The organism is Acinetobacter sp. CFCC 10889, assembly GCF_003268395.1.
Classification (GTDB): domain Bacteria; phylum Pseudomonadota; class Gammaproteobacteria; order Pseudomonadales; family Moraxellaceae; genus Acinetobacter.
Window position 1 is genome coordinate 1 of sequence record NZ_LQXQ01000034.1, and the last position, 43,894, is coordinate 43,894.

General features: G+C 38.8%; 53 protein-coding genes and 1 pseudogene. 47 read left to right on the forward strand and 7 right to left on the reverse strand.

Annotation, left to right across the window (positions count from 1 at the left end; translation table 11 throughout):
• From AVJ19_RS13235 to AVJ19_RS13290, 12 genes are all read left to right on the forward strand, one after another.
• Positions 1-221: hypothetical protein (locus tag AVJ19_RS13235; protein ID WP_162626606.1), on the forward strand; the 221-nt coding region annotated here is incomplete at its 5' end.
• The gene (locus AVJ19_RS13240) at positions 218-970 is read left to right on the forward strand and encodes a TIGR02594 family protein (protein ID WP_111860155.1); all 753 of its coding nucleotides are present in this window, start codon (positions 218-220) and stop codon (positions 968-970) included. The genes AVJ19_RS13235 and AVJ19_RS13240, both read left to right, overlap by 4 nt.
• Positions 971-1,328: 358 nt before the next feature.
• Positions 1,329-2,918, forward strand: coding sequence for a peptide chain release factor 3 (locus tag AVJ19_RS13245; protein WP_111860156.1), 1,590 nt, complete (start codon positions 1,329-1,331; stop codon positions 2,916-2,918).
• A 106-nt stretch (positions 2,919-3,024) separates the two neighbouring features.
• Positions 3,025-3,849 carry a hypothetical protein gene (locus AVJ19_RS13250; protein ID WP_111860157.1) on the forward strand — a complete coding sequence of 275 codons (825 nt, stop codon included), beginning with the start codon at positions 3,025-3,027 and terminating at the stop codon, positions 3,847-3,849.
• Between the two features lie 92 nt (positions 3,850-3,941).
• Positions 3,942-4,925: an RsiV family protein gene (locus tag AVJ19_RS13255; protein ID WP_111860158.1), complete on the forward strand. Its 984-nt coding sequence runs from the start codon at positions 3,942-3,944 to the stop codon at positions 4,923-4,925.
• Positions 4,926-4,977: 52 nt separating this feature from the next.
• Complete coding sequence (locus tag AVJ19_RS13260; protein ID WP_111860159.1) at positions 4,978-5,802, forward strand: TatD family hydrolase; 825 nt, start codon at positions 4,978-4,980, stop codon at positions 5,800-5,802.
• Positions 5,803-5,926: 124 nt separating this feature from the next.
• Complete coding sequence (acnA, locus tag AVJ19_RS13265; protein ID WP_111860160.1) at positions 5,927-8,683, forward strand: aconitate hydratase AcnA; 2,757 nt, start codon at positions 5,927-5,929, stop codon at positions 8,681-8,683.
• 234 nt (positions 8,684-8,917) lie between these two features.
• Positions 8,918-9,694, forward strand: coding sequence for a ThiF family adenylyltransferase (locus tag AVJ19_RS13270; protein WP_111860161.1), 777 nt, complete (start codon positions 8,918-8,920; stop codon positions 9,692-9,694).
• A gap of 9 nt (positions 9,695-9,703) precedes the next feature.
• Complete coding sequence (locus AVJ19_RS13275; protein ID WP_111860162.1) at positions 9,704-10,315, forward strand: plasmid pRiA4b ORF-3 family protein; 612 nt, start codon at positions 9,704-9,706, stop codon at positions 10,313-10,315.
• Between the two features lie 94 nt (positions 10,316-10,409).
• Positions 10,410-10,943, forward strand: coding sequence for a hypothetical protein (locus AVJ19_RS13280; RefSeq protein WP_111860163.1), 534 nt, complete (start codon positions 10,410-10,412; stop codon positions 10,941-10,943).
• Between the two features lie 178 nt (positions 10,944-11,121).
• Positions 11,122-11,526 (forward strand): hypothetical protein, encoded by a 405-nt coding sequence (locus AVJ19_RS13285; RefSeq protein WP_111860164.1) that lies wholly within the window; start codon positions 11,122-11,124, stop codon positions 11,524-11,526.
• A 12-nt stretch (positions 11,527-11,538) separates the two neighbouring features.
• On the forward strand, positions 11,539-12,204 hold the full coding sequence (locus AVJ19_RS13290; protein ID WP_111860165.1) for a CDP-alcohol phosphatidyltransferase family protein: 666 nt from the start codon (positions 11,539-11,541) through the stop codon (positions 12,202-12,204).
• Between the two features lie 58 nt (positions 12,205-12,262).
• On the opposite strand, the gene dusA is transcribed toward AVJ19_RS13290, so the two are convergent.
• The gene (dusA, locus tag AVJ19_RS13295; protein WP_111860166.1) at positions 12,263-13,282 is read right to left on the reverse strand and encodes a tRNA dihydrouridine(20/20a) synthase DusA; all 1,020 of its coding nucleotides are present in this window, start codon (positions 13,280-13,282) and stop codon (positions 12,263-12,265) included.
• A gap of 119 nt (positions 13,283-13,401) precedes the next feature.
• Between dusA and AVJ19_RS13300 the strand changes: the two genes are divergently transcribed.
• From AVJ19_RS13300 to AVJ19_RS22050, 3 genes are all read left to right on the forward strand, one after another.
• Entirely contained in the window at positions 13,402-14,583 is a 1,182-nt protein-coding gene (locus AVJ19_RS13300; RefSeq protein ID WP_111860167.1) for a site-specific integrase, read from the forward strand.
• Positions 14,584-14,830: 247 nt separating this feature from the next.
• On the forward strand, positions 14,831-15,157 hold the full coding sequence (locus tag AVJ19_RS13305) for a hypothetical protein (RefSeq protein WP_111860168.1): 327 nt from the start codon (positions 14,831-14,833) through the stop codon (positions 15,155-15,157).
• Positions 15,158-15,182: 25 nt separating this feature from the next.
• Complete coding sequence (locus AVJ19_RS22050; protein ID WP_162626607.1) at positions 15,183-15,332, forward strand: hypothetical protein; 150 nt, start codon at positions 15,183-15,185, stop codon at positions 15,330-15,332.
• A 128-nt stretch (positions 15,333-15,460) separates the two neighbouring features.
• Here AVJ19_RS22050 and AVJ19_RS13310 read toward each other — a convergent pair whose 3' ends face one another.
• The 6 genes from AVJ19_RS13310 to AVJ19_RS13330 all read right to left on the reverse strand — a co-directional run bounded on the left by AVJ19_RS13310 (position 15,461) and on the right by AVJ19_RS13330 (position 17,372).
• Positions 15,461-15,718: a pyocin activator PrtN family protein gene (locus AVJ19_RS13310; RefSeq protein ID WP_111860202.1), complete on the reverse strand. Its 258-nt coding sequence runs from the start codon at positions 15,716-15,718 to the stop codon at positions 15,461-15,463.
• A gap of 35 nt (positions 15,719-15,753) precedes the next feature.
• Positions 15,754-15,945 (reverse strand): hypothetical protein, encoded by a 192-nt coding sequence (locus AVJ19_RS13315; RefSeq protein WP_111860169.1) that lies wholly within the window; start codon positions 15,943-15,945, stop codon positions 15,754-15,756.
• Positions 15,945-16,085 carry a hypothetical protein gene (locus tag AVJ19_RS22055; protein WP_162626608.1) on the reverse strand — a complete coding sequence of 47 codons (141 nt, stop codon included), beginning with the start codon at positions 16,083-16,085 and terminating at the stop codon, positions 15,945-15,947. Before AVJ19_RS22055 ends, AVJ19_RS13315 begins: the two co-directional genes overlap by 1 nt.
• Positions 16,082-16,300, reverse strand: a complete 219-nt coding sequence (locus AVJ19_RS13320; protein WP_111860170.1) for a hypothetical protein — start codon at positions 16,298-16,300, stop codon at positions 16,082-16,084. The genes AVJ19_RS22055 and AVJ19_RS13320 overlap by 4 nt, the downstream gene beginning before the upstream one ends.
• Entirely contained in the window at positions 16,297-16,614 is a 318-nt protein-coding gene (locus AVJ19_RS13325; RefSeq protein WP_111860171.1) for a hypothetical protein, read from the reverse strand. The genes AVJ19_RS13320 and AVJ19_RS13325 overlap by 4 nt, the downstream gene beginning before the upstream one ends.
• Before the next feature lie 116 nt (positions 16,615-16,730).
• The gene (locus AVJ19_RS13330) at positions 16,731-17,372 is read right to left on the reverse strand and encodes a LexA family protein (protein WP_111860172.1); all 642 of its coding nucleotides are present in this window, start codon (positions 17,370-17,372) and stop codon (positions 16,731-16,733) included.
• Positions 17,373-17,470: 98 nt separating this feature from the next.
• Here AVJ19_RS13330 and AVJ19_RS13335 point away from each other — a divergent pair, with 98 nt between their 5' ends.
• The 32 genes and pseudogenes from AVJ19_RS13335 to AVJ19_RS13490 all read left to right on the forward strand — a co-directional run.
• A complete protein-coding gene (locus tag AVJ19_RS13335; protein ID WP_111860173.1) occupies positions 17,471-17,689 on the forward strand; it encodes a hypothetical protein in 219 nt (72 codons plus the stop codon).
• A 19-nt stretch (positions 17,690-17,708) separates the two neighbouring features.
• Positions 17,709-18,218, forward strand: a complete 510-nt coding sequence (locus AVJ19_RS13340) for a phage regulatory CII family protein (protein WP_111860174.1) — start codon at positions 17,709-17,711, stop codon at positions 18,216-18,218.
• On the forward strand, positions 18,218-19,126 hold the full coding sequence (locus AVJ19_RS13345) for a primase-helicase zinc-binding domain-containing protein (protein ID WP_111860175.1): 909 nt from the start codon (positions 18,218-18,220) through the stop codon (positions 19,124-19,126). Before AVJ19_RS13340 ends, AVJ19_RS13345 begins: the two co-directional genes overlap by 1 nt.
• Positions 19,123-21,030, forward strand: coding sequence for a DUF5906 domain-containing protein (locus AVJ19_RS13350; protein ID WP_111860176.1), 1,908 nt, complete (start codon positions 19,123-19,125; stop codon positions 21,028-21,030). Before AVJ19_RS13345 ends, AVJ19_RS13350 begins: the two co-directional genes overlap by 4 nt.
• A gap of 366 nt (positions 21,031-21,396) precedes the next feature.
• A complete protein-coding gene (locus AVJ19_RS13360) occupies positions 21,397-21,876 on the forward strand; it encodes a hypothetical protein (protein WP_111860178.1) in 480 nt (159 codons plus the stop codon).
• A 442-nt stretch (positions 21,877-22,318) separates the two neighbouring features.
• Positions 22,319-22,663: a hypothetical protein gene (locus AVJ19_RS13365; RefSeq protein ID WP_111860179.1), complete on the forward strand. Its 345-nt coding sequence runs from the start codon at positions 22,319-22,321 to the stop codon at positions 22,661-22,663.
• On the forward strand, positions 22,663-22,980 hold the full coding sequence (locus tag AVJ19_RS13370) for an HNH endonuclease (protein WP_111860180.1): 318 nt from the start codon (positions 22,663-22,665) through the stop codon (positions 22,978-22,980). Before AVJ19_RS13365 ends, AVJ19_RS13370 begins: the two co-directional genes overlap by 1 nt.
• Complete coding sequence (locus AVJ19_RS22060) at positions 22,970-23,125, forward strand: hypothetical protein (RefSeq protein ID WP_162626609.1); 156 nt, start codon at positions 22,970-22,972, stop codon at positions 23,123-23,125. Before AVJ19_RS13370 ends, AVJ19_RS22060 begins: the two co-directional genes overlap by 11 nt.
• Positions 23,112-23,306, forward strand: coding sequence for a hypothetical protein (locus AVJ19_RS13375; RefSeq protein WP_111860181.1), 195 nt, complete (start codon positions 23,112-23,114; stop codon positions 23,304-23,306). The genes AVJ19_RS22060 and AVJ19_RS13375 overlap by 14 nt, the downstream gene beginning before the upstream one ends.
• 2 nt (positions 23,307-23,308) lie before the next feature.
• Positions 23,309-23,629 (forward strand): Gp49 family protein, encoded by a 321-nt coding sequence (locus tag AVJ19_RS13380; protein ID WP_111860182.1) that lies wholly within the window; start codon positions 23,309-23,311, stop codon positions 23,627-23,629.
• Positions 23,630-23,912: 283 nt separating this feature from the next.
• On the forward strand, positions 23,913-24,386 hold the full coding sequence (locus AVJ19_RS13385; protein ID WP_111860183.1) for a hypothetical protein: 474 nt from the start codon (positions 23,913-23,915) through the stop codon (positions 24,384-24,386).
• A 1-nt stretch (position 24,387) separates the two neighbouring features.
• Entirely contained in the window at positions 24,388-26,079 is a 1,692-nt protein-coding gene (locus tag AVJ19_RS13390) for a terminase large subunit (RefSeq protein WP_111860184.1), read from the forward strand.
• A complete protein-coding gene (locus AVJ19_RS13395) occupies positions 26,076-26,240 on the forward strand; it encodes a hypothetical protein (RefSeq protein ID WP_228203366.1) in 165 nt (54 codons plus the stop codon). Before AVJ19_RS13390 ends, AVJ19_RS13395 begins: the two co-directional genes overlap by 4 nt.
• A 30-nt stretch (positions 26,241-26,270) precedes the next feature.
• Positions 26,271-26,888: an HK97 family phage prohead protease gene (locus AVJ19_RS13400; RefSeq protein ID WP_111860185.1), complete on the forward strand. Its 618-nt coding sequence runs from the start codon at positions 26,271-26,273 to the stop codon at positions 26,886-26,888.
• The gene (locus AVJ19_RS13405; protein WP_111860186.1) at positions 26,885-28,216 is read left to right on the forward strand and encodes a phage major capsid protein; all 1,332 of its coding nucleotides are present in this window, start codon (positions 26,885-26,887) and stop codon (positions 28,214-28,216) included. Before AVJ19_RS13400 ends, AVJ19_RS13405 begins: the two co-directional genes overlap by 4 nt.
• 58 nt (positions 28,217-28,274) lie before the next feature.
• Entirely contained in the window at positions 28,275-28,532 is a 258-nt protein-coding gene (locus tag AVJ19_RS13410) for a hypothetical protein (RefSeq protein WP_111860187.1), read from the forward strand.
• Between the two features lie 4 nt (positions 28,533-28,536).
• Positions 28,537-29,805: a phage portal protein gene (locus AVJ19_RS13415; RefSeq protein WP_111860188.1), complete on the forward strand. Its 1,269-nt coding sequence runs from the start codon at positions 28,537-28,539 to the stop codon at positions 29,803-29,805.
• Positions 29,789-30,076 (forward strand): head-tail connector protein, encoded by a 288-nt coding sequence (locus AVJ19_RS13420; protein WP_111860189.1) that lies wholly within the window; start codon positions 29,789-29,791, stop codon positions 30,074-30,076. Before AVJ19_RS13415 ends, AVJ19_RS13420 begins: the two co-directional genes overlap by 17 nt.
• Before the next feature lie 141 nt (positions 30,077-30,217).
• On the forward strand, positions 30,218-30,556 hold the full coding sequence (locus AVJ19_RS13425; protein WP_111860190.1) for a phage head closure protein: 339 nt from the start codon (positions 30,218-30,220) through the stop codon (positions 30,554-30,556).
• A gap of 10 nt (positions 30,557-30,566) precedes the next feature.
• Positions 30,567-31,030, forward strand: a pseudogene (locus AVJ19_RS13430) (HK97-gp10 family putative phage morphogenesis protein).
• Positions 31,027-31,380 (forward strand): DUF3168 domain-containing protein, encoded by a 354-nt coding sequence (locus tag AVJ19_RS13435; protein WP_111860191.1) that lies wholly within the window; start codon positions 31,027-31,029, stop codon positions 31,378-31,380. Before AVJ19_RS13430 ends, AVJ19_RS13435 begins: the two are co-directional and overlap by 4 nt.
• 20 nt (positions 31,381-31,400) lie before the next feature.
• Complete coding sequence (locus tag AVJ19_RS13440; protein WP_162626610.1) at positions 31,401-31,622, forward strand: hypothetical protein; 222 nt, start codon at positions 31,401-31,403, stop codon at positions 31,620-31,622.
• Positions 31,623-31,720: 98 nt separating this feature from the next.
• Complete coding sequence (locus AVJ19_RS13445) at positions 31,721-32,197, forward strand: phage tail tube protein (protein ID WP_111860193.1); 477 nt, start codon at positions 31,721-31,723, stop codon at positions 32,195-32,197.
• A gap of 50 nt (positions 32,198-32,247) precedes the next feature.
• On the forward strand, positions 32,248-32,721 hold the full coding sequence (locus tag AVJ19_RS13450; RefSeq protein ID WP_111860194.1) for a phage tail assembly chaperone family protein, TAC: 474 nt from the start codon (positions 32,248-32,250) through the stop codon (positions 32,719-32,721).
• 210 nt (positions 32,722-32,931) lie between these two features.
• On the forward strand, positions 32,932-33,315 hold the full coding sequence (locus AVJ19_RS13455) for a hypothetical protein (RefSeq protein ID WP_111860195.1): 384 nt from the start codon (positions 32,932-32,934) through the stop codon (positions 33,313-33,315).
• 58 nt (positions 33,316-33,373) lie between these two features.
• Positions 33,374-37,069, forward strand: coding sequence for a hypothetical protein (locus AVJ19_RS13460; protein ID WP_162626611.1), 3,696 nt, complete (start codon positions 33,374-33,376; stop codon positions 37,067-37,069).
• Complete coding sequence (locus AVJ19_RS13465; RefSeq protein ID WP_111860197.1) at positions 37,066-37,410, forward strand: phage tail protein; 345 nt, start codon at positions 37,066-37,068, stop codon at positions 37,408-37,410. Before AVJ19_RS13460 ends, AVJ19_RS13465 begins: the two co-directional genes overlap by 4 nt.
• A gap of 52 nt (positions 37,411-37,462) precedes the next feature.
• Positions 37,463-38,356: a phage tail protein gene (locus AVJ19_RS13470; protein ID WP_111860198.1), complete on the forward strand. Its 894-nt coding sequence runs from the start codon at positions 37,463-37,465 to the stop codon at positions 38,354-38,356.
• Positions 38,346-39,155, forward strand: coding sequence for a phage minor tail protein L (locus AVJ19_RS13475; protein ID WP_111860199.1), 810 nt, complete (start codon positions 38,346-38,348; stop codon positions 39,153-39,155). The genes AVJ19_RS13470 and AVJ19_RS13475 overlap by 11 nt, the downstream gene beginning before the upstream one ends.
• Before the next feature lie 3 nt (positions 39,156-39,158).
• Complete coding sequence (locus AVJ19_RS13480) at positions 39,159-39,908, forward strand: C40 family peptidase (RefSeq protein WP_111860200.1); 750 nt, start codon at positions 39,159-39,161, stop codon at positions 39,906-39,908.
• Positions 39,892-40,485 (forward strand): tail assembly protein, encoded by a 594-nt coding sequence (locus AVJ19_RS13485; RefSeq protein WP_111860201.1) that lies wholly within the window; start codon positions 39,892-39,894, stop codon positions 40,483-40,485. The genes AVJ19_RS13480 and AVJ19_RS13485 overlap by 17 nt, the downstream gene beginning before the upstream one ends.
• Before the next feature lie 55 nt (positions 40,486-40,540).
• The coding region (locus tag AVJ19_RS13490; RefSeq protein ID WP_162626612.1) for a host specificity protein J at positions 40,541-43,894 on the forward strand (3,354 nt) is incomplete at its 3' end.

The window sequence follows — 43,894 nt, forward strand, 5'->3', positions numbered from 1 at the left end:
TCAACAAGGGCTATCATCAGGCACTTGATCAGCAACGAGTAAAAGTGGAGCTACTTGAGCAGCAAAACCATAAAGCACAAGGCGCAATTGCGATGCTGAAATGGGGGCTTGGTGTGGTGTTAACTGTTGCGTTGTCAGGTGGCACATGGACCATCAATTCAATTAATCAACTTAAACAAGATATGGCAATTATGCAAAGCCATCGAGAGGACAATAAATGAAACTAATCAATGAAAACCCATGGCAATATTTGTCAGTGAAGCTCCCAATGTTGGGAGCTTTTTTTATGCTTGTATTAATTCCACTCCTACAATGGGCATTAGATTTTCAGCTCATTCCAAAAGAACACGAAGCCATAGTTGTTGGAATTGTAATTCCAGTACTCGGCTTGATTGGCAAGAAAATCTATCAACCTGAGCTACATGCACCACAGTTAAATGGCATCAACAGTCTTTTAGCCACATCACAAACAACCAATGATTTAGCATGGATGATTGAAGCGAAAAAGCATATTGGTTTACGTGAAATCGTAGGTAAGCAACATAACAAAACTATTCTAGGATGGATTAAAGGCTTGGGTGGCTGGTTCACTGATGATGAAACGCCTTGGTGCGGTACTTTTGTGGCTCATTGCTTAAAAGTCGCAGGTGTGAAATATCCGAAACACTGGTATCGAGCACTCGACTATGTGAACTACGGATCTAAACTTGTAAAGCCTGCCTATGGATGTGTCGCAATTAAAACCCGTAAAGGCGGTGGTCATGTTTGTTTTGTGGTTGGTCGTGATCAAAAAACAGGAAAATTAGTCTGTATTGGTGGCAACCAAGGCAATGCTGTTTCTTATGCTTTATATAACTATTTTGATTTTCAAGAATTTCGTTGGTATGGGAAAACAAGTCGTCCTGCGGAGTTTCGCTATAAGTTGCCAGTGTTGAGTGGTGTGAGCGCTACAAAGGTGAGTGAAGCTTAAAAAAATAAAAGCCCTAGCCAGGGGCTTTCACTAGCAGAATTATTTCCAACTTTTTATAACTACTTTGAGTGAAAAATAGTCAGGAATAATTTTGGAATAAAAATTATTGAAAATGCAAAGTTGTAATGACAATTTCGACAAAACAATTATAAAACTTGCGTACCATGTATATAAAATCAATTTCTCATGAAGATTTCACTTCAAATCTTTCCAGCTATTTAATGAGTTTTTTTTATTTATTGGTAGACTTATTAGTATTCATATACAATTACGCCAATTTCAATTTATTCTCATTTTCACAAATTTGGTCACTTTGTATTTTGTGTACAGATTTGTGTACATATTTAAGATTTAGTATATGTTTAAAGACCAATTAGCTAGAGAGGTAGAGGCTCGTAGAACCTTTGCTATCATTTCGCACCCCGATGCGGGTAAAACCACCATGACAGAAAAATTATTGTTATGGGGACAAGCGATTCAGGTTGCGGGAATGGTAAAAAGTCGCAAAGCCGATCGTGCAGCAACATCGGACTGGATGGAAATGGAAAAAGAACGTGGGATTTCGATCACTACGTCGGTGATGCAATTTCCATTTAAAGACAAAATGATCAACTTGCTTGATACCCCAGGGCATGAAGATTTCTCAGAAGACACTTACCGTACATTAACTGCTGTAGATTCAGCATTAATGGTGATCGATGGTGCAAAAGGTGTCGAAGACCGTACCATTAAACTGATGGAAGTGTGTCGTATGCGTGACACTCCCATCATTTCATTCGTCAACAAAATGGACCGCGAAATTCGTGAGCCATTAGAACTGCTTGATGAAATTGAAAATGTATTAAAAATTAAATGTGTACCGCTGACTTGGCCTTTAGGTACAGGTCGTGACTTTGCGGGTGTATACAATTTAATCGAAGACAAATTCTACGTATACAAAGCAGGTTTTGGTTCAGTCATTACCGATATCGAAGTGCGTGATGGCTATAATCATGCAGACTTACGTGACAAAGTTGGTGAATTGGCATGGGCTGCATTTGAAGAATCTTTAGAGTTGGTACAAATGGCGAATGAGCCTTTGGATCGTGAAGAATTCTTGGCAGGTCGCCAAACCCCTGTATTGTTTGGTACAGCACTCGGTAATTTTGGTGTGGATCACGTTTTGGATGCCTTCAGTAACTATGCACCACCCCCTAAAGCACATCCAACTGAAGTACGCACTGTAGAAGCGACAGAAGAAGGTTTCACAGGTTTTGTCTTTAAGATTCAAGCGAATATGGACCCGAAACATCGTGACCGTATTGCATTTATGCGAATCTGTTCAGGTCGTTATGAAAAAGGCTTGAAAATGAAGCATGTACGTATCGATAAAGATGTGCGTATCAGTGATGCTTTGACTTTCCTTGCAGGTGACCGTCAGCATTTGGAAGAAGCTTGGCCAGGTGACATCATTGGTTTGCATAACCATGGTACGATCCAAATCGGGGATACGTTCACTTCAGGTGAAAAATTACAATTCACGGGTATTCCGCACTTCGCCCCTGAGATGTTCCGCCGTGTACGCTTAAAAGATCCTTTGAAATCTAAACAGTTACAAAAAGGTTTGAAAGAGCTTTCAGAAGAAGGTGCAACACAAGTCTTTATGCCACAAAACAGCAATGATTTGATTGTTGGTGCAGTCGGTGTGCTTCAGTTTGAAGTGGTGGCTTATCGCTTGAAAGAAGAATACAAAGTGGATTGTATTTATGAGCCTGTCAGCATCAATACTGTGCGTTGGGTGTCATGTAGTGATGAGAAGAAATTCAACGAATTTAAGAAAAAAGCCCATGATCAATTGTCTGTCGATGGCGGTGGTCATTTGACTTATCTTGCGCCAAGCCGTGTCAATTTACAGTTGATGCAAGAGCGTTATCCTGATATTGAATTCCGTGCAACACGTGAACATTAATCATAGATTGTGATATATCATTCGATTTGATCAAAACAGCTTCCTTGTGAAGCTGTTTTATTTCGCTCAAAATAGGGCAACAGAAAAGACAAAATGAGAGGATGTAATGTACATTCATAAACGTTTCATGCTGATGCTTTGCATGGGTATTTTTTTGTCAGCATGTGATTCCAATAAAAAATCATCACCACAAGAAAAAGCTGAAGATGTAACAGCGCAAGAAAAAGTTGTGGAAAAAGCTGAAGTTTTACCTTATTTAAATATTCAAGAAAGCAAAGCAGAATATGCTGTGCCGTTTTGTGAAAAGAAAAATTGTATTGAAATCGATATTCAAACTTTAAAAACTCAAGATCAGTGGTTGAATAAATGGATTGCCAATCATCAAGCCAATGTGATCCAAGATCAGATTGGGCTAAAACAAAACATGACGTTGCAGCAAGCGGTGAATGCATATGTGAAAAAGTCTGATGCATGGCAAGATGAATTTTCCAAAAATAAAGCCTATGAATTGCATCTCACTACACGTATGGCATCACAGCGCAATCAGTATGTTTTATTACAACTGTCTGTAAATACTCAACAAGCAGAAGTTGCTGTGAAAGAACGGCAATACTTTTTTGTAGCAGATCGCAAAACACAGAAAAGTTTGAGTATTTTGGATGTGATTCAACCAAAACAGCAAAATAAACTCAATGCTTGGGTGCAAGAAAAATATCAAGCGTGGCTAAAAGAACAAGACAGTTTGGTACAAAAAGCCGCACCGAAAAAATTGTATTGGGGACAGTCAGACTGGTTCTTTGATGGTGAGGGTGTGGGTTTGCACTATCGAGCAGGTGAAATCGTCGAAGATGCTAAACAGTTCGATCTATATTTCTCTAAACAGCAAACTCAAGAAATATTACAAGCCACAGTTTTTCAACAGATGTTTTAACTTTGGATACAAATAAAGATTGAGTGACGTATAGAGGAAGCATAAGCTAGAGCTATGCCTTTTTTATTCAAATTTGTTTAAGGTTTTATCAGATGTTAGATCAGAAGCGTACATTGGCAGTGTCCATTTTAATGGCAACTTTTGCATTATCCGCGTGTCAGCCGAAAGCAGATCAAAAAGAGCAAAAGCCACCTGTGGAACAGGGCAGTAGTTCAGAAGTTGTTGATACGACATTGACCTTGCAAGGTGAAGCAGAAAAAGTTGTCGTGGAACTGCCTGAATGTAGTGGTAATAGTTGTCCAGAATTTTCAGTTGAGCGTCTACATACTAACCAATTTGTGGTGGATAGCATCATTGATCAAGCGATTTTAAAAAATTTAGATCAAATCTTGGATGTGGGTAATCAAAGCAAAAGTATTCAAGATGAAAAGAAAAAGACTGAACAGCAACAAAAACAAGATGAGCAGCAAGCCAGTAGTAGTGTAATCGCTGCCAATGCAGCAAAAACCACTGCACAAGCGATGGCAGATCAACTCAAACCTTATGTCACGACTTTTACCGCATTACAGCAAGAACTCACTAGTTTAGGTGCGAGCAGTAAAATCAGTGTCAGTGTTAGCCCGAAAATTTTAAACTCATCAGAGCCATTGGCAACTGTTGTGTTGAATACCAGTAGTTATTTGGGTGGAGCACACGGTTCTGCATCACAGGTTTACTATAATTTTGATTTAAAACATCAAAAACAAGTCGGTTTGGACGATATTGTTGAGCCAAATAAAAAGCAAGCTTTAGAAAAATTGGCGTATGAAGCATTTAAAGTCTGGGTAATGGACAATAAGTTGACCGATAATTTGCAAGATTATGAACAAGTTTGGAAATTTAAACTGTCAAATAATTTTTATCTTGGTAAGCAAGGTTTAATTTTACAATATGCTGAATATGAAATTGGTCCTTATGTGGTGGGTTTACCACGTTTGGAAATTCCGTATGATGCGCTTAAAACGGTGTTGAAACAGCCATATTTACCTGCGGAAATGCAGGTGGATCAACCTGCATCAGCAGTGGTTAAAAACTAGAGATTTAACAATGAATCGATTTTAAATAGGCATTTAACACTCAGGTAAATATATGTCTAAACTGGCTTTGTTTGATACGCACACACATTTTGATGTAGAAGATTTCGATGCTGATCGAGAGACTTTAGCGTATCAAGCCAAAGCTGTGGGTATAGAGCGTTTGATTTTAATTGGTTTTCAGCAGCAACGTTTTGCAACATTAGTTCAAACACAGCATTTTCTGAATCAATTACATCATGCACCTCAAAGCTACTTAGCACCGGGTTTGCATCCTTTTTATATTGAACAACATGAACAGCAGCATTTAGCCGACCTCGAAAATATTTTAAAAAATGAAGACTGCGTGGCGATTGGTGAAATTGGTTTAGATACTTTTTTAAAACAGCACAAACAGCCTGAAATATTGCAAAAGCAAAAAGATTTTTTTGCAGCTCAATTAGACTTAGCACAACAATTTGATCAACCTGTTTTATTGCATATCCGTAAGTCTCATGCAGATGTTTTGGCGATGCTTAAACAGCATAAGTTTAAGCTGGGTGGAATTGCTCATGCATTTAGTGGTGGTGTAGAAGAAGCCAAAGCATTTATTCAATTGGGTTTTAAAATTGGTGTGACAGGTCAAATCACCAATCCGAATGCTAAAAAGCTGATCAATGTGGTTCAAGCTGTGGGGGCAGCACATTTAGTTTTAGAAACAGATTGTCCTGATATGACACCTTTATGTTGTCAGACTTCACATGAACAGCGCACACGTAACACACCTGCTAATCTACCTTTTGTGTTAGAAGCATTGGCTAGGCAGCTTAATATGACATCTGAAAAACTTGCGCCAATACTTTGGCAGAACTCTTTACAGGCACTACATTTACAGTCTTAAAAAAAGTGAAATTGCTATAAATTTAACCAATCAATAACACGTATAAAATTGAATTGCCTTACATTAGAAAGATAGCGACTTTTGCTGCTCAATAAAAATATGTCTTGCCAAAGGAGTATCACCAATGGGTAAATATAGCCAGAAAAATAGTTTTCAAGCATCCAAAGATTTACAGGTCGGTTCTACGCAGTACAAAATTTTTAGTTTAAATGCAGCCCAAGCACGGCTTGATGACTTTTCACAACTCCCTAAATCTTTGAAAGTGCTATTAGAAAATCTTCTTAGATTTGAAGATGATATTACAGTCAAAGCTGAACATATTCTAGCCTTAGTGGATTGGCAGAAGACCCAAAAGTCTGATCAAGAAATCCAATATCGCCCTGCACGGGTTTTGATGCAAGATTTTACTGGTGTGCCTGCGGTGGTGGATTTGGCAGCCATGCGAGCTGCTGTAGCGAAAGCGGGTGCTGATCCTGAAAAAATCAACCCATTATCACCTGTCGATTTGGTCATTGATCATTCTGTGATGGTGGATCATTTTGCAACTGCACAAGCCTTTGAGGAAAATGTCGATATTGAAATGCAGCGTAATGGCGAGCGTTATCAATTTTTGCGTTGGGGACAGTCAGCATTTGATAATTTTAGTGTTGTTCCACCAGGAACGGGGATTTGTCATCAGGTTAATTTAGAATATTTGGCGCAAGCTGTCTGGACAGGCGAAAGTGATGGTGACACTTTTGCATTTCCAGATACGCTAGTAGGAACAGATTCACATACAACCATGATCAATGGCTTAGGTGTTTTGGGCTGGGGCGTTGGTGGTATTGAAGCAGAAGCTGCAATGTTGGGACAGCCGATTTCAATGCTGATTCCTGAAGTGATTGGTTTTAAATTAACAGGAAAATTAAAAGAGGGCATCACCGCTACAGATTTGGTACTGACCATTACGCAAATGTTGCGTCAAAAAGGTGTGGTGGGGAAATTTGTAGAATTTTATGGTGATGGTTTGGCAGATTTACCTTTGGCAGATCGTGCCACCATTGCCAATATGGCACCTGAGTATGGGGCAACTTGTGGCTTTTTCCCTGTCGATGATATTACTTTAGATTATCTTAGACTGACAGGACGTAAAGCAGAGCGCATTGCTTTAGTCGAAGCCTATTGTAAAGAGCAAGGTTTATGGCGTAATACAGGTGATGAACCAATTTTCACTGATGTCTTGAGTTTGGATATGGGCACAGTACAAGCCAGTGTTGCAGGTCCAAAACGTCCACAGGATCGAGTCGTTTTAGCGGATATCCCACAAGTCTTTGATGCGTTGATGGCACTTGATCTCAAACCTGCTCAAGAAGATAAAGAACGTCTGATAAATGAAGGTGGTGCAGGTGCAGCAGTCGATGCGAAACAATCGGCTTTACAAAATGATGAGCCGCATTGTGTGATTGATGGTAAACGTTACCCATTGGTGGATGGTGATGTGGTGATTTCTGCAATTACTTCATGTACCAATACTTCAAATCCAAGTGTGATGCTTGCAGCAGGACTTTTGGCAAAAAAAGCGGTTGAAAAAGGCTTGCATCGTAAACCATGGGTGAAAAGTTCTCTTGCACCAGGTTCAAAAGTAGTCACAGATTATTTGGCTGCAGCAGGACTGACACCATACTTAGATCAATTGGGTTATAACTTGGTCGGCTACGGTTGTACCACATGTATTGGAAATTCAGGACCATTACCCAAACCGATTGAAGATGCGATCCAATGTTATGATTTAAATGTCGCTTCCGTTCTTTCAGGTAACCGTAATTTTGAGGGGCGTGTGCATCCTTTGGTGAAAACCAATTGGTTAGCTTCACCGCCTTTGGTGATTGCTTTTGGGCTAATGGGTACGATTCGCAAAGATATTACCCAAGAACCTTTAGGTGTGGATCTACAGGGGAATAGTGTTTATCTCAAAGACATTTGGCCAAGCCAAACAGAAATTGATGCTGTATTACAAAAACTCAATACCGAAATGTATCACAAAGAATATGCAGCGGTATTTGATGGTGATGAGAAGTGGCAAGCGATTCAGATCCCTAATAGTCAAACCTATGAATGGGATGCACAATCGACTTATATTCGTCATCCTCCATTTTTTGAGGGTATTGATCAGCCTGCAAAAGCGATTGAAAATATTCTGCATGCCAATATTTTAGCGGTGTTAGGTGACTCGGTGACGACGGATCATATTTCACCTGCGGGAAATATTAAAGCAGATAGTCCTGCGGGCAGATATTTACAAGCGCAAGGTGTAGCACAAAAAGACTTTAACTCTTATGGTTCACGCCGTGGTAATCATGAAGTGATGATGCGAGGAACATTTGCTAATATTCGTATTAAAAATGAAATGTTAGGCGGTGAAGAAGGCGGCAATACGCTATATATTCCAACAGGTGAAAAGTTAGCAATTTATGATGCTGCGATGAAATATCAAGCCACACAAACGCCATTGGTGATCGTGGCAGGGAAAGAATACGGTACAGGTTCATCACGGGATTGGGCAGCCAAAGGAACCAATTTACTTGGGGTAAAAGCTGTTATTGCGGAAAGTTTTGAACGTATTCATCGTTCAAATTTGGTTGGAATGGGAGTGCTGCCTTTACAGTTTATGAATAACCAAAATCGTCAAAGTCTAAACCTAACAGGACATGAGCAATTGTCGATTATGGGGCTATCGGATGAATTACAACCGCATCAAAGTTTAGATGTGCAGTTAAAACGTGCAGATGGTTCGATTGAGCAGTTTAAAGTGTTATGTCGTATTGATACTTTGAATGAAGTGGAATATTTTAAAGCAGGTGGTATTTTACATTATGTATTACGTAATTTGATCGCTGCCTAAGAATTCAGTTCTCCAAGCCCTACCTAGAATGTAGGGCTTTTTTTTATGCTTAAGTGGATTGACTTATATAAATCGAAAAGTAAGAGAGTAAGCAAAATCAGTATAACTATTTTCAAATATCAGCACTAAGCATGTGGTCATGATCTTATCAATGAGTTTGTTCTGTGAAAATTTTCGATTTGATGTGTGAGTTTGTTAAAATAGCCGTGATTTTTCAATATTTAGATCTATGCCATGACCGATGTACTTCAAGATGATGAATATGAGCGCCGTTTTGCAGGTGTTGCAAAAATTTATGGTGATGAAGAATTTCAACATTATGAAAAAAGTCATGTCATGATCATCGGTATTGGTGGGGTCGGTTCATGGGCGGTTGAAGCTTTGGCTCGTACAGGTGTAGGCGAGTTGACTTTGGTGGATATGGACTCGATTGCAGCATCGAATATCAATCGTCAGTTGCCCGCCATGACTTCAACCTTGGGGCAAGAAAAAATTGAAGTGATGGCAGAGCGTTGCCGTTCAATTAACCCAAGAATTAAAATCAATTTAGTCGATGATTATCTCAGTGCTGACAATATCAAAGAGGTTTTGGCAGAAAAACCTGATCTGATTTTAGATTGCATTGATGATGTTAAAGCCAAACTTGCGCTTATGTTACATTGCCGTTTTAATAAAATTCCTTTGATCGTATCGGGTGGTGCAGGTGGAAAACTTGATCCACTGAAAATCCGTGTCGCGGATTTGTCGAAGACAGAACAAGACCCAATGCTTGCTAAACTGCGGACTCAGCTTCGTGGAATGGGGATCTGTAAAAAGCCAAAAGATAAATTTGGCATTACCTGTGTCTATTCGATTGATAATCCATTTTCCAGTGCAGATGTGTGTGCAAGCGCAGGTTTACGTTGCGGTGGCTACGGTTCAGCAGTGGTGGTGACATCCAGTTTTGCGATGGTGGCAGTGGCGGAAGTGTTGAAAAAGCTGGATAAAATGAGTTTAACCAAAGGAAAATGAGCTAAAAATATGCGCGCATTTAATAAAAAATATGATTTTGCATTTCAATTGCATATACAAATTCGAGATTCAAAGCCTGCCATTTGGCGGCGTGTTTTAGTGCCAGCAGATTATAATTTTGGGCAATTACATCAAGTAATCCAAGCGGCATTTTCTTGGCAAGGTCATCATTTGCATCTTTTTACTTTGCCTATTTTAACTGATCATGGAATTGATCAAATTCAGTTTGAAACTTTTCATGAAGGGTATGAACCACTAGGAGTTGATTCTGTAAATGAAACAGAACATCAACTCAAAGATCATTTAACCGTTAGTACAGCGTTGGATTATCACTATGATTTTGGTGATGATTGGATTCACGATATTGTGGTTGAGGGCTATTTGATTCAACTTAAGAAGCAGAAATATCCAGCATGTATTGATGGAGAAAATCATCATGCATTTGAGGATATTGGTGGAATTTGGGGCTATCAACATGTGGTTGAGATTTTAGCTGACCCTGAACATGAGAAGCATAAAAAACTAAAAGCATGGCTCAAAGCAAGTTATGGCGCAGCAAAAGTCAATAAATTTGATCCTACTGCATTTGAGGCTAAAAAGATAAAATTTAACATCCAATAAATGATTTTCCCTCTGATGCTCAATTTTATTCATTGTCTTATTTAGTTTGAAAATGAGATACTTATGCGATAAAAAATTAGCATTTGGAGGGGAAATGCGTTCATTATTATTAGCATTATTTATCGTTTTTGCTGTGGGGTGTAACTACTTTATATCGACTGAGCAAATCGCCAAAGACGTTAAAGAACAAATCCAACAAGAATTTGATACTCAGTCACAATTTAAAGATTATCATTTTAAAATTAATAATTTAACAGTAATCAAACAACAAGGTAATCAATATAAAGGTTTGGCTGAAGTACTTTATGAAGGGCAAGTGCATCGCATCGCTGTGAATATTTTAATGGATGGTGAAAAATACATTTGGGAAATTCCTGCGGAAAATTTTAATTTTGTGCGTAACATCGAACTTGAGAAATACCAAAAAGAATTAGACGATCGGCTGAATAGTATACAGCTTGAGGCTGAAGATCATCTTTCTTATTCAAGAGAAACAGAGGGTGCTGATGCAAAAGCCGATGGCGCTGATGCAACTTATTATAGTGAAGAAGATGTGCAATCTGCCGCAGAAGAAGCAGTAGAAGCTGCGGCAATGGCTGAGGAAGAAACTGTATACGAGTCGCAATAATTCAAGTAAAGATAAGACTGATTTTTTATTTCATTAGGTCAGTCTTATTTTTATCAACATTTAAAGTGAATATTGAGACTTGATTTAGCAATAAAAAACCTAAAAAACTGCCATTGTGTCAGTACAATGAATCTACTAGAGTGACTTTAGTTTAATCATACATATGCTATCGTGAACGATGAATACAACAATTAAAAATACCCAACGTTATAATTTTTTATCTGCTTTTTTTGCTTTTCTACTTTGGGGCTCATGGTCATTTTATATCAATATGAGTCAAGGTAGCTTAAAAGCAGGGATTATTTCAGGGCTTGCACAAGGGATTTGTAGTTTTATTATTACTTTGGTGATTACCCATTTGATCGAAAAACAATTTAATTTTTATCAAGCGCAAGGGTTGAAATTATTACTTCCACCGATTTGTACAGTTCTTTTCACAGGCAGTATATTGGTTTTAGTACATCATTTGATTCAGACACCGAATATTTTAAAAACAGTTGCACCTGCATTAACTGTTGCTTTCATTTTTGCATTTGTCACCAATTTAAAACTTTATAAGCAATATCAAAATGTTGAATTGTGAGGGAAATACACGATGTCACAGGAAAATAACTCACCTGAAAACCGCCGTCCACTGAAAGTACGTGGGGTAGGGTTGGTGAATCAATTTGCCAAATGGTTAAGCCAAAAGTCAATTACGCCTAATCACATTTCATTGCTCAGTATTGTTTTTGCAGCGTTTGCCGCAGCATGTTTATTTGCTGTGCCATATTATGTTGGAATGACACAACTCGCATTGTATCTTTTAGCGGCATTGTTTATTCAAGGTCGATTATTATGCAATTTATTTGATGGCTTGGTGGCGATTGAAGGTGGCAAATCAACGGCTTCAGGTGAGCTATTTAATGATATTCCAGATCGTATTTCTGATCCTTTGATTATCATTGCGGCAGGCTATTCGATCGTTTGTGTAGGCTATGGTGATATTTTAGGATGGTGTGGTGCATTGTTGGCAGTGTTGACGGCTTATGTACGGACATTAGCGGTATCGATTGGTGCACCTGCAAATTTTACAGGTCCAATGGCAAAACAACATCGTATGGCATTATTAACAGTAGCTTGTGTTCTTAGTGCAGTTGAACAGTGGATTTGGCAACATGATTTTGTGATGCTAGCTGCGTTGGTGCTATTAAATCTAGGTGCAGCAATCACAACATGGCGTAGAACTGCTTTGGCATATCGCTTTTTAGAAAATAAATAATGCAAACATTGCTGTAAATATTCATATAAATAAGCTCCCATTTCGGGAGCTTATTACTTTAGTTTTGTTTTTCTAAAATATATTCTTCAGTACGCTTCATAGCTTCTTTGATATTCACAATGGCATTTTCAAGATCAGCAAAAGTTTTGGCATTGCCTCCACTTAAAGCCTGACGCCATTTTCGTGCACCAGGAAGATTTTGGAATAAACCTAGAATATGACGAGTAATGATCGACAATGGTGCTCCTTCCTCCATACGCTTAGCAATGTATGGCAACATTTGATCGATAATGTCAAAACGATCAGGTATGTCCAAATTCCACAATTGACCCAACTCAGCCAATAGATATGGATTGTGATAAGCCTCACGTCCAATCATCACACCATCAACATGCTTTAAATGCTCCTGCGTTTCCGCAAAGGTTTTAATGCCACCATTGATTTCAATCAATAAATTTGGACGTTCTTGTTTTAAACGATAGACATCTTCATAACGCAGTGGTGGAACATCACGGTTTTCTTTGGGTGATAAACCTTGTAGCAGTGCAATGCGGGCATGTACGATAAAGTTATCACAACCTGTTTTTGCCACTGTATCGACAAAGTGCAGCATTTCTTCATAAGACTGCATGTCATCAATACCGATTCGATGTTTGACTGTGACAGGAATATCGACAGCATTACGCATTTCAGCAATACATTCCGCTACCAAATCAGGTTCTGCCATTAAACATGCGCCGATTTTATTATTCTGTACACGGTCACTTGGGCAGCCAACATTGAGATTAACCTCATTATAACCCCAGTCTTGTGCCATTTTTGTACAAGTCGCAAGGTCTTTGGCATTTGAACCACCCAACTGTAAAACGATGGGATGTTCTTCATGGTTATAGTCTAAATGACGATTTGCGCCACCGTAGATGATTGCACCTGTAGTCACCATTTCGGTATAAAGAATCACGTTTGGATTAAAGAGACGTGCAAAAAAACGATAATCACGGGTTGTCCAATCCATCATAGGTGCAACGGATATACGTGGAAGCCTTAATATATCAGTGTTTTGTTTTAAATCAGTCATTTAAGCACCTATGAGCATTCGTATCATTTACGATAAATTTGTATCTTTTCCTATCTTTTTGCAACTCTTGCAACTATATTTGCAACCATTCCCCGTTCATTTGAAAAATAGTTGCAAGCATGGGCTATATCACAGAGTTAAAATCCAAAACTAAAGGTACCAGATACAAGGCTGTGATCAATATTCGCAAGCCAAGTGAGGGTATCGAGTACTTTGATACCGAAACATTTAGTACCAGAGCTTTGGCAAAAGCATGGCTAAAAAGAGAAGAGGACAGATTAGAAAAGAATCCTCACTTGTTGTCAACAGACAAAAATGCTGTGGCATCTGCAGCCATGTCTTTGGCATCCGCCATTACCAGGTATAAAACTGAAATATCGGATTATGGTAGGACCAAGGCATTCACATTAGAGATGCTGAAAAAGTTCGATATTTCTCAAAAGTCCTTGGCAGATCTGAAACGCACTGACTATGCAAATCATGCGCTTCGTCGTCGAGAGGGCTATAAAAATGAAAATTATGACTTAGATCCTGTCGAGCCGAGTACCATACTTTTTGAATTTCAGTGCATGAAATCGGTGTTAGATCATGCTGAATTACTTTGGGGTGTAGAGATTGACTTCAATGAGTATGAAAAGGCAGTCAAAGGGCTAAGAAAGTCTCGTGTGATTTCTGAGTCTGAAGAGCGTAATCGCTTGCCAACGACAAAAGAGTTGCAGGACCTAACAACGTATGCGTACATGGATTTTCATTTAAAGAATTATTCTAATACGCCACTTTATTTGATTATGTGGTTAGATATTTATACAGGTCGTCGGCTTGGTGAATTGCCACGGCTTGAAATTCAGCACTATGATCGTGAGCATAAAAAATGGTATTTGGAAGGCGTTAAGCATCCAACAAAAAAGAACAATGATAAATGGTTTGTGGTCTCAGATGAAGCTGCAGAAATTATTGATGAGTTATTGAAGCCTGAAATGCGTAAAAAAATGCTGTTGCGTGGCGGTGATGATCGGTACCTGATCCCGATTCATGAGGAAAATATTGCACGTCATTGGCAGAAAATTAAGAAACAAGCAGGCATTGATGATTTACGTTTTCATGACCTTCGGCATGAGGCTGCAACACGATTGGCAGAGCAGGGCTTAACGGTACCGCAGATCCAGCAGTATACTTTGCACGATGACTGGAATAGTCTGAAACGATATGTCAATTTAGATATTATTCGAAAGAATCTGCTCACTTATAAGCAAGCGATTGAAGTAGTTAAGATGACGGTAGTAGCCAAATTTATTAGATAAATTGACAAAAGTATACTTGATGTAAAAAATACTTTAATCACGGTTAAATATTATGCTATAACTGTTCAAACAATAAATATGGAGTCAAAATATGATTTATAATGTAAAACTGAAATAATAAAAATATTTCAAGTATTTTTTGTACTATAATGTATAATCATCGACCAAATTTAACTTTGTTGAGTTTTTTTGTAAAGAGACATTGAATTTTTACAAAAAACTGCCATATATAATATGAGGCTTAGCTTTGGACGATGCTATTAAAGATATTTATTTACGTGTTCTAAACATTGCAAATAAATTTTTGAAAGAAAGTAAAATTGTTTCATTAAATATTGAGTATTTAAGCAAAATTGATCCTAGTGCTGAAGAGGTTGCTAAGATCATGCATCAATTAGCTAATATTCTTGAAGATCTCGAATGTGAAGATCAAAATATTACTTTAAATGTTAAGCAGTGTATCTGGGTTATAGAAGGCATTGCTAACGCTATAGTGGCAGGTGAGTCAACAGAGGAAATGGAAAGCTTATACTCTAAGCTTGAAAAACATGTAAATGTACCTGTTCCGCTATAGAATTGAACTTGACTGAGGAATGATGATGAAAAACTTTAAAGAAATCCGTCGTGAGTATTTAATTAACAAAGCTAATGAATTATTAGATCGCGCAGATTTGTTAGTTGATCGAATTATTGCTAATGCACATACTGCTGAACAAGCTAGAGAACAGAAGGCTAAGAAAGCTGCTTAATCTTTTGTACAGAGTATTAAAAAAAAGCCTCTAATTTAGAGGCTTTTTTCATTTAATAGTTGAGAAAGCAGTGCCTCTCCAGTACAGCAATCGATTTGCCCTTTTTCATAAAAACGTCATGGTTTAAATTAGTGTGCATATTGTTCACCATTCATAGCTTTGTGATCGTGCTGAGCCAATGCCGTTTGCTGATCGATATACATAGCAAGATCTGCAAGATTGACCATCCAAGATGCTTTTTGCTTTTCGCCAAGCCGTGCAACAGGGAAAGGTAATTCCTGTTTCACAGCTTTACGTTTAGCAATTTCAAGTGACATGTGGCCCAAGTAATCTTCAACTACAAGTTCAAGCGGAACCACTGGAGACATATAGCGCAACACAAGCATCGTGTACGTGTTGATACGTGGGGCAAAATTATTTTTCACTTCAGTTCCCCTAATTCTTTCAAGATACGCTCAGCTTTTTTGACATCAACAGTTGCGGGTACTACATGCTGACCAGACATGTGAAAAGTAATGACAGGTACGCCATTGTTATTGCGGATCACCACGTTGTTCACATTGCTGATATTGATAATGTGCTTAGTGTGGTTTAAATCGGTAAATTGGAGCATTAACTTTCCTCCACACATTGATTTTTCAAGCTTTCAGCTTGATTTTTTAAATCAGTTGCATGCTGAAAAAGTGCAGCTAAAACAACGACAAATGGTGCAATAATAAAAATAAATACAGCAGCAATATGTAAATAATTCATGTCACATACTCCATTGCTTCTAAAGCCACATTTAAATGTTTTTCTTCATCAGATACCCAGCTTAAATACTCTTCATCGATTTCTTTAAGCGTGCATTCGCAGCATTTTAATGGGTGATGTTCACAGCCTTCAGGTTCAGCAATCAGACAATGGCAGCATTGCTCGTCTGTGAAATTTGGGCTCTGGGTGGCACATGGGTGATTGGTTTTTTTCATGCGTATTCCTCAACTAATTGAGTGCGAGTCGCATGATTGATCTCGATAAGCCAGTTGGCGCGTTCTGTTGAATCAATGAATTCAAAATCGTAAGAAGCATTCACAAATGCAATTGCTTGTGTGATTGCAGTTGAAAAGTCATGTTGATTTGTAGCTTCAGAAATTGCTTTAAGTGCAGATTCAATTTGAGCAACAGATTTTAATTTATAAAACGCCAAATCTTTAGGTTGTGGTTGAGCAAAGTCAGAAGAAAGAAGACGACCAACAATAATTTGATCGAACTTATCTTGATTTGGGTTAGTTTTTTTAAACATTTTAGACACCATTGAACTAAGTAAAGTTAGCTTGTGTTATTAAACTAACTAAACTTAGATTTTGTGTCAATGATTTTTGCTAATTAAACTTAGTTTTTATTGTGTTGTAATATTTTTTAAAAGTATTTTTTAGATGGGGTAAACTTTCCAACGTATTTTCCTCTGTATACAAAGCCTTCTTCGAGTGGAATTATATTTGGAGTGAATTGCGGATTTAATGCTTTTAAATATATGGCGTTAAACTCACGCACTAGCGCTTTAAATGTAGCTTCATCGTTACGAGCAACAGCTATCATCTCTCCATTTTGTACACAATCAAGCGGAATATCTGGATCAATACAAACATAATCACCGTGATTAAATTCTGGAGCATTACTGATGCCTTGGCAGACCAAATAAAAACTATTTTTCCCGGCATCGGGTGGTGATGGAAGCCACATATCAATTTCACTATGAGAAATTGAACGTACATTTGACATAGTGCCACATTGTATAGAAGTCAAAACAGGTAACATCCTAGTAACAGGTCGATAGTCAATTACTGTATCAGAAGCTTCTGTTTTTCCATACATTATATAGTCGATAGTTGTGTCTAAAATCGGTGCTAAAATGTTCAAATACTCAAGTTTTGGCGTGTTTACATCTTTTTCCCAGTGCACAACAGATACATCTGATACGCCAATTTTATTCGCTAAATCTTTTTGAGTTAGCTTTTTTTCTTTTCGCAAATGCTTTATGCGGGTCCCGATAGTATTCATATTTCTAGTCTCGATAAAAACTAATTTATCTTAGCTCTTGACTAACTAAGTTAAGTTATGTGTAATAAAACTAAGTTTAATTAGTTTTTGGTGTAATCATGACTCGTGATGAGGCGACAGCGCTTTTAAATTGTTCGTTAGCCGAATTGGCTGTGAAATTAGCAACAACTACTTCTGCTATAGCGCAGTGGGATGAAAATAATATTCCTGCTTTGCGTGAATACCAGATTCGGGATTTAGCAGAAGGTAAAACGCCCATCGGCTTACAGAAGCGTAAGCAAAATGTAAATCAAACCACAAAACAAACAAATATCTAAAATCAGGGGCAAATTAGATATGTCAGAATTTTTATCAAATTTTGCTGCTGAGCATGCAGTACTTCCGTTTGATGTTGCTCTATATCGTGCATGTAAAGATCGCCACGGTAGCAAAGCTGCAATTGCAGAAATAAACGGTTTTAATTCGATGGTTTTTAGTAAGTGTGTCGATATTAATAACGAGCAATATCATTTAAAACCTGAGCACATTGAAGCGATTGTTAGTTATACAAAAGACATTCGTATTTTGGAGAGCTTAGCAGCAGCTCACGGTAATGTTGTCTTCTATGAAATACCTGAACGAATTGCGAATGCTAAAAATTTTAATTTTTTAGCAAATATTGGGTCGGTATCAAAGAAAGTCGGTGTGCTGTTTGATGGTCTCAGTGATTCGCTGGAAGATGGTGTAATCACGGATGTTGAATTGGCAATGCTTGAAAAGCACTGTCAGCAACTCATTGGCGCAATTTCACAGTTAAAAAATCTTGCACGTGAAAAATCTGAAGCAGATCGTAAGGAGCAAATTTAATGGCCCTTACGTTTGATCAAGTTCGCGAGGCATCGTATGGACGTTGGAAAGATTTAGTATTTCCAGCATTCGGAATACAAGTTCCAGGTAAAAAAAATGATCATGGTCCTTGCCCAATTTGTGGGGGTAAAGACCGTTTTCGTTGTGATGACAAACAAGGCAAGGGCACATGGATCTGTAATCAATGCGGTGCGGGTGATGGTTTTTCATTAGTTGAAAAAGCTCGTTGCATGAATTATTCAGAAGTGCTTAAAGAAGTTGGGTCGGTACTTGGCTTATCTGCAGATTCAAAAATCACAGATGAAGATCGGCAAAAGTGGCGTGAAAAAGCTGAGCGTCTACAACGTGAGCAAGAGTTAAAAGAGTTGCGTGAACAGCAAGCAGCCGCAAAACGTGCAAATCGCATTTGGTCTGCTCAGTCTGTAGATCGTGATTGTCCTTATGTAGATAGAAAACAAGTAAAAAATTACGGCTGCAAAGTCAATGGAAAGGGGAATCTGATTGTTCCGCTTTTTGATATTCAAGGACAGATTTGGAATATTCAGGAGATTCATGCAGATGGTCATAAACCGTTTTTATCTGGTGGACGTGTATCAGCATGTTTTTATGTCATTGGTGAAATAACACATGAAAACCAATTGATAGGTTTTGCGGAAGGCTATGCGACAGGTGCGAGTATTTATGAAGCGACAAGAATTACAACTGTGATCGTATTTAACTCAGGAAATATGGATAAAGTCGCTAAAGTTTTTCGTGAAAAATATCAAAATAATCCCTTTGCTTTTTTTGCAGACGATGACAGTCATTCAAATCCACCTGATGCAGGCCTAATTGCGGCTAATAAAGCTGTGGCTGCGACAGGCGGTATTGTGATTTTACCTAAATTTAAAACAGTGGAGTCAGTATGATTGATGACGAAATGTTAGAGCAGCCGCAGGCATCATCAAAGCCATTATCTGATTTCAATGACTTGCATGTGTCAGAGGGGTTAGAAGTTGTGCGGGAGCAGATCGAAAACGGGATTTCTTCGCAACTTTCTCAAGTTGAATTTTCCCCGCACCCCTTTTCAGGTGCAAGCCACAATATGGGGCAAGGGTCGAATTTTGAGCAAAATTTGAGTGATATTTCACTAGAAAATAGTACTGAACCTGATTTTTCTTTAGAACAATATACCGAAGCAGATTTGATCGAACGTGAAAATCAAAGCCTTGGTGAGCCTAAAGCCAAGGGGAAAGGGGAAATCATAGACTTTGAACGTCCTGATTTCACACTGGAAAAGTGTTTGGCCAGATTTATGTTGGTAGAAGGTAAAACGGATGTTTGGGATTCTTTTAAGAAGAAAAGTATCAAAGCAACTGCATTTACTAAAATGGTTGGTAAAAATGTAGCGAGTAAATGGCAGTCACATATTAATCGAAAAATGATTGATGCTGATGCAATCAAAGTTGAAATTGATAAACAAGGTGCTGATGAAGTCACTAATTTAATTACTCGTTATGTGCATTTAGAGGGAACGCTTGAAAGTTGGGATACATTACACAGAGAGCGTGTGAAAAATGTTGCTATACGTGAAGCTTTTCCGAATCAGTATGAAATTTGGTTTAAATCACCACATCGTCGCATGATTCATAACCGTGATCTTGTTTTTGATCCCACCAATTCAACCAAAGAAAATCAAATCAATAAATTTACAGGTTTGGAGGTTGAAGCTCTTGCTGATCCAGATCTACCCGATGCTTTACTGGGTTTGGGTGATGCATATAAGAAAAGCCAAAGTTTTGTTGATTTGTTGCGTCATTTATGTGAAGGCGAAAAACAGGCATTTAATTGGTTGATTCGTTGGTTGGCGTATCCATTGCAAAATAAAGGCGCGAAAATGGCAACTTCGATTTTAATGCATGGAAATATCCATGGTGCAGGTAAGTCATTATTTTTTGGTGGAATCATGGAAAAGATTTACACAAAATATCATAAGACTTTAGATCAACGAGATTTGGAAAGCCAATATAACGACTGGGCAGATGAAGTTTTGTTTTTACTATTTGAAGAAATTGCAAATAATAAAACTAAGCATGGCATGATGGGTTTTATTAAACATTTGATCACTGGATCTAAATTATCTATTCATCAGAAGTTCATGTCATCAATGCAACAAGCCAATCACATGAATACTGTATTTTTATCAAATCATACACAGCCCTTGCCCATTGAAGAAAATGATCGTCGCTTTTTGGTGTTATATCCAAAATCTACAGTGCCACAGGAATTGTTAGATAAAGTGATTGCTGATCTTGGGTCAAAAGAATCAATTGACGCTTTTTATACAGCTTTACTCCAAATTGATTTAACAGGATTTAATGCACATACAAAGCCGCCAATGACCAGGGCAAAACAAGAAATCATTGCATACACTCGACCAGGATACGACACGTTTATTACACAATGGATTGCTGAAGATACTGATTATCCGTACTGCACATGTACAACAATGCAATTATACGATGCTTATCAGAAATGGAGTAAGCAAACTAATGAGCATATCGTTAGTCTTAAGCGATTTATGGGGGAGGCTAAAAAATATGGCATTGTCTCGACTGAAAAACAGGAACATTGGCGAAAACCATCTGAACCAATAAAAACTAGGCAGACGAAAGTAATTGTTGTTGGCCAGATGCCTGAAATGATGCCTGATCCAAGGACTAAAGAAATGAAACCAACTGTCAAAATGGATTGGTTGGGTGTTGATATAGAAAAGTTTGACAATGCATTGAAAGGTGATAATAATGATGCTCCGTATCCAAAATATCAATAAAAACATACGGTTTTGTGTACCATGTGTACCATCGTGTTTACCATTATTCAGCAATGGTAAACAGATGCAAACCTCGTCATGTAAGGCTTTCAGTATTTTTGTGTACCATGTGTATGATTCTCTCACATGCGCACACGTGCATATATTCTCAATCAATCATTGTTATTCAATTTTAAATAATTGTTATTATTTTTTTTCGACTTTAAAAAAGTTTTCTTGTGCGAGGAAGTTTTATTTAAATGGTACACATGGTACACAAATTAATATAACCATTGAAAATAAAGGCTTTCCAGTGTTTACCATTTTAAATAATGCTAAACATGATCATACACATGGTACACATTTGTTAAAAAAAAGGATTTTGATGTGGAAAAATATTTAAGATTATTAAATCCGAAAACAATCAATTATGAAGCATATCGCATTGATGGCGGTGTGCAGCAGCTGACAGCGCAAGATGTAATACTTGCTATGAGCTATGCAAAACTAACACCACTTCAAGATAACTTGATTCGTTTGAAATGCTTTGGTGCAAATACTGCGCATAATTTGAATATCTTTGTTCCAGTACTGGAGAAATACTTCAAAGCAATTTTGGATCAAAAAATTGAAGTTGTTGATCATCATGCAGTTGTGATCCGTATTGCATTAACAGAATTTTGTGCTGTGACAGGAAAGTATTCACCAACTGTTCGCAGTCGTGCAGTGATCGGCAAGGTCAGTACAATGGTTGTGCATCGACATATAAATCAGCACATTGATTTATTTTTAAACATTTTGAATAAGGAATTTGAAATTGGCGCTGAGAAAATAATTTTTCAGCTTGATAAAACTAACTTTAATTAGTATTTGACACTGAAACAAATTTAAGTTAGTTTTTACCACAATGAATAACTGTAATTAAATTATTCAGCGCTGTAAGTTTCCTTCAGAGTCGAAAGACTCTTTTCATACCGCATGTTGCCCCTCGGAGGTCCATGCGGTTTTTTTATGGAGTTAGATTGATGTTGCGACCCATTAAGATGAGCTTACTAATTAGCTTAGGACTGTTTAAGTAAGCACGTTTAGATCACACGAAAGATGGTACAACCCGCACAGTTCATCGAGTGCGAATAGGATATGCAGGAAAGTGACAATCAAAGTTGGGAGTGATGCCCCGCCAAAAATATGACATCGAAACTGAAAATTGATTAGTACCGTGCCTATTAGGTGGCAATCAAAGTAAGGAGTAGCTATGGATCACAGCATAGATCTTCTGTGGTGATCAGTTTCTATATGTTGAGGTTTTATGAGTAAGCGCAAGGAATACTGGCAACAGCATGAAGCGCAGATTGCCAAAGCTGAACAAGCCAAAAGCAAGGCTTCAACAGATCAGGAAAAAACTTGGAAAAAAGCAGTCAGTGAATATCTGATTGTTAATTCATTTTGTGAAGATTGTAAGAAGCGTGGTTATACAGGTATTGCTGAACAGGTTGTCCATGCTGATGATCCGAAGAGTAATCCAATTTTATTTTGGAATATTCTGAACTGGAAAGCAGTTTGTTCAAATTGTTTTGAATCTTACAAGGCTCCAGTTGTGATTCCGAATCCAATTCGTGAATCAGTATTAGAAAATTTATATACGGTGAAGTGATGGCACGTTTACAAAGTTTAGGCGGGAAGTTACCAACTTTAAAATCAAATCAAGCGACCTTGCCCAAACAAGAAAATTATGGGCAAGGTCGTGGCGGCAGACCGTGGCGCAGAATTAAACAACAGGTTCATGAACGTGATGAATGGACATGTTGCAAATGTGGTCGAACAACAATGGACCTTGAGTGTGATCATATTGTGAATACAGCTCAAGGCGGAACTGACGATTTAAATAATCTTCAATCGCTTTGCAAGCCTTGTCATTCTGATAAGTCAGCAGCAGAAAGCAAAGCAGGGATGGTAAAGAATGACTTTTGAAGAATGGTTTCAGCAGCAGTATTTCTATACAAACATGCGCTATAAGTATGGCGATGGTTTGTTTTTGAAAGACGGTGATATGTATCGCCTACTGGTCGTGCAGATGGTTTATATGGCGTGGAAGTTTAAACATGACGAAGCGTAACTGTACATGTGACTGTAAAGAATTACTCATTGAATTACTTAAGAGTAATGCTGAACAGTCAAGAGTCATGGCGGCTCAGAATGCAGTAATGGGAAAGATTGTTGACCAGAACACTGAGTTAATGAATCAACTATCTTATGAGGAAGACAAAGAGCCAGATCGGCTGAAGACATTGGATTGATTATGAGTAATGAAAAACAAATTGAATCAGAAATTCAAGCGAAAGGTTTAAATGCACCACGATTAACGCCTGTTCATATTGATCGTGTGATTGTGGGTGAAACATACACCAATTTACCCGATGGCCGAACGGTAATTTGTCAGCTCACATTGAAGAATGGCTTTACTGTTGACGGCAAATCCGCATGTGTAAGTAAAGATAATTTTAATCAAGAAATTGGAAATCAAATTGCTCGTGAAAATGCGCGTGAAAAGATTTGGGAATTAGAAGGTTATTTATTGAAAGAAAAACTATACCAAACTGAATTGGATAAACAGTTTTAAACCTTGTTGGTTGGTTAACTAGTAAGTTGATCAACCAATTTCGTGGAACATATTCAGATTATTGATTTTATTAAATTTTCGTGGAACATTTAATAAAATCAATAATTTGCACAACTTTGGTGCATTTTAAGGGCGTGGGGGGTATGTAAAAATTTTTCAAAGTGATCAAAACGGACACCGCCCCCTCTCTCATTTGTAAAAAAAATCCCATTTGAGCTAAAAGTAAATAAACTTTTTTGAAAATCAAATAAATAACTTATGTTTTTGTCATTTGGAGGTAAAAATGGCTTTGACTGAAAAGATGAAGGCTTTTGCCTTGGCAAAAATGCAGGGCAAGTCAAATAAAGAGGCTGCAATCTTGGCAGGCTATTCTGCGGGGTCGGCGGCTAGTCGAGGAAGCCAACTTGAGGCAAATCCCGAAGTAGTTGCATATCTGGCGAGCTTGAATCTTCAGGGGGGTGGGGGAATTGACCACATGCCTTTGGGTGAAGCAGCTATAAGAGCTGAAGAAAAAGACATGGAGAATATAACCAATTCATTGGAGTTCTTGCAACATGTTTATAAAAATCCTCGTGTGGATCGTAAGATTCGTATTGAGGCAGCAAAGGCAGCTTTGCCCTATGAGCATGGAAAGATTGGTGAAAAAGGTGTGAAAGCAGGTCGTGAAGATGAGGCTGATGATGTTGCAAATAATGATGATGATTTTGCAACTGCAGGTAATCAACGAAAAGCACGTGATCAACAGCGAGTGAGTTAGTATGTCGTCAATGTCCCCGATCTGGACAACAGCTTGCCCGGATTGGGAAAAAAAGATTCTTGCAAAAGAGTCTTTGATTGCATGTCAGCCGTTGTATCCAGATGAAGCCGAACTTGCTTTAAAAGTTTTTAAAAAATTAACCTTAGTTGATGTGGCGGGTAAGCCAAAAATTGGTGAAGTCACAGGGCAGTGGGTGTTTGATTTTGTTGGTGCAATTTTTGGTGCTTATAATTTTGAAACCAATGAGCGTTTAATCAATGAATTCTTCTTACTGATTTCGAAAAAGAATACGAAGTCAACCATTGCGGCGGGCATTATGCTCACTGCAATTATTTTAAATGATCGCTTTTCGGCTGAATTTATTATCATTGCACCAACAAAAGAGGTTGCAGATAATTCATTTAAACCGATTCGTGACATGATCCGTGAGGATGCTAAGCTTTCAAAATTATTTAGCGTCTCTGAACATACACGGACTGTAACGCATCGAAAAACTAAAGCAACTTTAGCTGTTGTGGCATCAGATACTGGTTCTGTTGGTGGTAAAAAAGGCGCATTTATTTTAGTGGATGAGCTGTGGATTTTTGGGAAGCGTGCCAATGCTGAAGCAATGCTTGAGGAAGCAACAGGTGGTATGGCTTCATTTCCTGAAGGTTTTTTGATTTGGTTATCTACACAGTCAGATGAACCGCCTGCTGGAATTTTTAAAAAGAAATTAGATTATTTTAGAAAGGTTCGAGATGGTGAGATTGATAACCCATCATGTTTGCCTGTGATTTATGAATTTCCGCAAAGCATGATTGATGATGAATCTTATTTGAACCCAGATAATTTTTATGTCACAAATCCGAATTTGGGGCGTTCTACCCATATTAAATTTTTGCTAAATAAGTTTGAGCAGAAAAAAGAACAAGGTCCTGAGTCAGTTCAAATCTTCTTGGCCAAGTATTTAAATGTTGAAATTGGCATGAACAAGCGAGCAGATCGTTGGGCAGGTGCTGATTTTTGGATGGATTCTGCTTACAAGGATCGGCTTGTTATTGAGACTATCATTGATTTAAGTGATGTGATTGTTTTTGGTCTTGATGGTGGTGGTCTTGATGATTTATTTGGTTTGGCTGTAATTGGTCGTGATAAAAATGATCGTGGTCGTTGGTATTTGTGGAATAAAGCTTGGGCGCATGAGATTGTTTTAGAACGTCGAAAAGATATTGCACCCGCATTACTAGATTTTCAAAAAAATGGGGATTTGGTTGTTGTAAAAAGCTTAGGTGACGCTATTTCTCAAGCGGGGAAAATCATCAAACGAGTGAATGCAAGTGGGAAGCTTCCTGAAAAACATGCAATTGGTATGGATAAGTTGGGAATGCCTTCAATGCAAGATGGTCTGATTGCTGAAGGTGTTGATTTCGAAAAAATGGTCGCGGTGCCGCAGGGTTATTTACTATCTGGCTATGCACAAACTTTAGAATGGAAACTTGCTGAAGGTGATTTGTTGCATGCAGGGCAGCCAATGATGAATTGGTGTGTAGGTAATGCGAAAGGTGTGATGAAAGGTAATGCGCTGATGATCACAAAACAAGAATCAGGGCGAGGCAAGATTGATCCGCTGATGGCAACGATGAATGCGGGTGCATTAATGTCACTAAATCCAGAGCCGCCAAATCAAAGTTATGGGGTATTTTTCGTATGACTCAGAAAGAAAAAATTAAGTTGGAGATGAAGAATCTCCAATATGAACAATCGCATTTTGGAGCCTGTACGACAGCAGGCAAGACGGATCAAGAAATCGCTCACATTGATGAGCGATTTTTTTGGCTTGTGAAAAGTTGGAATCACTCAAAGCAGGCTTAGAGCGAATTAAAACTTAGGAGTATTTAAGCGATGAAGCTTGCATATAGCTTGCTTGAGGTGAAGTCATACGATGAGGATGCATGGGTTTTTGAAGGTATTGCAACAACGCCTACACCTGACCGAGTCGATGATGTTGTTGAGCCGAAAGGAGCACAATTTACTTTACCAGTACCATTTCTTTGGCAACACAATAAAAGTGAACCTGTTGGAACAGTCATTGAAGCCAATGTTACTGATGAAGGGATTTTCGTTAAATTTAAGCTGACGAAGCCTGATGAAGTTGAATCTGAAGAATTAAAAAAGCGGCTGCAATTGGCATTTGACAGTATTAAAACTGGCTTGGTACGTGGTCTTTCTATTGGGTTTCGTGGTCTTGAGGTTGCGGATATTCAAGGTACTTGGGGTTATAAGTTTATTAAGTGGGATTGGTATGAACTATCGGCTGTTACGATTCCTGCGAATCAAGAAGCATCTATCACAGGAATTAAAACACTCTGCCAAGCCAATCAAAAAAATCAATCAAATCAATCACAGCAAGAAAAAACCTTGCCGTGCATAGCACCTACATCTGTTCAGCCTGAATCAAAACATCTTGTTGTGAAACTGGCGGCTGTAAATACAAACAAAACTGGAGTAAAGCTCGTATGAAATTAGCAGAGCAAATTGCAACATTAAAATCAAATATTAAGTCTAAGCAAGATCAGATTATTGAAAAGTCAGGTGGTGCTATTTCTAAAGGTGTTACACCTGATGAAGCAACTGAAGCTGAAATTAAAGGTCTTGACGCTGAAATTGAAGTCTTGAAAGGCAATCTTGAGCGTTTGGAAGGTATTGAAAAATCTCAAGCAGCTTGGGCAAATGGCACAACGCCAGTTGCGGGAAATACTGCAAAAGATGGTCTTGATTCAACACAAGGTAAGCCTCCAGTGGTGCAAACTGAAAGTAATTTACCAAAAGGTATTGGTTTTGCGTTAATGGTTAAAGCCATGGCAGTGGCAGCACACAGTAAGGGTGCTGTAAATGCAATTCAAGTTCTTGATTCTTGGAAAGCACCTGAAATTGTAAAAAATGCCGTTAGTCAGAAGGCGTTAATTGGTACAACAACAAATGCTGACTTTGGTGCTGCACTTGTAGATTTCCAGAATTTGACAGGTGAGTTCATTGAGCTTTTGCGTGGTCAAACTGCTGTTGATAAGCTTGCACCTCAAATGCGTGAAGTTCCTTTTAATGTGAAAATGCCTGCACAAACAGGTGCAGTAAGTGTTGGGTGGGTGGGTGAAACTAAACGTAAACCTACAACTAATCCAACATTTGGTTCTGTAAATTTAACTAAATCCAAAGTCGCAGGTATTGTGCTCCTTTCAGATGAGTTAATGCGTTTTTCATCACCCAAAGCTGATGGGATTATTTTGAATGATTTTGTTAAATCAACAGCTGAATTTATTGATAATGATTTCTTTGACCCTACAAAAGCTGAATCAGAAGATAGTCCAGCATCTGTTTTAGATGGTTCAACCAAAATTGACAGTTCTGGTGTAACTGCGGCAGCAATTGAAGCAGATTTGGAAAAAGTTATTAAGGTCTTAACTGATAATAATATTCCGTTGGAAGGTGCTTCTTGGGTAATGTCTGCAAGTCGTGCGGCAAATCTTAGTAATATGCGAGATGCTATTGGGCGCAAGTACTTCGAAAGTATGAATATTAAAGGTGAAAAAGAATTGATGACTTTGCCTGTTGAGATTTCGGCAGGAGTGACAAATAAAATTGTTTTAGTTGTGCCAGGTGAAATTTTACTTGCTGATGATGGTGGGATGGATTTTGCCATCAGTACTGAAGCAACCATTAATATGGGAACTGATCAAGCGCCAGCATGGGTTAATTTGTTTGAGCAAAATCTTATGGCAATTCGTGCAGAGCGTTTTATTCGTTGGAAGAAGCGTCGTGTGCATGCTGCTGCTTATTTGCAGTTTGCATAACTTTTAATTTAAAAAGCCCCTTTTTTAAAGGGGCTTTTGCATTTATAGGATATGCGACATGCCTAAAGTTAAATATTTAAAAGATTTATGTTCTGGTCGGGCAGGGAAAGTCTGTGATCTAACAGATTTTGAGGCGAATATTTTGGTTCAACTGGGTGCTGTTGAAATTATTGATGAAAATGCAGGAAGCAATACAAGAGAATTACTTCTCAATCTAAATGGTTCGCCAGTTGTAGACGATTTTGGTGCTTTTGTTGAAGTTCCAGAGGCTATTGAAAGTACTGCGAAGAAAGGCAGAAAGTTAAATAAAGGGTGAAATTATGGGTATTTTTAGCAATATATTTCGCAAAAAGTCCATGATGCCTGTCAACGGTGGTGGTTGGCGAAATGTAATGGAGCCATTTACAGGTGGTTGGCAACGAAATATGGAGCTAAAACGAGAAGACTTACTCTTATTTCATGCTGTATTTGCCTGTATTTCTACAATTTCACAAGATATCGGCAAGTTGCCTTTAGATCTAAAAAAGAAAGATGGCCAAATTTGGGTTAAAACTAAAGACAAAAATCTTAAATTTTTAGAAAAACCGAATCCATATCAAACCATGCAACAGTTTTTGGAATGTTGGATTATTTCAAAAATTACACGTGGTAATACTTATGTTTTTAAGCGTCGTGATGCATACGGCAATCCGCTGCATTTGATCGTTTTAAATCCTGATAATGTTACGCCCTTGGTTGATGATTTTGGCAGTGTTTTTTATCGAATCGGTATAGATAGGCTTGCGGGTCAAACAGAGTCTATTATTTTACCTGCTTCTGAAATTATTCATGATCGTGAAAATTGTTTGTATCATCCATTGGTGGGTATTAGTCGTATTCAAGCTGCTCATAATGCAGCGATGCAAGGTACGGAAATCCAAAAATATGGATCAAGCTTCTTTCATAATATGGGTCGCCCAAGTGGCATCTTAACAGCACCTGGTAAATTGCTTGAAGAAGATGCTAAGAAGATTCAGAAAGCATGGAATGATAACTATTCGGGTAACAATATTGGAAAAACTGCCGTTTTAGGTGGTGACATGAAATATGTTGCTATGTCGATTCCTGCATCTGATGCGCAAATGATTGAACAACATAAGTGGTCTGCTGAAATCTGTTGTTCTGTGATGAAAGTTCCTGCATTTAAAGTTGGCGTTGGTTCTTTGCCTAGCGGTGTAAAGCCTGAAGATATGGAGCGGATCTATTTGAATAGTTGTTTGCAATCATTAATTGAAGCAATTGAAAACTGTTTAGATGATGGGCTTGGTTTGAAAGAAAAAGGTTATGAAGCTTTTTTGGATATTTCAGGCTTGTTAAGAATGGATTCCATGTCACAAATGAATTATTACGTTGGGCTTGTAAAGGGTGCTTTGATTACTCCAAACGAAGGGCGTTTGGCATTGAATTATGAGCCGAAAGAGGGTGGTGACTCTTTGTATATGCAGCAACAAAATTATTCACTTGAAGCGTTGGCTAAGCGTGATTCAAAAGAAGATCCATTTGCAAAAGCAGATACAGGCAAGGAGACGAATGATGCCTCTGACAGTTGAAAATGTTGCTTATCATCTGCGCTATGACTTGGATAATGTCATTCGTGATGATTTGCAAATGCTTTTAGATAGCGCAGAACAAGCTGTTAAAGATCATGTTTTAACAAAATATGATGCTGAAAATAAAATTCAGCAACGTGCAATTTTGATGATGTGCGGTTATTTCGATGAAAATCGGGGTGTAGATAAAAATACACCTGCCAATGATGGTTTTTTACCGCAGCCAGTGAAAGATTTGCTGACTCCGTATTACGTTCCTTTGTGTATTTGAGGTGATGTATGTGTTGTAAATGTTGTAATTGCTGTAAGGGTAGTCAAGGCGGCTATCAGCCAAGAAAAGAAGCTAAGCCTGAATACGTTCCACCACCACCTTTAGTTAAAGTTGGACCACCCAAAAAACCATAGGTGACATATGCGCTCAAATGAATTGCGGCATCGAGTCAAGATTCAGCGTAAAAGCGGTGGTCGTGATGAAAATAATGATGAAATTCCTGTGCAGTGGACAGATTTCACAGAGATTTTTGCCAAAGTCACGCATCTATCAGGTCGTGATCTGATCGCTGCTCAAGCTGCACAATCTGAAGTTATTGCACGTATGAAAATCAATTATCGTACAGATATAGATACTGAAATGCGTGTGTTATTTAAAGATCGGATTTATTCCATTACTTCGCCACCACTTGACGATCCAGACAGTGGCAACGAGTACTGCACATTTACTTTAAGTAAGTTTCTAGAAAATACAGGTTAGGAGTTTGGCCATGGCTGAGCATTTTCAGATACAGGGTCTTGAGGATGTTCAGGCGAAGCTTCAGGCACTTGGTAATCAGAAGGAAATCAAAAAATTTGTTAGAAAAGCGAGTCGTCAAGCGATGAATATCGTTCGTGATGCAGCTCGTAATAATGCAAATCTATTGATGATCCTGTTTCATCTGAAAAAATTCACAAAAATATCACTGTGTCACCAGGTAAAACCAAGGACAAAAACAGTATTAAAATGCGGGTAGGTATTAAGGGTGGTGCGAGCTATAACCAATATTCAGTAAGTAATGCAGGTTTAAGTGGTGGTGATACTCGACACTGGCGTTTTATTGAATTTGGTACTTCAAAAATACCTGCTGTGCCATTTATGCGTCCTGCTTTGGCCAATAATGTTCAACTTGTTATTGGTCGATTTACTGAATCATTTATGCAGCAACTAGATGCTGCTTTGGCGGCATTATGAAAAATTTTGAGATGTTTAAAATTTTGCAAGCAGATGCGCAGGTTAAAGCATTGCTTGCTGATCGTATTTTTGAAGACATGGCACCATCTGCTACAGCCACACCTTATTTAATTTGGACGGAAGTGTCGGGAGCGCCTGAAAACAATTTGGATTGTGGCGCAAAAGTGGATCATCTTGAAATCCAAGTGTTGATCTATGATCCATATAAAGTGACTGCACGAAATATTCGTTCTGAAGTGTGTCGTGTGCTTGAGAAAAAGCATGTGATTGATGCCCGGCTTGGTCATTATGAAGCAGATACAAAGCTTTGGGCGCGTGGTTTTTCGATGAATGTATGGTTAAATCGTTAATTATTTGGAAGGTATCTGTGATGACTGAATATTTAAAAATGTTGCATGAAATCGAAGCTAAAAAAGAAGCATTTGAGCAGCATCTTGCACAAGTGATCAATGATGAAATTTCAAAGTTTCACAAGGAAAATCAAATTCCAATTAAAGATGTTTATGTGACGTTAGCGAATGTGTCAGCGATGGGATATTCTAAACAATATGTCGTTTCGTCTGTTTCTGTTGATTTGGATACGAAGCCATGAAAAAAATGAAATATTCAAATTAATAGATATTGTTATTTGAAATGAAACCCTGCAACCGCAGGGTTTTTTTATTGCCTAAATTTTAAGGAGCTACACAAATGGCAGTAGTGAAAACTCAGGGTACACAGGCTTTTGTCGTGATTGGCGATGAAGTCGTGCGCTTTAAATGTTTAAAGAAAATTGGCTATGGTCAAGATTCGTTTTCAAAAATCGATATTACTTGTTTAGATGCAAAATCAAAACAGTATGAACGAGGGATGCGTGATCCTGGTGAGGGTTCTGTTGAACTTAACTATGATGATGAAAACCTTAGTCATGATCAGTTACTTGAACTTGCCGAATCAGGTGAAAAAAAGGTGTGGTATATCGGTTCAGGTCATTCGGAAGATGCGCCAACGCTTGCGGGTGGTGTTGTGACTTTGCCGCCAAGTCGTTCTTGGAATCAGTTCACAGCATATATTAACCCAACTGCACCAAATGATATTGAAGTTGATGCAGTGGAAAGCTACACATTCACATTGGTACGTGTGTCACCTGTTGTTCGTAAAAAGCGTACTATCGCAGTCGTGCCTTAATCTAAACTTTAACCTTGCCCCGATATTCGGGGCATATTTTTTGGTGATGTATGAAAAAGCTAAGTTTAAAAGATATTAAATCTGGTTTATTGATGGATGCGCCTGAGCAGATTTCTGTTGAAATTAAGTTTAAGGGTGAAGCAACATTCTTTGAAACTTATATTTTGCCGTTTTCTTATGACACCGCAGTTGCGCAGATGAAAGCATATGGTGAGAAAAAGGAAGCTTTGGCAGGAATTTTGGCATCTGTGATTTGTGATGAAAATGGAAAATTAATTTTTACTGAAACTGATGTTCGAACTAAATTTAATCAGGCATTGGTTGATGCAATTTGGACAAAAATAGTTGAAGTCAACATGTTGGGAAAGAAGCCGAGCTTAGCCCCGACGACGAACTTATCATCGAAATCGGAATCGCAATCGGTAAAACCTACAGCGAAGTCAAAAAGCTCAAAATCTCGGAAATCAAAAGATACACAAGCTACTTCCACAAATACGGCAGCTTCAACATCGGACGACGCTTAGAGCAAGAACTTTCGAAAGTTCATCATTCATATTTGGTGGGCAAAGGTGTAAAAGAAGTCAGTTTATATGACTTAATGACACATGAAGAGAAGCCTGACAGTGAGCGCAGTGAGTTAGATTTTGATGATGATTAATAAGAAGCTGATTTTTATCGGTTTCTTTTTTTGTCTAATTTGATTATTTTAATGTCTCTTTTATGAGGGACTAGAAATGAAAAAAATATTAATTTCAAGCATTTTTATGGGTTTGATTTTTGTTGGATGTTCTAAATCTCCAGAGGAGAAATTAGTTGATGAAACTGAAAAGCTTGAATTAGAAGTAAGAGCACATGTGAGAACGCTGTTGAAAGATGGTAATTCTGCTGAATTTAGAAATCAACAAAAAATGTGTGGTGAAGTAAATTCAAAAAACAGCTTTGGTGCATATACAGGATTCACAAAATATATTGTCACTCAGGATAAAACTTATTTTGAAGAAGAATATCGGGATGAGTTGGGTAGAGTTGCTTTTACTGATTTATGGAATTCCAATTGTAATTCTAAAATAGTTACTTCTAAACAAAATGAGCAAATTGCAGTAGATGCGTCAAAGTAGTTTGAATAGTGAAACAAAGACCGCCTTTTGGCGGTTTTTTTATGTCTGGAGAAAAGTTGTGGCAGGACTAGGTACATTAACTTTAAATTTAGTGACGCAAATCGGTCAGTTTATTGCACCGCTTGAGCAAGCTGAAAATGCTGCAACTGATGCAACAGATAATATTGCGGAAGGTTTTAGCTTGGCGGGTGCAGCAGCGACAGCATTCGGTGCATTGTTGGCGGGTGCTTCTGTGGCAGGTGTTTATGAATATATTACTGGCATCATGCAAGCTGCGGATGAGCTTGATGCTTTTGCGAAATTAGCAAATTCTAGTGTTTCACAGTTTCAGTATTTCTCGAAAGGTGCTGCATCTGCTGGTATTGAGATGGAGCAATTTGCAGATCAAATGAAAGATATGCAAGACCGAATTGGGGATTTTCAGCAGTCAGGTGGTGGTCCACTTGCTGACTTCTTTGAAAATATTGCTCCGTTGATTGGGGTCACGATTCAGCAATTTCAAAAGCTTTCTGGTCCCGAAGCGATGCAACTTTTTTATGATTCGCTTGTAAAAGTTGGGGCGACTAAAAATGATATTAAATTCTATATGGAAGGTATCATTAGCGACTCATCTAAGTTAATTCCGCTTTTAGAAAATGGTGGTGCAGGATTTAAAAGATTTGGTGACAATGCTTTGGCAGCTGGATCTATCATGTCAACAGATGTGGTCAATGGTTTGAGTGAAGCCAATAAAAACCTGATGATGATGATGGAGCATTGGACAGGGCTGAAGGTTGCTCTTGTTGAAAATGTTGCGCCTGCTATTTCTTTTGTGGTTGAAAATTTCGATGAAATTAAAGCGGTTGCATTGGCTTTAGGTGCTGCAATTGCTGCTCGTCTAGTTGTGCAATTGGGTATGTTGTCTGTGCAATTTGTGCAAGGTGTTATACAGGGTGTGCAATATCAGATGACGTTAGCTGCTATGGCTGGAGAGACTATTACGCTTTCAGCAGCGACAGCAACATTAAAAGCATCAATGATGAGCCTCGTTGGTGGGCCTGCGGGTATTGCTATTTTAGCGATACAAGCAGTGGCGGCAGGTGCTGCTTTTATGTATATGCGTAAAGAAAGTGATGACTTAAAACCAAGTTTAGATAGTCAAAATATTTCAGTTCAAGAATTGGTTAATAGTTATGTTCGCTTAGATGATGCTGCAAAACGTACCCAAGTTCGTGCTGAAAATGCAAAATTAACTGAGCTTAGTCGATCTTATGAAGATGCTAGTAGTAAATTGATTTCTTTGACAGTTGCGATGGGGCGCTTTGATGGTTCTAGTGATACTGCTGTAAAAGCTGCTAATGATTTAGCAATGCAATACAAACAGGGTGATATAACAGCTGAGCAATTTGCACAAAAAATTAATGGCTTAAACGGTGTTTCTGAAGAATCAAAAGCTAAAATTGATGCTCAAGCAAGTGCTGTGGGTAGAGCAAAGTCTGAAATGCAGAAACAGCAAAATGTTGTTGATTCTTTGGCTGCAAAAAATAAACAACTTTCTGCATCACATGATCAAGTGGCAAGTAGTGTGAATTTGCAGGCACAGGCATATCTATCTTTAACCCAAAAACAGCGTGAAGCACTGAATACGGTTAAAGGAGACCTTGAGCGTGAAAATTACATCAATATCAACATGAAGGCAGGTTGGTCACGTGAAAAAGCTGAATATTATGCTGATTACCGTGATCAGGCAGGATTAGGCTATACAGGAAAAACTTTATCTGATTTAGAAAAGAAGACTGTTGAACAAGGCTATAAATTACAACTTTCGACTGAAGCGCGTGAGGAGTCTGAAAGAAAAACAGCGGAATATTTAAAAGAGCAGCAAAAAATACGTGAAAAGATGGTCAATTCTAAAACGATTGATTCTGTGATTGGTAAAGGTGAGGGAGGGTATAATTCTGTAAATCTTGGTAAAAAGTTTGGCTATAAATCAAGTACCCGTAATTTAACAGAAATGACAATTGGCCAAATTCTTGCAGCTCAAGAGCGAAAGGAATTTAATACAGCAGGTAAGTATCAATTGTTAGGCTCAACATTACGTGGAGCAGTTGATGCTGGAATTGCTTCAACGGCAGAAAAATTTACAGCAGAAGTTCAAGAGCGCATTCTTCAAAACTACTTGCTTACAGCAAAAAAAGGGCGAGGTAAGATTGAGGATTATATTCGCGGTAAAACTGATGACTTGTTTGGTGCAAATCTTGATACAGCTAAAGAGTTTGCCGCAATTGCAAGCCCTGTAACAGGTAAGTCTTATCATGATGGCAGTGCAAACAATAAAGCAAGGATTAGTGTTAAAGAAGCTCAAGATGCGCTTAAAGCAAGTCGTGAATTATATGCTCAAGCTATAGCATCAGGTAAATCTGCTCAAGAGGCATGGAAATCTGCATTTAATGGTTCTATCTCTTTTGTTGATGGCACGGAATTGCAAAAAGGGCTTGATAGTATTGTGCAAGCTAATATTAAGTTTGAGCAGGATCAGGAGCAGTTTAAAGAGCAATTTTCTAGTGCTGATGTAGTTAGAAATCAAAAACGTATTGATGATATTGCGGAAGCTGAACGTCTTGGCTTACAACATCTTATTCCGCGTATCGAAGAGCGTTATGCAAATGAAACTCGACTTTCTAAACTTGAATTAGATCAACAGTTAAATTCGTGGAATTGGACTGAAGATGAAAAATTAAAGAAAGAGGCTGAGTTAAATAAGGCTCACATTGTTCTTAGTTCAGAGTTAAATGATATTCAAAAGCAGCTTGCAAAAGAAGCTGTAGATGATCAGTTGGCTTATGATCTTCAACAATTTAGAAAAGCGCAAAAGTGGAAAGAATTTGAAGCGATCAACAGTTTTAAAGCTATTCAAGACCAGATTCTAGGCTTGGGCAGTAACACTGACGACATTTTTGCTAAAGCGACGATGACGCCAGGTGAGTACGAATCATGGTCACTTAAAAACAATCGTGATAGTGCAAAATTAGATCTGCGTAACAATCTAACTTCTGTTGAACAAAACATCGTACAAAGTGATGCTTTTGATTCAGAAGATGATCGTTATCAAGCGCTTATTGATGCTCATAAAGAGTATCGTGATGCGTTAGCCGCGATAGATGTTCAGTATGATCAGCAAGTAAAAGACTTGGCTCAAAGTCAGCATGATATGCAAATGGGAATTTGGCAGGATCTTCTTACTAGGACAGGCACAATCTTTAATGATATGGCTGCGATGGTAAAAGAAACCGCTGGAGAGTCGAGCGCAGCATATAAAGCCATGTTTTTAGTAAATCAAGGTATTTCTATAGCTCAAGCTATGATTAATACCGAAGTCGCAGCAACTAAAGCGATGGCTGAAGGCGGTTATGTGATGGGGATTCCGATGGCAACTGCGATTCGAGGGCTTGGTTATGCTTCAGTCGGTATGATTGCAGCACAAACTATCGCAGGCATGGCGCACGACGGTATCGATAGTGTGCCGAAGGAAGGAACTTGGCTGCTAGATCGAGGTGAGCGTGTCGTTGATTCTCGAACCAATGCTGATTTGAAAGATTATTTAGCAAAAGGTGGTGGATCTGGTGATGTGCATATCTCAGTTCAAGTGACAGACTCAGGTGTTTCAACACAGTCAAATCAGTCGAATCAAAAGCAGTTAGGGCAAATGATTGGTAATGCTGTACGTTCTGTGATTATGCAAGAAAAGCGTCAGGGAGGTTTATTAGCGCGATGAGCAACCGTAAATTCACACACTGTACTTTGTTGGATGGCAATAGCACGACAAATACATTTAATGTGTTGTCGTCAAAATTTGGCGATGGTTACGAGCAACACGTATCAATTGGCATTAACAACAAAAAAGGGCAGTGGAATTTCTCAAAAAAAGGTTCTGAAGCTGAAATTTTAGAGATCGAAGCCTTTTTTGATGATCACAATGGAGCTGATTCTTTTCTTTGGGATCATCCAAAAGACGGTGAAATTCGTGTAAAAACAGATACGCAATATCAAGCCGTTTGTTTGGGCGGGGATTTATGGCAAATCTCAACAACGTTCTATCAAGTTTTTCACCCTTAATTCATTTTAATTTTAATCACCGCCTTTTGGCGGTTTTTTTTGTGAGAAAAATATGTCAAAACAAACAATTAACGTCGGTTCAGCAGCGAACGATGGTACAGGCACACCAACTCGTACAGCATTTCAATATGTGAATGCGAATTTTACAGAACTTTATAATGCTGTAGGTGGTTCAAATGGCACGATTCCAAGTGCTATTCCTGTCGCAAATGGGGGTACGGGTGCAACCACTGCGGCGGCAGCGAGAACAAATTTGGGGCTTGGGTCAGCAGCATTAAAGAATGCTGGTTTATCAGATGGGGATGTCATGACTGTTGGCTCATATGGTCTAGGGCGAACAACCTTATCATTTGGGGCAACATTAGATGAAATTTTAATATCGGGTTTTGGTTATGGTGGGGGGCTGTTGTTTGGTAATGCAGCACATTCATATATTTCAGCCAGAGGTACACGAAGTTTTATCGTCGGAGCGTATGGAAATAGACTTGCATTTTCGACTCGCGATGTTTCGGGTTCATATAGTCAAGTTTACGATTGCTACACAACAGCAAATACAACCAAGGATAGTAATGGCTTTATTAAAGCAGCTTCACCTATTGTTCAGCTTTTTTCTGAAAAAATTGAACTTAATGATGAAGCGAAGCAGCAAGAGATTGTCTTTGAAAAGCTTGGTGTGGGTAACTACCTAGTTAAGGGGTCAAGTGGATTTGCACAAGAAGGTTGGTATGTGGAAATGCCAAAAGATGCCAATGGTAATGTGCTTGTTGCGGTGGTTTATAAGCAGCTTGAAAACAAAGACATTTCAGTCAAAACTTATAAAAAGAAATTTGATATTGAAACTGCTTCGATTGTTGCTGATTTAACACAGCCTGTAGATATTCCTGAAGGGCGTTGGATTGATTTACGACTTCAAGAGTTGCCACAAGAGGTGATTGATGAGCCTTAATAGTGATTTTCAGAAACTTTATGTTGATGGATTGATTACCCTTTATGAGTTAGATGCTAGTGCCTTAGGTGCTGGCATCTTACGTTTTCATGGGCATATTTCCTTTGCAGATTGGGAAAAAATTTATTCGACAGTTGATGCAAATATTAATGCTGATTCTTCAAAACCTACGGCTGATCAGCTTTTTGGCTCAGGCAGTGAAAAAGTTTGGTATAGAAATATCATTTGGCAAGGACAGACTTTTGAGCCGATGGCGCTTGAAGTATCGGGCTTGGAAATGCGCTCTGATGGTAAGGCTTCAGCACCCACACTTTCGATGGCAAACAATATCAATGGTATTCAAAATGCGGTCTCTGCATATTGTTTGCAATTTAATGATTTTGCGGGTACAAAGCTTAAAGTCATCACAACACTTGCAAAGTATCTTGATGCTGAAAACTTTGGTTCAGGTAATCAAACTGCTGCAAATGAAGCAAAAGAACAGCTTTGGTATATTGAGCAAAAAACCTCTGAAAACCCGCAAGCAGTGACATTTGAGCTTTCAAACCCCATTGATTTTGAAGGATTACGCATTCCAGTTCGACAGATTACATCAATGTGCCATTGGGCAATGATGGGGGATTATCGCGGTGAAGAATGTGGTTACACAGGTGTTGCAATGTTCACTGAAAAAGACGAGATAACAGACAACCCAGCATTAGACAAATGCAGTGGTCGGCTTACTTCATGCCGGCTGCGTTTTGGTGAAAACAAAGCGATTCCATTTGGTGGTTTTCCTGCCGCGAATTTATTGGGGTGATGTATGAAACTCACAGCTAAGCTAAAAAAAGCCATTCGATCTCATGCTGAAGAATGTTTCCCGCGTGAGTGCTGTGGCGTGATTGTGAATGATCAATATATTGCATGTCGAAACATTGCTCAAAATGATCATCAGTTTGAAATCCATCATAAAGACTTAGCCAAAGCTGAAGATGTGGGGGAAATTCAAGCCTATGTACACTCACATCCCAATGCTTCAGCACAGGCATCTGATCTTGATTTACATCAAATAGAATTGCATGAAAAACCATGGGTGATTTGTGCTTATCCTGATCTTGAGTTTCAGATCTATGAGCCTTTCGGCTATAAGGCACCGCTTGTGGGGCGAAACTATCATCATGGTTGGCAAGACTGTTATTCAATCGTGCGTGATTTTTATCAGCGTGAATTGGGTATTCAGCTCATTGATTTTGAGCGTCAAGATCGTTGGTGGGAGTCGGTAGAAAATGAATCACTGTATTTAGAGAACTTTTCCAAAGCAGGTTTTGTTGAAGTCAGTGATATGCAATATGGTGACGTGCTTTTATGCAAAGTTGGACGGACTGAGCATGTGAATCATGCGGTAATTTGGCTCGGCGATAACGGTATGTTGAAATCTGAGCAGGCGGAGCCGTGCATCGGGTCAGCTTTAATTTTACATCACCCATACGGACGCAAATCGGTGCGTGAAATCTTTGGCCAACAGTGGCAAGAACGTGTAGTTAAGGTGGTACGACATGCTCAAAACAATTAAGTTGTACGGTATCTTAGCCAAGAAATTCGGTAAAGAATTTCAGCTTGATGTTGCAAATACACGTGAGGCTGTACGTGCTTTATCTGTACAAATACCCGGCTTTGAAAAGTTTATGTTACATGCACATGAGCGTGGTTTAGCGTTTGCAGTTTTTCAAGATAAGCAAAATATTTCTGAAAAAGAAATAGACATGAATACAACCGCATCGGTTATTAAGATTGTGCCACGTGTCATCGGTGCAGGTGGTGACAATGGGGTTTTGCAGACTATTTTGGGTGCAGTTATGATCGTTGCAGGGATTGTAGTCACGGGTATGTCGTTTGGTTCTGCGGGTTCTGTTGGTGCGGGATTGATCGGCTCAGGGATTGGTATGATGATTGGTGGTGTTGCACAAATGTTGATGCCAAAAGTCGACAATACACAAGATCAAAACAGCGATGGCAATAAAGCCAATTTTGGATTTGGTGGTGCGGTGACAACCGTCGCTCAGGGTAATCCAGTCCCGGTGTTACGTGGTCGGCGTGAGATCGGCGGCTTTATTGTGTCAGCAGGTCAATATCCTGAAGATTTAATGTAATTCAGTTTTTAGTTTTAGGCGCATTCAGCTCCTTTTTTATTGCTTAGGAAAAATTATGAGCGCAATGATCAAAGGCGAAAAAGCAGGTTCAAAAAAAGCAAGACAGGCTGTTGTTGCGCCTGATTCAGCACAATCTAAAACCTACATTAAAATTTTATATGGTTTATCAGAAGGAAAAATCAAAGGTTTAAGTCATGGCTTTCAATCGATTTATTTAGATGATACTCCGTTACATGATGCAAACGGCAACAGTAACTTTGAGAACATTACGGTTGATACTCGACTTGGCACTAATGACCAAGACTACATTGAAGGTTTTCCAGATATTTCATCTGAAACAGCGATTGGGGTAGAACTTAAATCAACATCACCTTGGGTCAAAGCATTCACAAACTTAGACATGGATGCAGTTCGTGTACGTCTGAAATGGGGACCATTGCGTGAACAGAATCAAGAAAATGGTGATGTGAATGGCATTACGATCCAATATGCGATTGACGTTCAAACCGATGGGGGTACGTGGACTGAAGTTTTAAATACACAAGTAACTGATAAAACATCGGCGAACTATGAGCGTTCGCATCGCATTGACTTGCCTAAAGCATCTAAGGGTTGGCAGATCCGCGTACGTCGTATCACACCAAATGCGACATCAGAATTTATCAGCGACAAAATGTATGTTGAAGCAGTCACTGAAGTGATTGATGCTAAGTTACGTTATCCCAATACTGCATTGCTTGGTTTGCAATATGATGCTGAAACATTCTCAAATGTTGCAAAAGTAGCAGTTGAATGTGATGGTATTGAAATTTTAGTGCCAACCAACTACAACCCTGAAACCCGACAATACTTGGGTTTATGGAACGGCACATTTAAGCGAGCTTACACAAACAATCCAGCTTGGCATTTTTACGATGCATGTATTACAAAACGTTATGCTTTGGGTGATCGAATCAATTCATCTATGATTGATAAATGGTCGATTTATCGCCTTGCGCAGTACTGCGATCAACTTGTACCTGATGGCAGCGGCGGTGAAGAGCCACGTTTTACACTGAATGTTTATGAGCAATCACAAGAAGATGCTTGGACTGTACTATCAAAAATGGCAGGTGTATTTCGTGCATTCATTTATTGGGATGGCAAGTCAATTGTTTGCGATGCAGATGTGCCGCAAGATACTTATTTTACCTACACTTCTGCAAACGTCATTGATGGTTTATTTGAATACTCTGGCACACGTGCACGTGATCGACATACAGTTGCAAAAGTGGCATGGGATAACCCAAAAAATCGCTATAAAACAGAATACATTCCTGTACGTGATGAACCTGCAATTTCACGTCTCGGAATTCGTATTGCTGACATTTCGGCATGGGGTTGTACCTCAGAAGGACAAGCACAACGCGCAGGACTTTGGGCTTTAAAATCTGAGCAATATGAGACGCGTACAGTCACGTTTAAAGTCGGCTTAGATGGCTACATTCCGTTGCCAGGTAAAGTGATTGAAATTGCAGATCCGATTTTTGCAGGGCGTGCAAATGGCGGACGTATTTCAAAAGTCAGTACTGATTTAAGACAGATCACATTGGATCGTGACAATGTTGTGTGTAAAGCGGGTGATCGATTGGTTGTGAACGGTGAAGATGGTAAAGCACAGGCACGTGTCGTTCAGTCGATCAATGGTCGAGTGGTGACTGTGGTTGCTGCATTTGATTCAGCTGCTCCGCAAAATGTGTGGGTCATTGATGCGCAAGATTTAGCAACGATGAAATTCCGTGTCGTATCGATCACACAAGATGAATCACATCAATTTACAATCACAGGACTGCAATACAATCCTGCTAAATATGATGCGATTGACTTCGGTGCAGTCATTGATGATCGTCCGATCACAATCATCACACCAACAGTTCAGGCACCTGTTGCTTCTGTTACTGTAAGTGCTGAGCACATGGTGCAGCAAGGTTTAACTGTTGCAACGATGTTGATCACATGGCCACAAGCACAAGCAGCCGTTAAATACTTGGTGGAGTGGCGTAAAGATGATGGATCGTGGATTAAATTACCATTAACAGGTAATAACTCAGTTGAAGTACAGGGTATTTATTCAGGCAGTTATCAGGCACGTGTCACAGCAATTTCTGCTTTTGATGTCAGTTCTTTACCGACTTATTCTGCTTTGACTGAACTTAAAGGAAAAGCAGGAACACCGCCAAAATTAGCTTTCATTAAAGCCACAGGTACCATGTTTGGCATGAAAGTTGAGTGGGGATTTCCTGCTGTTGGTGCATTAGATACAGCATTTACTGAAATCGAAGTCTCAACCACATTTAATGGTGCAAATGCCTCAACACAGGGCTTATTTGCCTACCCAACAACAAACACCCAAGTTCAAGGTTTGGCAGCAAATATTACGCTTTGGTATCGTGGGCGTTTGATTGATCGTATCGGAAATACAGGTGAATGGTCAGATTGGACCAGTGGTACTTCAACAGCACAAGTTGATGATATTTTGGATGCACTATCAGGGCAAATTACAGATAGCCAACTACATAAAGATCTATCAACTAAAATCGATAAGATTGATTTAATTGCAGGATTAGATGGTGATATTGGTAATTTGATTGATAAAATTACTGAAATTGGGTCTGAGGTTGATGCAGCAAATGCAGCATTAAATAAAGAAACTCAAGATCGTATCAATGCAATTCAAAATACCCATGATAGTTTGACGCAAGAAATTGCAGGTCGTAGTGCTGCTGATGCTGCAGAAGCATTGGCAAGAGCTCATGCAATTCAAAAAGAAACTGAAGATCGTCAAATTGCAATCAACGCTGTTACAGATACCATTTCTGCTGAAACGACAGCACGAGTCAAAGCTGATGCTGCAGAAGCATTGGCAAGAACAGATGCTATTAACAAGGAGGCAAAAGACCGCCAAGCTGCAATTAATACAGTTACGAGTAATGTCGATAACGAAGTAATTGATCGAATTGCAGCAGTCAAAACTGTACAAGATGGTTTGACTGTTGAGGTTCAAGAACGCAAAGATGGTGATACCGCTATTTTAGCTGTTGTTGAAACCTACAAAAAAAGTACTGACACATCTGTTGCAGCAGTACAGCAAACTGTTGAAGTTGTCGCACGTGAATTATCTGCGACTGCAACAAAAACAGATGCTGTGTATGCAATCACAATGCCTGCAACTGCTGATGCAACAGATCCTACAGCTGACAGTAGTGTGATTGCTGCATCTTGGTCGATTCAATCTGCAATGGCAGACGCTGATTCAGCTTTAAGTCAGCGTATTGATACTAATGTAGCGAAAATTGGTGGAAATTCAGCATTAATACAGTCGGAAACGACAGCGCGAATCAATGCGGATTCAGCGATTGGTCAGCGTATC

Excerpts from the sequence above, each read along its gene's own strand:
- acnA (WP_111860160.1), top strand. The coding sequence starts at position 5,927 with ATGGGTAAATATAGCCAGAAAAATAGTTTTCAAGCATCCAAAGATTTA.
- AVJ19_RS13410 (WP_111860187.1), top strand. The coding sequence starts at position 28,275 with ATGCCTAAAGTTAAATATTTAAAAGATTTATGTTCTGGTCGGGCAGGG.
- AVJ19_RS13335 (WP_111860173.1), top strand. The coding sequence starts at position 17,471 with ATGACTCGTGATGAGGCGACAGCGCTTTTAAATTGTTCGTTAGCCGAA.
- AVJ19_RS13395 (WP_228203366.1), top strand. The coding sequence starts at position 26,076 with ATGACTCAGAAAGAAAAAATTAAGTTGGAGATGAAGAATCTCCAATAT.
- AVJ19_RS13240 (WP_111860155.1), top strand. The coding sequence starts at position 218 with ATGAAACTAATCAATGAAAACCCATGGCAATATTTGTCAGTGAAGCTC.
- AVJ19_RS13310 (WP_111860202.1), bottom strand. The coding sequence starts at position 15,718 with ATGCTTGTGTTGCGCTATATGTCTCCAGTGGTTCCGCTTGAACTTGTA.
- AVJ19_RS13380 (WP_111860182.1), top strand. The coding sequence starts at position 23,309 with ATGAGTAATGAAAAACAAATTGAATCAGAAATTCAAGCGAAAGGTTTA.
- AVJ19_RS13400 (WP_111860185.1), top strand. The coding sequence starts at position 26,271 with ATGAAGCTTGCATATAGCTTGCTTGAGGTGAAGTCATACGATGAGGAT.
- dusA (WP_111860166.1), bottom strand. The coding sequence starts at position 13,282 with ATGACTGATTTAAAACAAAACACTGATATATTAAGGCTTCCACGTATA.
- AVJ19_RS13290 (WP_111860165.1), top strand. The coding sequence starts at position 11,539 with ATGTCACAGGAAAATAACTCACCTGAAAACCGCCGTCCACTGAAAGTA.
- AVJ19_RS13275 (WP_111860162.1), top strand. The coding sequence starts at position 9,704 with ATGCGCGCATTTAATAAAAAATATGATTTTGCATTTCAATTGCATATA.
- AVJ19_RS13260 (WP_111860159.1), top strand. The coding sequence starts at position 4,978 with ATGTCTAAACTGGCTTTGTTTGATACGCACACACATTTTGATGTAGAA.
- AVJ19_RS13350 (WP_111860176.1), top strand. The coding sequence starts at position 19,123 with ATGATTGATGACGAAATGTTAGAGCAGCCGCAGGCATCATCAAAGCCA.
- AVJ19_RS13315 (WP_111860169.1), bottom strand. The coding sequence starts at position 15,945 with ATGCTCCAATTTACCGATTTAAACCACACTAAGCACATTATCAATATC.
- AVJ19_RS13440 (WP_162626610.1), top strand. The coding sequence starts at position 31,401 with ATGACTGAATATTTAAAAATGTTGCATGAAATCGAAGCTAAAAAAGAA.
- AVJ19_RS13470 (WP_111860198.1), top strand. The coding sequence starts at position 37,463 with ATGTCAAAACAAACAATTAACGTCGGTTCAGCAGCGAACGATGGTACA.
- AVJ19_RS13475 (WP_111860199.1), top strand. The coding sequence starts at position 38,346 with ATGAGCCTTAATAGTGATTTTCAGAAACTTTATGTTGATGGATTGATT.
- AVJ19_RS13425 (WP_111860190.1), top strand. The coding sequence starts at position 30,218 with ATGCGCTCAAATGAATTGCGGCATCGAGTCAAGATTCAGCGTAAAAGC.
- AVJ19_RS13390 (WP_111860184.1), top strand. The coding sequence starts at position 24,388 with ATGTCGTCAATGTCCCCGATCTGGACAACAGCTTGCCCGGATTGGGAA.
- AVJ19_RS22060 (WP_162626609.1), top strand. The coding sequence starts at position 22,970 with ATGACTTTTGAAGAATGGTTTCAGCAGCAGTATTTCTATACAAACATG.
- AVJ19_RS13320 (WP_111860170.1), bottom strand. The coding sequence starts at position 16,300 with ATGAAAAAAACCAATCACCCATGTGCCACCCAGAGCCCAAATTTCACA.
- AVJ19_RS13435 (WP_111860191.1), top strand. The coding sequence starts at position 31,027 with ATGAAAAATTTTGAGATGTTTAAAATTTTGCAAGCAGATGCGCAGGTT.
- AVJ19_RS13285 (WP_111860164.1), top strand. The coding sequence starts at position 11,122 with ATGAATACAACAATTAAAAATACCCAACGTTATAATTTTTTATCTGCT.
- AVJ19_RS13455 (WP_111860195.1), top strand. The coding sequence starts at position 32,932 with ATGAAAAAAATATTAATTTCAAGCATTTTTATGGGTTTGATTTTTGTT.
- AVJ19_RS13365 (WP_111860179.1), top strand. The coding sequence starts at position 22,319 with ATGAGTAAGCGCAAGGAATACTGGCAACAGCATGAAGCGCAGATTGCC.
- AVJ19_RS13480 (WP_111860200.1), top strand. The coding sequence starts at position 39,159 with ATGAAACTCACAGCTAAGCTAAAAAAAGCCATTCGATCTCATGCTGAA.
- AVJ19_RS13445 (WP_111860193.1), top strand. The coding sequence starts at position 31,721 with ATGGCAGTAGTGAAAACTCAGGGTACACAGGCTTTTGTCGTGATTGGC.
- AVJ19_RS13345 (WP_111860175.1), top strand. The coding sequence starts at position 18,218 with ATGGCCCTTACGTTTGATCAAGTTCGCGAGGCATCGTATGGACGTTGG.
- AVJ19_RS13300 (WP_111860167.1), top strand. The coding sequence starts at position 13,402 with ATGGGCTATATCACAGAGTTAAAATCCAAAACTAAAGGTACCAGATAC.
- AVJ19_RS13450 (WP_111860194.1), top strand. The coding sequence starts at position 32,248 with ATGAAAAAGCTAAGTTTAAAAGATATTAAATCTGGTTTATTGATGGAT.
- AVJ19_RS13245 (WP_111860156.1), top strand. The coding sequence starts at position 1,329 with ATGTTTAAAGACCAATTAGCTAGAGAGGTAGAGGCTCGTAGAACCTTT.
- AVJ19_RS13280 (WP_111860163.1), top strand. The coding sequence starts at position 10,410 with ATGCGTTCATTATTATTAGCATTATTTATCGTTTTTGCTGTGGGGTGT.
- AVJ19_RS13255 (WP_111860158.1), top strand. The coding sequence starts at position 3,942 with ATGTTAGATCAGAAGCGTACATTGGCAGTGTCCATTTTAATGGCAACT.
- AVJ19_RS22055 (WP_162626608.1), bottom strand. The coding sequence starts at position 16,085 with ATGAATTATTTACATATTGCTGCTGTATTTATTTTTATTATTGCACCA.
- AVJ19_RS22050 (WP_162626607.1), top strand. The coding sequence starts at position 15,183 with ATGAAAAACTTTAAAGAAATCCGTCGTGAGTATTTAATTAACAAAGCT.
- AVJ19_RS13405 (WP_111860186.1), top strand. The coding sequence starts at position 26,885 with ATGAAATTAGCAGAGCAAATTGCAACATTAAAATCAAATATTAAGTCT.
- AVJ19_RS13325 (WP_111860171.1), bottom strand. The coding sequence starts at position 16,614 with ATGTTTAAAAAAACTAACCCAAATCAAGATAAGTTCGATCAAATTATT.
- AVJ19_RS13340 (WP_111860174.1), top strand. The coding sequence starts at position 17,709 with ATGTCAGAATTTTTATCAAATTTTGCTGCTGAGCATGCAGTACTTCCG.
- AVJ19_RS13415 (WP_111860188.1), top strand. The coding sequence starts at position 28,537 with ATGGGTATTTTTAGCAATATATTTCGCAAAAAGTCCATGATGCCTGTC.
- AVJ19_RS13330 (WP_111860172.1), bottom strand. The coding sequence starts at position 17,372 with ATGAATACTATCGGGACCCGCATAAAGCATTTGCGAAAAGAAAAAAAG.
- AVJ19_RS13385 (WP_111860183.1), top strand. The coding sequence starts at position 23,913 with ATGGCTTTGACTGAAAAGATGAAGGCTTTTGCCTTGGCAAAAATGCAG.
- AVJ19_RS13370 (WP_111860180.1), top strand. The coding sequence starts at position 22,663 with ATGGCACGTTTACAAAGTTTAGGCGGGAAGTTACCAACTTTAAAATCA.
- AVJ19_RS13375 (WP_111860181.1), top strand. The coding sequence starts at position 23,112 with ATGACGAAGCGTAACTGTACATGTGACTGTAAAGAATTACTCATTGAA.
- AVJ19_RS13270 (WP_111860161.1), top strand. The coding sequence starts at position 8,918 with ATGACCGATGTACTTCAAGATGATGAATATGAGCGCCGTTTTGCAGGT.
- AVJ19_RS13465 (WP_111860197.1), top strand. The coding sequence starts at position 37,066 with ATGAGCAACCGTAAATTCACACACTGTACTTTGTTGGATGGCAATAGC.
- AVJ19_RS13250 (WP_111860157.1), top strand. The coding sequence starts at position 3,025 with ATGTACATTCATAAACGTTTCATGCTGATGCTTTGCATGGGTATTTTT.
- AVJ19_RS13420 (WP_111860189.1), top strand. The coding sequence starts at position 29,789 with ATGCCTCTGACAGTTGAAAATGTTGCTTATCATCTGCGCTATGACTTG.
- AVJ19_RS13485 (WP_111860201.1), top strand. The coding sequence starts at position 39,892 with ATGCTCAAAACAATTAAGTTGTACGGTATCTTAGCCAAGAAATTCGGT.